The 57,671-nt window shown below is 38.6% G+C and carries 54 protein-coding genes (1 of these 54 running past the window's edge); 15 read left to right on the top strand and 39 right to left on the bottom strand.

The window, feature by feature from the left end; genetic code table 11:
• The 3 genes from AACX33_RS08770 to AACX33_RS08760 all read left to right on the top strand — a co-directional run.
• A protein-coding gene (locus AACX33_RS08770; RefSeq protein WP_193998720.1) for a DUF1822 family protein crosses the window boundary here: on the top strand, positions 1-47 show its 3' end. 1,111 nt of this gene lie to the left of the window's left edge; the window shows 47 of its 1,158 coding nt (coding positions 1,112-1,158); its start codon lies off the left edge, out of view; its stop codon occupies positions 45-47.
• A gap of 221 nt (positions 48-268) precedes the next feature.
• On the top strand, positions 269-2,770 hold the full coding sequence (locus tag AACX33_RS08765; RefSeq protein ID WP_227788983.1) for a CHAT domain-containing protein: 2,502 nt from the start codon (positions 269-271) through the stop codon (positions 2,768-2,770).
• Positions 2,771-2,854: 84 nt separating this feature from the next.
• Complete coding sequence (locus tag AACX33_RS08760; RefSeq protein WP_193998750.1) at positions 2,855-4,633, top strand: ShlB/FhaC/HecB family hemolysin secretion/activation protein; 1,779 nt, start codon at positions 2,855-2,857, stop codon at positions 4,631-4,633.
• 168 nt (positions 4,634-4,801) lie between these two features.
• On the opposite strand, the gene AACX33_RS08755 is transcribed toward AACX33_RS08760, so the two are convergent.
• Positions 4,802-5,287 carry a MarR family winged helix-turn-helix transcriptional regulator gene (locus AACX33_RS08755; RefSeq protein ID WP_193998719.1) on the bottom strand — a complete coding sequence of 162 codons (486 nt, stop codon included), beginning with the start codon at positions 5,285-5,287 and terminating at the stop codon, positions 4,802-4,804.
• 20 nt (positions 5,288-5,307) lie between these two features.
• Entirely contained in the window at positions 5,308-5,445 is a 138-nt protein-coding gene (locus tag AACX33_RS08750; protein WP_322744530.1) for a hypothetical protein, read from the bottom strand.
• 1,421 nt (positions 5,446-6,866) lie between these two features.
• Here AACX33_RS08750 and AACX33_RS08745 point away from each other — a divergent pair.
• From AACX33_RS08745 to AACX33_RS08730, 4 genes are all read left to right on the top strand, one after another.
• Positions 6,867-8,096 carry a sedoheptulose 7-phosphate cyclase gene (locus tag AACX33_RS08745; protein WP_193998718.1) on the top strand — a complete coding sequence of 410 codons (1,230 nt, stop codon included), beginning with the start codon at positions 6,867-6,869 and terminating at the stop codon, positions 8,094-8,096.
• 4 nt (positions 8,097-8,100) lie between these two features.
• Entirely contained in the window at positions 8,101-8,934 is an 834-nt protein-coding gene (locus AACX33_RS08740; protein ID WP_193998717.1) for an O-methyltransferase, read from the top strand.
• A gap of 148 nt (positions 8,935-9,082) precedes the next feature.
• On the top strand, positions 9,083-10,480 hold the full coding sequence (locus tag AACX33_RS08735) for an ATP-grasp domain-containing protein (protein WP_193998716.1): 1,398 nt from the start codon (positions 9,083-9,085) through the stop codon (positions 10,478-10,480).
• A gap of 147 nt (positions 10,481-10,627) precedes the next feature.
• Entirely contained in the window at positions 10,628-11,665 is a 1,038-nt protein-coding gene (locus AACX33_RS08730; RefSeq protein WP_193998715.1) for a D-alanine--D-alanine ligase family protein, read from the top strand.
• A 51-nt stretch (positions 11,666-11,716) separates the two neighbouring features.
• On the opposite strand, the gene AACX33_RS08725 is transcribed toward AACX33_RS08730, so the two are convergent.
• On the bottom strand, positions 11,717-12,109 hold the full coding sequence (locus AACX33_RS08725; protein ID WP_193998714.1) for an MAPEG family protein: 393 nt from the start codon (positions 12,107-12,109) through the stop codon (positions 11,717-11,719).
• 176 nt (positions 12,110-12,285) lie between these two features.
• Positions 12,286-12,777, bottom strand: a complete 492-nt coding sequence (locus AACX33_RS08720) for a DUF1499 domain-containing protein (protein ID WP_193998713.1) — start codon at positions 12,775-12,777, stop codon at positions 12,286-12,288.
• A 190-nt stretch (positions 12,778-12,967) separates the two neighbouring features.
• On the opposite strand from AACX33_RS08720, the gene AACX33_RS08715 reads away from it, so the two are divergent.
• Positions 12,968-13,429 (top strand): hypothetical protein, encoded by a 462-nt coding sequence (locus AACX33_RS08715; protein WP_193998712.1) that lies wholly within the window; start codon positions 12,968-12,970, stop codon positions 13,427-13,429.
• 104 nt (positions 13,430-13,533) lie between these two features.
• Here AACX33_RS08715 and AACX33_RS08710 read toward each other — a convergent pair whose 3' ends face one another.
• From AACX33_RS08710 to AACX33_RS08560, 31 genes are all read right to left on the bottom strand, one after another.
• Positions 13,534-13,788, bottom strand: a complete 255-nt coding sequence (locus tag AACX33_RS08710) for a TIGR03643 family protein (RefSeq protein WP_193998711.1) — start codon at positions 13,786-13,788, stop codon at positions 13,534-13,536.
• Between the two features lie 112 nt (positions 13,789-13,900).
• Positions 13,901-14,443, bottom strand: a complete 543-nt coding sequence (locus AACX33_RS08705) for a WcaF family extracellular polysaccharide biosynthesis acetyltransferase (protein ID WP_193998710.1) — start codon at positions 14,441-14,443, stop codon at positions 13,901-13,903.
• Complete coding sequence (locus AACX33_RS08700; RefSeq protein WP_193998709.1) at positions 14,430-15,017, bottom strand: YdcF family protein; 588 nt, start codon at positions 15,015-15,017, stop codon at positions 14,430-14,432. Before AACX33_RS08700 ends, AACX33_RS08705 begins: the two co-directional genes overlap by 14 nt.
• A 117-nt stretch (positions 15,018-15,134) precedes the next feature.
• Complete coding sequence (locus AACX33_RS08695) at positions 15,135-15,806, bottom strand: class I SAM-dependent methyltransferase (protein ID WP_193998708.1); 672 nt, start codon at positions 15,804-15,806, stop codon at positions 15,135-15,137.
• 67 nt (positions 15,807-15,873) lie between these two features.
• Entirely contained in the window at positions 15,874-16,638 is a 765-nt protein-coding gene (locus AACX33_RS08690; RefSeq protein WP_193998707.1) for a glycosyltransferase family 2 protein, read from the bottom strand.
• Between the two features lie 29 nt (positions 16,639-16,667).
• A complete protein-coding gene (locus AACX33_RS08685) occupies positions 16,668-17,318 on the bottom strand; it encodes a class I SAM-dependent methyltransferase (RefSeq protein WP_193998706.1) in 651 nt (216 codons plus the stop codon).
• A 64-nt stretch (positions 17,319-17,382) separates the two neighbouring features.
• Entirely contained in the window at positions 17,383-18,552 is a 1,170-nt protein-coding gene (locus AACX33_RS08680; RefSeq protein ID WP_193998705.1) for a glycosyltransferase, read from the bottom strand.
• 3 nt (positions 18,553-18,555) lie between these two features.
• Positions 18,556-19,704, bottom strand: a complete 1,149-nt coding sequence (locus AACX33_RS08675) for a glycosyltransferase (protein ID WP_193998704.1) — start codon at positions 19,702-19,704, stop codon at positions 18,556-18,558.
• Entirely contained in the window at positions 19,688-21,034 is a 1,347-nt protein-coding gene (locus AACX33_RS08670) for a hypothetical protein (RefSeq protein ID WP_193998703.1), read from the bottom strand. The genes AACX33_RS08675 and AACX33_RS08670 overlap by 17 nt, the downstream gene beginning before the upstream one ends.
• A gap of 2 nt (positions 21,035-21,036) precedes the next feature.
• Entirely contained in the window at positions 21,037-22,248 is a 1,212-nt protein-coding gene (locus AACX33_RS08665) for a glycosyltransferase family 4 protein (RefSeq protein ID WP_193998702.1), read from the bottom strand.
• Positions 22,245-23,099, bottom strand: coding sequence for a glycosyltransferase family 2 protein (locus AACX33_RS08660; protein WP_193998701.1), 855 nt, complete (start codon positions 23,097-23,099; stop codon positions 22,245-22,247). Before AACX33_RS08660 ends, AACX33_RS08665 begins: the two co-directional genes overlap by 4 nt.
• Before the next feature lie 49 nt (positions 23,100-23,148).
• Complete coding sequence (locus tag AACX33_RS08655; protein ID WP_193998700.1) at positions 23,149-23,892, bottom strand: FkbM family methyltransferase; 744 nt, start codon at positions 23,890-23,892, stop codon at positions 23,149-23,151.
• 10 nt (positions 23,893-23,902) lie between these two features.
• The gene (locus AACX33_RS08650; RefSeq protein WP_193998699.1) at positions 23,903-24,850 is read right to left on the bottom strand and encodes a hypothetical protein; all 948 of its coding nucleotides are present in this window, start codon (positions 24,848-24,850) and stop codon (positions 23,903-23,905) included.
• 135 nt (positions 24,851-24,985) lie between these two features.
• Entirely contained in the window at positions 24,986-25,675 is a 690-nt protein-coding gene (locus AACX33_RS08645) for an acyltransferase (RefSeq protein WP_275973769.1), read from the bottom strand.
• 1 nt (position 25,676) lies between these two features.
• Complete coding sequence (locus AACX33_RS08640) at positions 25,677-26,777, bottom strand: glycosyltransferase family 10 domain-containing protein (protein WP_193998698.1); 1,101 nt, start codon at positions 26,775-26,777, stop codon at positions 25,677-25,679.
• Positions 26,774-28,024, bottom strand: a complete 1,251-nt coding sequence (locus AACX33_RS08635; protein WP_193998697.1) for a glycosyltransferase — start codon at positions 28,022-28,024, stop codon at positions 26,774-26,776. The genes AACX33_RS08640 and AACX33_RS08635 overlap by 4 nt, the downstream gene beginning before the upstream one ends.
• A 24-nt stretch (positions 28,025-28,048) precedes the next feature.
• Positions 28,049-29,215 (bottom strand): glycosyltransferase, encoded by a 1,167-nt coding sequence (locus tag AACX33_RS08630; RefSeq protein ID WP_322744529.1) that lies wholly within the window; start codon positions 29,213-29,215, stop codon positions 28,049-28,051.
• A gap of 19 nt (positions 29,216-29,234) precedes the next feature.
• Positions 29,235-30,431: a glycosyltransferase gene (locus AACX33_RS08625; protein WP_193998695.1), complete on the bottom strand. Its 1,197-nt coding sequence runs from the start codon at positions 30,429-30,431 to the stop codon at positions 29,235-29,237.
• Positions 30,428-31,498, bottom strand: coding sequence for an NAD-dependent epimerase/dehydratase family protein (locus AACX33_RS08620; RefSeq protein ID WP_193998694.1), 1,071 nt, complete (start codon positions 31,496-31,498; stop codon positions 30,428-30,430). Before AACX33_RS08620 ends, AACX33_RS08625 begins: the two co-directional genes overlap by 4 nt.
• Before the next feature lie 249 nt (positions 31,499-31,747).
• Positions 31,748-32,851, bottom strand: a complete 1,104-nt coding sequence (locus AACX33_RS08615) for a glycosyltransferase family 61 protein (RefSeq protein WP_193998693.1) — start codon at positions 32,849-32,851, stop codon at positions 31,748-31,750.
• 28 nt (positions 32,852-32,879) lie between these two features.
• Positions 32,880-33,941 (bottom strand): NAD-dependent epimerase/dehydratase family protein, encoded by a 1,062-nt coding sequence (locus AACX33_RS08610; protein ID WP_193998692.1) that lies wholly within the window; start codon positions 33,939-33,941, stop codon positions 32,880-32,882.
• 249 nt (positions 33,942-34,190) lie between these two features.
• Positions 34,191-34,448, bottom strand: coding sequence for a glycosyltransferase family 61 protein (locus AACX33_RS08605; protein WP_227788982.1), 258 nt, complete (start codon positions 34,446-34,448; stop codon positions 34,191-34,193).
• Between the two features lie 169 nt (positions 34,449-34,617).
• Entirely contained in the window at positions 34,618-35,625 is a 1,008-nt protein-coding gene (locus AACX33_RS08600) for a glycosyltransferase (RefSeq protein ID WP_193998691.1), read from the bottom strand.
• Between the two features lie 48 nt (positions 35,626-35,673).
• A complete protein-coding gene (locus tag AACX33_RS08595) occupies positions 35,674-36,606 on the bottom strand; it encodes an NAD-dependent epimerase/dehydratase family protein (protein WP_193998690.1) in 933 nt (310 codons plus the stop codon).
• 8 nt (positions 36,607-36,614) lie between these two features.
• Entirely contained in the window at positions 36,615-37,529 is a 915-nt protein-coding gene (locus AACX33_RS08590) for a hypothetical protein (RefSeq protein ID WP_193998689.1), read from the bottom strand.
• A complete protein-coding gene (locus AACX33_RS08585; protein ID WP_193998688.1) occupies positions 37,519-38,616 on the bottom strand; it encodes a DegT/DnrJ/EryC1/StrS family aminotransferase in 1,098 nt (365 codons plus the stop codon). The genes AACX33_RS08590 and AACX33_RS08585 overlap by 11 nt, the downstream gene beginning before the upstream one ends.
• A gap of 414 nt (positions 38,617-39,030) precedes the next feature.
• The gene (locus AACX33_RS08580) at positions 39,031-39,705 is read right to left on the bottom strand and encodes an acyltransferase family protein (protein WP_193998687.1); all 675 of its coding nucleotides are present in this window, start codon (positions 39,703-39,705) and stop codon (positions 39,031-39,033) included.
• A gap of 6 nt (positions 39,706-39,711) precedes the next feature.
• Complete coding sequence (locus AACX33_RS08575; RefSeq protein ID WP_193998686.1) at positions 39,712-41,013, bottom strand: ABC transporter ATP-binding protein; 1,302 nt, start codon at positions 41,011-41,013, stop codon at positions 39,712-39,714.
• A gap of 184 nt (positions 41,014-41,197) precedes the next feature.
• Positions 41,198-42,040 carry an ABC transporter permease gene (locus tag AACX33_RS08570; protein ID WP_193998685.1) on the bottom strand — a complete coding sequence of 281 codons (843 nt, stop codon included), beginning with the start codon at positions 42,038-42,040 and terminating at the stop codon, positions 41,198-41,200.
• Complete coding sequence (locus tag AACX33_RS08565) at positions 42,037-42,462, bottom strand: hypothetical protein (RefSeq protein WP_193998684.1); 426 nt, start codon at positions 42,460-42,462, stop codon at positions 42,037-42,039. The genes AACX33_RS08570 and AACX33_RS08565 overlap by 4 nt, the downstream gene beginning before the upstream one ends.
• 295 nt (positions 42,463-42,757) lie before the next feature.
• Positions 42,758-44,083, bottom strand: a complete 1,326-nt coding sequence (locus AACX33_RS08560) for a glycosyltransferase family 4 protein (RefSeq protein WP_193998683.1) — start codon at positions 44,081-44,083, stop codon at positions 42,758-42,760.
• A 1,265-nt stretch (positions 44,084-45,348) separates the two neighbouring features.
• Here AACX33_RS08560 and AACX33_RS08555 point away from each other — a divergent pair.
• From AACX33_RS08555 to AACX33_RS08535, 5 genes are all read left to right on the top strand, one after another.
• The gene (locus tag AACX33_RS08555; protein ID WP_193998682.1) at positions 45,349-47,544 is read left to right on the top strand and encodes a GumC family protein; all 2,196 of its coding nucleotides are present in this window, start codon (positions 45,349-45,351) and stop codon (positions 47,542-47,544) included.
• A gap of 633 nt (positions 47,545-48,177) precedes the next feature.
• The gene (locus AACX33_RS08550) at positions 48,178-49,491 is read left to right on the top strand and encodes a hypothetical protein (RefSeq protein ID WP_193998681.1); all 1,314 of its coding nucleotides are present in this window, start codon (positions 48,178-48,180) and stop codon (positions 49,489-49,491) included.
• A gap of 44 nt (positions 49,492-49,535) precedes the next feature.
• A complete protein-coding gene (locus AACX33_RS08545) occupies positions 49,536-50,006 on the top strand; it encodes a hypothetical protein (protein ID WP_193998680.1) in 471 nt (156 codons plus the stop codon).
• Between the two features lie 160 nt (positions 50,007-50,166).
• The gene (locus AACX33_RS08540) at positions 50,167-50,331 is read left to right on the top strand and encodes a hypothetical protein (protein WP_193998679.1); all 165 of its coding nucleotides are present in this window, start codon (positions 50,167-50,169) and stop codon (positions 50,329-50,331) included.
• 87 nt (positions 50,332-50,418) lie between these two features.
• A complete protein-coding gene (locus tag AACX33_RS08535) occupies positions 50,419-50,808 on the top strand; it encodes a pentapeptide repeat-containing protein (RefSeq protein ID WP_193998678.1) in 390 nt (129 codons plus the stop codon).
• A 469-nt stretch (positions 50,809-51,277) separates the two neighbouring features.
• Here the strand turns inward: AACX33_RS08535 and AACX33_RS08530 are convergent, their stop codons facing one another.
• Complete coding sequence (locus tag AACX33_RS08530; protein ID WP_193998677.1) at positions 51,278-51,481, bottom strand: hypothetical protein; 204 nt, start codon at positions 51,479-51,481, stop codon at positions 51,278-51,280.
• A gap of 257 nt (positions 51,482-51,738) precedes the next feature.
• Between AACX33_RS08530 and AACX33_RS08525 the strand changes: the two genes are divergently transcribed.
• Complete coding sequence (locus AACX33_RS08525) at positions 51,739-52,614, top strand: S-methyl-5'-thioadenosine phosphorylase (protein ID WP_193998676.1); 876 nt, start codon at positions 51,739-51,741, stop codon at positions 52,612-52,614.
• A gap of 183 nt (positions 52,615-52,797) precedes the next feature.
• On the opposite strand, the gene AACX33_RS08520 is transcribed toward AACX33_RS08525, so the two are convergent.
• Positions 52,798-54,936, bottom strand: coding sequence for a caspase family protein (locus AACX33_RS08520; protein ID WP_193998675.1), 2,139 nt, complete (start codon positions 54,934-54,936; stop codon positions 52,798-52,800).
• 99 nt (positions 54,937-55,035) lie between these two features.
• Positions 55,036-56,214: a sulfate adenylyltransferase gene (gene sat, locus AACX33_RS08515; RefSeq protein WP_193998674.1), complete on the bottom strand. Its 1,179-nt coding sequence runs from the start codon at positions 56,212-56,214 to the stop codon at positions 55,036-55,038.
• 174 nt (positions 56,215-56,388) lie between these two features.
• Between sat and AACX33_RS08510 the strand changes: the two genes are divergently transcribed.
• A complete protein-coding gene (locus tag AACX33_RS08510) occupies positions 56,389-57,042 on the top strand; it encodes a Uma2 family endonuclease (RefSeq protein WP_193998673.1) in 654 nt (217 codons plus the stop codon).
• Between the two features lie 2 nt (positions 57,043-57,044).
• On the opposite strand, the gene AACX33_RS08505 is transcribed toward AACX33_RS08510, so the two are convergent.
• Positions 57,045-57,488 carry a hypothetical protein gene (locus tag AACX33_RS08505; RefSeq protein WP_322744527.1) on the bottom strand — a complete coding sequence of 148 codons (444 nt, stop codon included), beginning with the start codon at positions 57,486-57,488 and terminating at the stop codon, positions 57,045-57,047.
• Between the last annotated feature and the right edge of the window lie 183 nt (positions 57,489-57,671).

Genomic DNA, 57,671 nt, shown 5'->3' with positions numbered 1-57,671 from the left:
TTACGCCTTTACCGGAAGAATATGAGCGGGAAATTTTACGTTTTTAATTTAGGAGTATCGAACCGCCAAGTCGCCAAAAACGCCAAGAATTTATGAGTCTTTATTTAATTCTGTCTCTCTGCATCTGGAGTGTCTCTGTTTGCTATAAATTCATTTTTTGATTTCTTTTTAGGAGGTGTGGGGACTGGTGAAAAATCAAAGATATCAAAAAAGTAAGTTAATAAATTTTTGTTTATTGGTTTTACTAAGTGTATGTATATGTATTTTGGTGACTCCGGCTTGGGGTAATATTTCTGAAAGTGAAATTCTATCATTTGATTCACAGAATAACATTGCTGAAAGCCAAATATTATATGAAACTGGCAGATTTGCCGAAGCCGTGGAGAGTTTACAACAAGCTGTGCAAGAATATCAACAGCAGGGAAATACTTTAAAGCAAGCTGTAGCTTTGAGCAATTTATCACTGGCTTATCAACAAATTGGTGATTGGCAACAAGCGCAATTAACTATTAATACCAGCTTAAATTTACAAGGATTTCAACAAGCAGGCACAACCAATACAAATTTAGCAGTTTTAGCTCAAAGTCTAGATATCCAAGGGCGCTTACAACTTTTGACAGGAAAACTAGAAGCCGCTCTGGATACTTGGAAACAAACTGAAGATATTTACACTAAACTCGGCGATAAAAATGGTGCGGCTTTGGCTATAATTTATCAAGTTCAAGCATTACGCAATCAAGGTTTTAATAAGCAAGCTATTGAGAAGGTAAAACAGGTAAATCAAACTTTAGCATCTCAGGATGATTCTTTGGCGAAGGCAGCAGTTTTGCTTTCGCTGGGTGATACATTAGAGAATGTGGGCGAGTTAGAAAAATCTCGTCTGGCTTTAGAACAAAGTTTAGCAATTTACCAAAGACTTAATTCACCAGAAAATATGGCTTTAAGTCTGCTCAGTTTAGGTAATAATGCTCAGATAGAACAAAAAATACCCCAGGCGATCGCATTTTATCAGCAAACGTTTGAAATCTCACCTTCACCTCTGACAAAAGTTCAAGCCCGACTCAATCATCTGAATTTACTCATAGAGGAAAAACAATTTGCAGCAGCCCAAATTTTAATTCCCGAACTTCAATCTCAGCTGAAAGAACTTCCACCTTCACGCCCATCGATTTACGCCCGCATTAACTTTGCTCACAGCTTGGGTAGTTTAAATACTCCCACATCCCAAATTGCTCAACTCCTAGCTACTGCTGTACAGCAAGCCCGGAGTTTGGATGATATCCGCGCCGAAGCCTATGCTTTAGGGAATTTGGGGACTTTGTATGAAAAAACACAACAATTTACTGAGGCTATTAACCTGACAGAACAGGCTTTGATGTTAGCGCAAACTAGCAACGCGCTGGAAATTGCTTATTTGTGGCAATGGCAGATGGGTAGATTATTCAAAGACCAAGGTAATTTTACCGGAGCGATCGCCGCTTATGATGCAGCTATAGAAACATTAGAGTCTCTACGTACTGACTTAGTAGCAGTCAATCAAAATATCCAGTTTAATTTCCGCGACAATGTAGAGCCAGTTTATCGGGAATCGGTGGCTTTGCTGCTGCAAAATTCAGACGAAAAACCAAACGTTAAAACATTAGATAAAGCTAGAACAAGGATAGAGGCTTTACAGTTAGCAGAACTAGATAACTTTTTCCGAGAAGCTTGTTTAGAAGGACAGAAAGTGCTTTTAGATCAAGTAGTAGACAAGGAAAATCCCCACACTGCCATCCTCTACCCAATTATTCTGCCAGAGGAACTTCAAGTAATTGTCAAAATTCCTCAACAACCACTGCGTCATTATACAGTTAAAAAATCCCAGGTTGAAGTTGAGCGCACTTTGGCAGAACTGCGGGAATATATTTTAGAACCAGATAGAACAGAGGAAGTACAAGTCCTTTCCCAAGAAGTCTATAACTGGTTAATTAAACCTATTGAATCTGATTTCACCACAAATCAAGTTAATACTTTGGTCTTCGTTTTAGACGGAGCATTAAGAAATATTCCCCTAGCTGCTCTTTATGACGGCGAGAAATATTTGGTAGAAAAATACGCTGTTGCTCTCAGTTTAGGGCTTGGGCTATTAACTCCCAAACCTCTGGCTGAAACACCACTGAATGTACTCGCGGCTGGTTTAGTGGAACCACCTCCGGGTTTTTCCACATTCTCAGCTTTACCAGGAATCAAGTTAGAATTTGACCTGATTGCTCAAACAGGAGCATCTACCAAAAAACTACTAGATCAAGACTTTACCAGCAGCACTCTCGAAAGCAATGTCACTACTTTGCCTTTTAATGTCTTACATTTGGCAACTCATGGGCAGTTTAGTTCTCGCCCGGAAGAGACTTTTATTTTAGCGAATGATGGTACTATCAATGTTCTACAGTTCGATAATTTGCTCCGCAGTCAGAGCGACACTAGTCAACAAATTTTAGAATTATTAGTTTTGAGTGCTTGCCAAACTGCCACAGGTGACAATCGGGCTACATTAGGGTTAGCCGGTGCAGCTATAAAAGCAGGCGCACGCAGCACAATCGCTTCACTGTGGCACATCAATGATCAATCTACTGCGATCTTAATTGGGGAATTTTACAATGAATTAGTTAATCATAAAGTGACTAAAGCAGAAGCTTTGCGCCGCGCTCAAGTAAAATTATTAACCAACTATCCTAATTATCGTCGCCCTGGTTACTGGGCTGCCTATGTGTTAGTTGGTAATTGGTTTTGAAGTAAAAATATGAATAAACAAACCGCCAAGACGCAAAGAACGCCAAGGAAAGAGGTTTTAATAGGTTTTTTGTATGAGTATTTTATGTTTTTACCAAGTTGGGATGCTCGCAAAAAATCTCTGTTGTTTTGGCTGCTTGTAAGTATATTTTTACTTAGGAGTATCACTTTTGGACTTCTGCCTGTTCAAGCCGAAGAAGTACTAAAGGAAAATTTGATCTTCTCCCAGAGATTCCCGCCGCCGCAGGATATCCAACCACCTTCACCTGCGCCACTCCCAACACCACAACCGCTATTACCGCCACCAGTAGACTTACTTCCACCTTTGCTGCCAAGTTCCATTCCAGAAGATGTATTCCCCAGTGAGGCGGCTGAAACTATTACTGTGGAAAGGTTTGAAATTCTGGGCAGTACAGTATTTAGTGCGTCGGAGTTAGCTGAAGCTGTGGCTGAGTTTACTAAACGGCCAATCACGATGAGGGAACTTTTTCAGGCTCGTTCTCAAATTACACAACTATACGTCAATAAGGGCTACATTACTTCTGGCGCTTATGTTCCACCTCAAGAGATTGAGTCTGGTGTGATTAAAATTCAGGTGGTGGAAGGTGAATTGGAGGATATCAAAATTAGTGGGACTGAGCGACTGAACCCCGATTATATCCGTAGCCGTCTGGCGATCGCCACTACCCCGCCTTTGAATCAGGAGCGTTTATTGGAGGGATTGCAACTTTTGCAACTTAATCCTTTGATCGAAAGTGTGTCGGCTGAACTGTCAACAGGGTTGCGCCCCAATACCAGTCTGCTACAAGTGGAAATTAAAGAGGCGAAATCCTTTAGCGCCCAAGTAGTTTTAGATAATGGGCGATCGCCAGCCGTAGGTAGTTTCCGGCGGAGGTTACAATTTAACGAAGCTAACTTACTGGGAATAGGAGATGGTCTGAATGTAACTTATACCAACACCGATGGTAGCAATGCCTTAGATGCTAGTTACCGACTACCCCTCAATCCTCACAACGGAACACTCAGTTTTAACTTTGGTACTGCCTCTGGCAATGTGATTGAACGTCCTTTCAACGTTCTAGATATCCAATCTTCTTCTCGCTACTACGAATTGACATTTCGCCAGCCATTAGTCCAAACTCCCACCCAGGAATTTGCCCTTGGTGTGACAGCTTCTCGCATCGAAAGTGAAGCCTCTTATCTGGAAGCAGAACGCATACCTTTCCTTTCCCTGGGAGCTGATGAAGCCGGACGTACACGCATATCCGCGTTCCGGTTTTTCCAAGAATGGACGACTCGCAACAGCCAGGAAGTCATTGCGCTCAGGTCACAATTTAATTTGGGTATCGGGGCGTTAAATGCCACAATTAATCCTGAACCCCCCGATGGTCGCTTTTTCGGGTGGCAGGGACAAGCTCAGTGGGTACGTCTATTAGCCCCTGAAACTTTACTTTTACTACGTGCAAATACGCAACTTGCATCCAGGCCGCTTTTGCCTTTAGAGCAGTGGGGCTTGGGAGGCTTGGGTAGTGTGCGGGGTTACCGTCAAAATTTCTTGTTAACTGACAATGGTGCTTTAGCTTCAGCTGAGGTACAAGTCCCAATCCTACGGGCAGCTAACATCGGTGGTATATTGCAGGTGATTCCCTTTGCAGATTTTGGCGTGGGTTGGAATAATTCTGGTAGAGAAAATCCTGACCCTAACACCTTAGCCGCCATTGGTTTAGGTTTACGATGGTCACAGGGCGATCGCTTCACGGCTCGTCTTGACTGGGGTATTCCGTTAGTATCTGTTGACTCCAACAATAAAGGGACATGGCAAGAAAATGGATTGTACTTTTATTTGCAATACAATGCTTTTTGAAATTACCAAAAACTTAACGGCAGTCTGAAAGCCCCGGAGGAACAGGCACGTAGTGCCGTATTCCAGACATAAACGGATAATCAAACTTATTATATGTAAATACTCCTGAAACCCTCACCAATGACCAATGACAAAGGACAAATGACGACCCTAGCCAGTTAACTTTATTTACTCCGACCTATTTATATGTTTAATTTCTGTTGGCTCGAAGACATTTTTCAGTAGACCCAACCCTTCTTCAATATGGGCAATTTGCTCTGGTGTGAGATGATCCAAAAGTGCGGCAATATGAGCGCGAGTTTGGTCTTGGGATTGCTTTAAATGATGTCTTCCCTCATCAGTCAGATTCAAGAGAACTCGCCGCCGTTCTTGGGGATCATCTATGCGTTGGACTAAGTTGCGTTGTACTAACCGTTCCGTGGTTGCTGATGCTGTAGCACAGGTGACACCCAGATGTTCTGCCAACTCAGAGAGTGAAGCACCTGGATTGCGGTTGAGGAAGGCTAGCGATCGCAACTGTGGTATCGATAAGGAAGCAGCACTGTGAACTCGCATATCCGCTCGGATAAACCGCATCATTAACGGAACTGTCTCCATTACTTTAGCAGCACATTCAGAGGAAGTTACGCCCTGAGTAGGTTTATCGAGTTCCATAATGCTTGTTGTTCTCCTGATTACATTGCCGCCCGTAGATAAAGTCGTCCATAGATAAGGATCAAGCCTATTAATGTTAACAAGAGAATCATCCAGTCCCAAGCAATACCATAGACACTAGTATCATTAGCTAGCATCGTCCCACGTAATGCGTCCACTTCATAATGTTTAAATTAAATTTTCTGAGAATTTTTTGGAAAACCCATCATACTTTGCATCAAAATATATCTGAAGAATCTTGACAAATTACACTCGCGCACTCATACCAAGGATACTTCGCAGTGATACAAATCACGGCTAAGAAGATTAGTAGCACCTACAATGAGCGTTGTTATCTTTTAGACCTAAACGTAATCAAACTTAATCAATATTAGCGGATTTGTGAGCGATCGCTGAACAACAAATTTATCATGCAAAACATAGCTCATCGCCATGCTGTCAGGCTGATCACAAGAGCTAGAACCTTGATTTTTGCGTTCATTTGCAAAAAATGCTGGTTTAATGATTTACATATGTTATGATTCATATTATTCTAATGTTATGTTTTGTATCGTGCTTCTAAGTTACTGAGCAGCAAATAATTTGCTGTTTTAAGCTAAACCAGCTTAATTGAGAACTAGAAAGCTAATTCAAACAGATTTAGCATTTTTTTAACACACGCCCATTCCTGAAAAAAACTTTAAGGTTTGTTACATTTAACTCAGATATATTCAAATCCTGAATTTTCAGGAGCTACTAAGGCAGTGATTTTGAATACTGGGTAGTAACTGGACTGAAAGAGAGACAAATGATACTGACATTCTCCACAAAGAGTAGTCAACCATGTTCGTTTTGAGCCATTTAATGTTTTCAGAGTCATGCTAAAAAACAGCTAACTGGGAATTAATCATGGCGATAATCACAAATATCAGCTTGTAAATAGACAATATCAGTAGTTTAGAAACATAGGAGTTTTGCCAAATTCAATGCTCGGAAAGTTGCTAGAGTCAAAAGTAGTGGAATTCCTCAAAATTCCGGAAAAAATCCTCAAAATCCACTGTCATTCTGAACCAAATAGAATGTAGCGAGTTTAGCAATATAAGGTTTGATAGTCATGCTAAGAAACAGCGAATTAAGAGTGAATCATGGTTCTAAGCTCAAATTAAAGCTTGGAGATAAACGATACGAACATTTCTCCAGGACAGGAGTTTCACGAAATCTCACAATCGGAAAGCCACTAAAATTAAACATAGTGGAATACATCTAAATTCAGATAAATTTTCCAAATTAGTGTCAACAATCCCGAAAGAGGGAGTGCAATTACTTAGCAAAATATTGCTAGTGGGACTAGTTGACTAATTTAGAGGTAATCTCGAATTAGAGGTGAAGCCACCTACAGAATTTACTCAATCAAATAAACGGCGTTGTTTAATAACATCGCCAGCCAGTAATCAAGCTTCGCTTTTTTATTGCAAGCCTATTTTGTTGTGTCTTTAATCTCAAAGGATTAAAAGCATAATTTCTGACTGGCTGACATTAGGCTAAATAGGAATTAAGCCCGAAATTTCACAATTTTTTACTTGGAATAAGGTCAAGAGAGATGAATAAAGTTCAAGCATCGTTTGAAGCTACAGAAACTGCATTTCACGTAGAAGGTTACGAAAAAATTGATTTTAGCCTTGTTTATGTGAACGGTGCATTTGATCTTAAAAACCGAGAAATTGCCGATAGTTACGCGAAATTTGGTCGCTGTTTGACTGTGATTGATGCCAATGTCTATGAACTTTATGGCAAGCAAATCAGGTCATATTTTAAGCACTATGACATTGATCTGACAGTATTTCCGATCATTATTTCCGAGCCAGATAAAAGCCTTGCTAGCTTTGAAAAAATTGTTGATGCTTTTTCCGACTTTGGTTTAGTTCGGAAAGAACCAGTTTTAGTCGTTGGTGGTGGTCTAATTACTGATGTGGCTGGGTTTGCTTGCGCTGCTTACCGTCGCAAGAGCAATTTTATTCGCGTTCCCACCACCTTAATTGGTTTAATTGATGCAGGTGTAGCAATTAAGGTCGCCGTTAATCATCGCAAGTTGAAAAATCGCTTGGGAGCATATCATGCACCTTTGAAAGTGATTCTGGATTTCTCATTTTTGCAGACCTTGCCAACATCTCAAGTTCGCAATGGGATGGCAGAGTTAGTAAAAATCGCTGTAGTGTCTAATTCACAAGTGTTTGAACTGCTATACGAATATGGCGAACAACTGCTTTCGACTCACTTTGGACAGGTGAATGCGACACCGGAAATCAAAGAAATTGCTCATACAGTCAACTACGAAGCTATCAAAACTATGCTGGAGTTAGAGACTCCTAACTTGCATGAATTAGACTTGGATCGAGTGATTGCCTATGGACACACTTGGAGTCCTACTCTAGAATTAGCACCTCGTGTACCTCTCTATCATGGTCATGCGGTGAATATAGATATGGCTTTGTCTGCAACTATTGCTGCACAACGGGGCTATATTCCTACAGGGGAACGCGATCGCATTCTAGACTTAATGAGTAAAATTGGTTTATCTCTCGATCATCCTCTACTAAATGGCGATTTGCTTTGGGATGCTACAAAGTCTATTAGCCTAACACGAGACGGCAAACAACGCGCCGCTATGCCTCGTCCTATTGGTGAGTGCTTCTTTGTCAATGATCTCAACCGTGATGAACTTGATGCTGCGTTAGCTGAACACAAACGTCTTTGTGCTAAATACCCTCGTGGTGGAGCCGGCGTTGACGCATACATTGAAAGTCAAGAAGCCACGCTATTGGGGGTGTGAAGATATGACCAGTATTGTAGGAAAAGAAACAGCTAGACCGATAACGCCACACAGCATTTTAGTAGCCCTGCTACAGAAAACTCTCAAATTAGCCCAAGAAAGTCAGATTTCCCCAGAAATATTAGATTCTCTGCGCCAGGGAGTGGAATTAGCCGCAGGTTTAGATCCCTATTTGGATGATTACACTACGCCGGAATCGAGCGCATTAAAAGCATTGGCGCAAAAAACCAGCAAAGAAGACTGGGGAAAACGTTTTAGCGATCGCGAAACAGTGCGTCAACTAGAGCAGGAAATGCTCTCAGGACATCTGGAAGGACAGACATTAAAAATGTTTGTTCACATGACCAAAGCCAAGCGCATTCTGGAAGTAGGAATGTTTACAGGATATTCAGCCTTGGCAATGGCAGAAGCACTACCCAGTGATGGGGTACTCATAGGTTGTGAAGTAGACCCCTATGTCGCCCAATTTGCTCAGGAATGCTTTAGTGCATCTCCTCACGGCAAAAAAATCATTGTGGAGGTTGCACCAGCCTTAGAGACAATCCACAAGCTAGCAGCTAGAAAAGAATCATTTGATTTGATTTTCATCGATGCCGATAAAAAGGAGTATGTAGATTACTTCCAGACTATTTTGGAGCATCAGTTACTGACTCCCGATGGTTTAATCTGCGTGGATAATACTTTGTTGCAAGGACAAGTTTACCTCCCCGCAGACCAACGCACCGCCAATGGTGAAGCGATCGCACAGTTCAACCGTGTTGTCGCCGCCGATCCTCGTGTAGAACAAGTTTTGTTACCCATCAGAGATGGTGTCACCCTAATTAGACGCGTCGCGTAAACTTCCTTTTTTCCTCAGCGTTCTCTGTGCCTCCGTGGTTTGAAAAGAATTTTATTTAACCACAGAGACGCAGAGGACACAGAGTAAAGAGGTTAAAGAGGAATCTTTTGAGAGGGCTACCCCTTACTTTTCGTACTTTCAAAGACTTATGGCACAATCAATTTCTTTATCTCTGGCGGAATCTCCCACGTCATCAATGGGTTTTAGGGTAAAGATAGTAGCTTTATTCCAGACTCTCGGTACTTTGACGTTATTACTTATAGCTTTGCCGTTTAATGCTTTGATAGTGTTGATATCTTTGTTGTGGGGCGTTGTGCGATCGCCATTCAGAAAAAAAGCTGTCGTCGCGGCTCATCCTCAGACTATCTTAGTGAGTGGAGCCAAGATGACCAAAGCATTGCAACTGGCTCGTTGCTTCCATGCAGCCGGACATCGAGTGATACTGATTGAAGGTCACAAATACTGGTTATCTGGGCATAGATTCTCCAAAGCTGTCAGTGGTTTTTATACAGTTCCCGCACCGCAATCAGACCCACAAGGCTATATCCAGGCGATCGTAGAAATCGTTAAAAAGGAGAAAGTTGACGTTTATGTCCCTGTATGCAGTCCTGTAGCTAGTTACTACGACTCTTTAGCAAAACCGGCATTATCAGAATACTGCGAAGTTTTCCACTTCGATGCAGATGTTACCAAGATGCTCGATGATAAATTTGCCTTTACTGATCAAGCGCGATCGCTTGGTTTATCTGTCCCCAAATCCTTTAAAATTACAGATCCTCAACAAGTGATCAATTTTGATTTTAGTCAAGAAACCCACAAATATATCCTAAAAAATATTGCTTACGATTCCGTTCGTCGCTTAAATTTAACCAAACTGCCCTGCGACACCCCAGAAGAGACAGTCGCCTTTGTCAACACTTTACCCATCAGTTCAGAAAACCCTTGGATTATGCAAGAGTTTATTCCTGGTAAGGAGTTATGCACACATAGTACAGTGCGGGACGGAGAATTAAGATTGCATTGTTGTTCAAACTCTTCTGCGTTTCAAATCAACTATGAAAACGTCGAAAATCCGCAAATTCGGGAATGGGTGCAACACTTCGTCCAGAGTTTGGCACTGACTGGACAAGTTTCTTTCGATTTTATTCAAGCTGAATCCGGTACAGTTTACGCCATTGAATGCAATCCCCGGACTCATTCAGCAATCACAATGTTTTACAATCATCCTGGTGTGGCAGATGCCTATCTTGGTAAAACTCCCCTACCTAACCTCACCGAACCCCTAGCAAGTAGCAAGCCCACTTACTGGATATATCACGAAATTTGGCGACTAACTGGTATCCGTTCCTGGAAACAGTTGCAAACATCGGTTAATACCCTATTGCAAGGAACTGATGCCATTTACCAACTTGATGACCCTGTACCATTTTTAACTTTGTATCACTGGCAGATTCCCTTACTTTTGCTAAAGAACCTGCAACAACTCAAAGGCTGGGTAAAAATAGATTTCAATATTGGCAAACTGGTGGAATTAGGTGGCGACTAAAAGACTATTTTTATCTTTGCGTCTTTGCGCCTTTGCGTGAAATTAATCATATTGTCACTCCACAAGGCTAAATAATCAACCACGGTTGAACACAGATAAATTTGTTGTTTATCTCAATGAAGACTGCTGTATATAGGAAGATGAATTATGCCATTACTTCGTATCCTTCATTTGGTTGGGTCTGCACACAATGATTTTTACTGTGATTTGTCACGCCTTTACGCCCAAGACTGCCTCACAGCAACGGCAGACCGATCACGCTATGACTTTTATATTGCATATATTACACCTGATGGCCAGTGGCGATTTCCTCGCTCCCTGAATCGAGAAGATATCGCTCTCACCAAACCGATTCCTCTGGTTCAAGCCATCAAGTTTCTCACCACGCAAAACATTGACCTCGTGTTACCACAAATGTTTTGTCTTCCGGGAATGACTTACTACCGCGCCCTATTCGACCTGCTGAATATCCCCTACGTAGGCAATACTGCGGATATCATGGCAATAGCGAGCCACAAAGGCAGAACTAAAGCAATTGTTGCCGCCGCAGGGGTGAACGTGCCAAGTGGAGAACTGCTCCGCCCAGGAGATGTGCCAACAATTACACCTCCAGTAGTGATCAAACCCGTAAGTTCTGACAACTCTTTAGGGGTGGCTTTAGTCAAAGAGGCTAGTGACTATGAGGCTGCTTTGCAGAAAGCATTTGAATATGCAGATGAGGTGATTGTAGAAACATTCATCGAACTCGGTCGCGAAGTCCGATGTGGCATTATTGTCCAAGATGGGGAGTTAGTAGGTTTACCCCTGGAAGAGTATCAGTTAGACCCTGAAGAGAAACCCATCCGCAGTTATGCTGATAAACTCCAACAAACCGATGATGGTAATTTGCGTTTTAGCGCTAAAGACAATATGAAGTCTTGGATTGTAGACCCGAATGATCCCATTACCCAAAAGGTTCAGGAAGTGGCTAAGAAGTGTCATCAGGCTTTGGGTTGTCGCCACTACAGTTTATTTGATTTCCGCATCGACCCACAGGGAGAACCTTGGTTTTTAGAAGCCGGTTTGTATTGTTCTTTTGCTCCCAAAAGTGTAATTTCCTGTATGGCGAAAGCAGTGGAAATCCCTCTAAATAAGTTATTTATGACGGTTATCAATGAAACGTTGAGCAGTCATAATTCCAAATAAATAAATTTATTCATTTTGACTGGGTGCTAAAGACCGTCTTTTGGAGAAGTTCTATGATTGCACCAAAGATAGGATGACACCCACCAGAGAACCTAAAAGTAGCACTATACTGCTTAGAGAACTGATGGCAAAGCCAATGGCTCGTTTTTCGGCTGCTTTATAGTATCCCCAAGCGTAGGCAATACGACCCACAACCCAAACTGCACCAATAGCCGACCCCCATAATGGGCTAACGTAGAAAGAGAATAGCCATAAAGCCGGTAAGAAAAAAACCATTTGCTCTAGGGTATTTTGTTGAACACGCACCACTCTTTCAAAGTCGGGGTTTCCAGTCATTTGGGGAGGTGACACCTTGTATTTGGCTCTGGCTCGACCAACATTAATGGTGATCACGAAATACAGCAACAGTGTGAGAGCGGTGATTAGACCAGTCCAAGGCAACATATCAAAATCCTCGCGGAATAAAAAAATCTAATTCTTTAATAAATAAAGCGATCGCTCAAACAGTATCATTAATCCCGCCGCATATCTACCAAGACTGCGCCCGATGCGATCGCCCCAGAGAGGACTACACCCAAACCCCGAAAAATTTGAATGTATTTGATTTTATAAGACTAAAATTAGATATTTAAATCGCGCAAAGCCAGACGAATTTGCTCTACACGCCTGCGGTTGACACCAAGATCCGACTCTCCTATGCGAGATGCAGAGCGGGTATGAATCACTGGCTCATTGGCTGGGAAATAAAACTCTACATCATCAACAAATTTAAAGATCCGGCTTTTAGAAAGAGCATGAATGTAATTATCTGTCTGTTCTACAACCTCTGTGCGGGGAACAACACTGAGAACTTTAAGTAAAGTTTCTCTTGCTGCATCGCGGTCTACATGATATGTAATCGGGTCAATGGCGTGTTTTGCATCAGCGTCTTGGCTGACAACACAGTTATTGGAAGCGGGACAAGAACTCAGATGACCATGATCAACTCCTAAACCAGAAGACTCAGCCCAAGTAGGAGCAGGAAGGATGAAACCACTAATCAGGGTGAGGAAGATGACAAAGGTAATCAGCCGCAGGAGTCGCTGTGTGAAGGCTGTTGGCAGATGGGACATGATAAAATTATCCTTAAGCTTTAAATAGCACTCAATTATCTGAGGTTTTTGAGGGCGGAATTACCAAACTTGGCACCAGCGTTCTCAATGCCTCAGAGATCAGTATATCTAGTCTTTGTGCCAACTGTTTTAACAGTCCCAATACCCTGTGACCTGAAAGCGATCGCGCACCAAATTTTTTAATAAACTAATGATAAAGTCTCAAACCACACTCACAGTTGCATTAGCGATGAGTTTCATGTTGGGGTTATTTTCCAGCACTCCCGCCAATGCTCAAGAAACATATATTGACAGTACCTGCAAACAAAATCAGCAATTAGACGAGTTTGACAGATTTACGGTGATGTACAAATCCGAATTTCAAACCAAAGGACAAACTTATTGGTTTTATTCAGGTCAGTATATAGATGCTACGCCAATTGTTTGTATTTCCCAACCAGGATTTCAACAAGCAAAACCCTTAAATATCAAACAAATACAGCTTGGTTACATCGATAAAATTAGTAAAGACCCAAACAATCAAACAGGCTTTCTCGTAACCATACGTGATGGTAATGGTTCTTATGTACCAATAACCCAATATCGACTCAATTTGTCCACACCTGAAAAACCTGTCATCACCAAACTCAGGTCTTGGAGGTCAGGACGGTAATTGCGATCGCCTCTATTCTGAAAAAAACCCCAGCAACGCCCCTAGCCAGGAGCAACAATGGCAAAAAGATAAATTTTCAGGAGAATGCCGTATCTGTCACATATTCAGGATTTTTGATTTTGTGACTTAAATCTACCTGCAATAAACTCTCGCTTCTTTAAATGTTTTGTTTTGCGTTTGGTAACTCGCGATCGCCACATTTGGAAACTAGATTGTTTCATTTGCTGGCGCATTAAAGCAATTACCTGTTTCTCTTGTAGCCCAAACTGAGCCTCAATAGCTTCCATAGGTGTTCTATCTTCCCATGCCATTTCGATGATGCGATCAATAGTTTGGGGATCAAGGTTGGGTAACTTCATGCCTTTGCTTGTAATTTATGAATTAGAGTTACATCTATTTTACTTTTTGTTTTAAATGTCAGAGAAATCCCTAAATTCCTCCTAGCTAAGTAACTCAGCACACGAAGAAATGTTATACTATCTTCCTTTCCTTAATTGGTTGTGCCGGATTCCCTGCATAAATAGTCATCGATGCCAATGATTTAGCCGCAACTCCACCTAGAGTTAACACAGCACCTCTACCAACAGTAACTCCAGGCCCAATGACTGACTTAGCCGCAATCCAACTACTTTCTTGAAGATAAATCGGGGCAATTTTTAACTCAAAGTTAGGGTCACTCCAGTTATGATTCCCCGTACAGAGATACACACCTTGAGATAAGCAAACATGACTTTCTATAGTCACATCAGCGAGGTTATCTATCCAAGTATCTTCACCAATCCAAACATAATCACCTAAACTTAGCCGCCAAGGAAACTTCACCCGCACTCCTGGCTTAATGCGAACACCTTGACCAATACTAGCTCCAAAAATTCGTAATGTTCCCACCTTCACAGATGAAATGGGAAGCCAAGAACTCTCAACTAAGGGAGAACCAAGGAAGTACCACAAAAGCTGTTTCCAGTAGGGTGCGCCAGGGGTATAACTGCCCAGAGTGTATTTATCTAGCCGCATAAGATGGCTCACGAAAGCGAGGGTGAAAGCTAGCTCCAGTATGACCCGATACAATCCACAATAGGGAACGTCCACTATCTCTGACAATGCGGAGTATTGATTCTCTAGGGTTTTGGGACGGAATAGGGATAGGGGTAAAAATTATGCCTTGACTACCCAGAACTAAGGTGGCTATAGTTTTGGCTCTGGGCATATGATCAGCGGAGGTAACTAAATAGATATGCTGAATGTGCTGGCGCTTAAAATCGTCAACGAGGCTGGTAAAGTTGGTAACAGTGTCAACAGCACGGTAATCTAGGTGAATGCGGTGGTTGGCAATATCTGCATTTTGGAAGATGGCAAGAGCTTGTTTTGGGGAAGTACCGCTAGAAACCCATATATCTAATTGGGGATTTTTTTGGGCAAATTGAGCCGTAAATTGTTCTCGTACCGGATCTCCTCCAAGGGTGAGGATAGCTTGGGGATGGGGGGAATGGTAATAGGCGATCGCTAGTCGGATGGGAATCATGCTGAATAATCCCAAAATCAAACCTGCTAAAATTAGAGACCCGTATTTTTTGTTCAGTTTCAACATGGCATCAACTGAAATTAGTTTTGATTCTACCGTATTCTATAATTTCCCGAATCGATCCGGCCAACTCTAGCTATTTAGGCGATCGCCCTCGTTGAGGTGATTATTTATAATAAATACCTATTCTGGTTTTCTAGCTTCTAAAATAACTGTGTGTGGAAAAGCAAAATCAGATTCATATTCTTTTGACAAGACAACTTCGCTGATTCCCAGGTCTTTCAAGTTGGTTTCCTTCACAGGTAAGGGAAATGAGATATCCACAAAGCCACATTTTTCAGCTATTTCACCTAAATATGATTCATCTAAAGCTGTTAAGTGTTCTCCTCGACAAAAAATCATGTTTGTGAATCTTCCCCCTAAACTCTTGCGATTTTCCGGGAAATTACTAAACCAATCATAGTCACCCTGAAGATATTTGCGACACGCATTACCCATGTTCGGCGCACCAATACGTATACCGCCTCCTGGACGTAGTGCCTGAAACATTTCTTGAAAGTGGACAATTAAATGTGAATCTGGTAAATGTTCTACAACATGATGTGAATAAAAGATATCTACTGATTCCTTACGAAATGGCAAGGGATCTAATAGATTAGACCATACATCCACTTTGGCAGTGATTAAATTAGCATCAACATTCAGCCAGCCATTGAGATAGTTAGATTTTCCTGGTCCTAAGTGAACTTTTAATTCACTTTTGGGACATATAAATTTCTTATAAAACCAACCACTAAATCTCATAGGATATTTTAAAAGCAAGTAATAAAATCCCTTGATAATTCCAGAAATCATAATTCACTCCAACTAAAAGTGATTTAATACAATATTAACACCTGAAAAAGTAGGCTAATTAAGCCAATTATTTATCAATCCTAGCTTCTATTAAATGTATGCTGAGCAGGATTTCCGCCAAGACTCGCTGTAATGCATAATATAAACCATGCCAACCATCCAGAATACCACCTTTGAGGATCAGGCAATAAACCAGTATAATTAAGGGTGCGATAACTTTTTGTTTACGAATGCGATCGCCTAAACTCAGTTCACTGTTGGGAGTTTCTCGGAGCTTTTTGGTTTCAATCACCATGTAACGTTCTTGCGCCCATAGCCAACGACTTAAGGATTTGCGATCGTCATGATGAATGTATGCTGAAAGCAATCTGGATTTACCCTCTACTGAAACCCGATGAGCGTGTCCATCATCTTTGTAAATTGCCTTTTCCTTTTTATACAGTACCTTGCGGGGTGGAAGTAGAGTCCCACGTAAAGGTTTACCAAAGACACAATACTTGAATCTGAAGCTGTAGCTGTCCATATCTGCTTCTACTGGCAGTGTCTTAATTTCATTAATAAGTTCATCAGTTAAGATATAATCTGCATCTAGAGATAGTACCCATTCCGATGTAATTTTTGATAAACCATAGTTACATTGATTAGCAAAAGAATCAAATTTGCGTTGACAAACTTCCAGTTGAGGGTAGGAAGACAAAATCTCTAAAGTTTCATCTGTACTATAACTATCAATGACAACAATTCTCTTAGCCCATGTAAGTTTTTGAAGAGTGCGTTCAATGTTGGGTGCTTCGTTGTATGTCAGAATTAAAATGGTAACTTGTTCTAGCATAGCGGGTAAGTAGGCAAAAATAATTTTGACTATGAAAGGGTACTAGAACATAAAATTGATTTCCAAGTATAAGGAAAGCGCCCGGCAAATTTAAACTTTATATCTCCATAGCCTTCTAATTCTAGCAATTGTGTAATTGTTGATACAGAGAAAAACTTGATATGTCCGCCATCCCAGAGAGCAGTAAAGTGCTGATCCATTTTGCCAGAAACAGCAAGTATGAGATTTTTGAGATAGCCATGATAAGGGGTAGTCACTATTAAACGACCATTTGGCTTCAGGCATTTTTTAGCATTTCTAACTAATTCTCTGGGGAGAAACAAATGCTCAATTACTTCAGCAGCGATGACAAGATCAAAATTGTCTCCTATTTCTGCATAGGGTAGATTATAAATACTACCTTGAATAAATTGGCAGTTAGGGAAAACTTGTTTGGCTAATTCTACTCCTGATTTTGATTCTTCGACTCCCACAACTTCATAACCAGACTGTGCAATTAAGTTAGTCAAACTGCCATTACCACAACCAATATCTAAAATGCGAGGTTTTGGCTTACTTTCAAGCAAAGGAGCAGATTCAGATATCATCTCCATCAGAGCCGGAATAATATAAGCATGATGGTGTTCTGTTTCGCTATCTTGGTATGAGTATTCGTATTTTTCATCAGTAGTTGTGGACATTGTTTTTTCTACCAGATTATTTACTAAATGTTGACTTTGACGGCTGAATACTTACTAGCTTAAATTATTTCCCCTGAGTAATGAGGTCTTGATAAACTGAAAGCATTTTGGAGGCGATATGATCCCATGTATAATTTTCTAGGATAAATTGCCGAGCGCGATCGCCCATTTTTTTCGCTTGAATAGGTTCTTGCAAAAGTTTCATTAAGGCATTGCCTATTTTATCAGCATTAATATCAACAACACTAGCCACCTCAGCCTCACCAGCTTCTGGAAAATTACAGCCAGTGGTAATGACACAGGGTAAACCCGCCGCCATACCCTCTAGGACTGACATACTAAAACCTTCGGAATAGGAAGGGGCAACATAGATGTTAGCTGCTGCTAAAGCTGCATATTTAATAGAACCTGTCAACATCCCCGTAAATGTGACAGCATTTCTACAACCTGCTTTCATAAAGTAGCTTTCAGCAGTGGGTAAAAATCCTGTATTATCTGGTCCGGCAACAATCAGATGACTATCAGGAAATTTTTGATATGCTTGAGCAAAAGCATTAGCTAATAAATCTAATCCTTTTTTGGGATCAATGCGTCCTAAAAATATAATTAACTTTTTATTTTTAGTCTCTGGAAATTGATGATAAAAAATCTCTTTGTCAGGGAGAGAGTCAAAATTTTCTCTATGAATTCCATTAGGTACAAAAACTGGATTAGCTTTTAATTTAAGGTTTTTGATTTGGCTAACTTCACTAGCCGCTGTCATTTGGATAGCACTTGTTTTTTGTAATGATGGCTTTTCCAAAAAATTAAAATAGATTGTTTTTTTCCAGCTTTTATAAGCTAATGCCCAAGGTTCTAACATTCCATGAGGTGTCGCAATATAAGGAATTTTGTGTATTTGACACATCCAATACGCAGCGAGAACTGGATAGGAAAAAATAGCATGAGTATGGACTAAATTATACTTAGATACATTGCCAAATAACCATTTACTCATTGACCAAGTAAATTTATAATCTATAAAATCGAAATAAGAAAAATATTGGACTCTATAATATTTTTCTTTAATCCACTGATTGAGAGGTGAACTTAAGGTTGTTGACCCATTGGCATTAGTAGCTACAACATCAACATTAGCACCTAATTTACCAAGAGATTCTGCTAATTCAAGAACAATTTTTGTCGTTCCACCATACACATCTCCCAAAGCAGGAATAACCATTAAAATTCTCATACATTAACGTTGAGATGAAGCGTGACTAACAGATTGTATCAAACCTTGGGCAAAATAGTCAGGGGAGAATTGCTGAATATGTTCTAAAACCTCATTAGACATTATCTCTAAATCAATCTCGCCCGAACTCATTTTCAGCATCAATTCACTTAGCTGTTGAGAGTTTTCTGGATCAAAACCAAATCCATTAACGCCTTCTATGATTAAATCTTCGTAACAGCCACAACGATTAGAAACCAATACTGGTAAACCTGCGGCCATTGCTTCATTTACAACTAAACCCCATTGTTCTTGAACACTAGCATGGATAAAGCATTTAGCATGAGCAAAATAAGGTAAAAGTTGATCTTGTTGCAGAAAACCCGGAAGATGGACGTAATTTTGCATTTTATGATTAGTAATTTCCTCTTCTATTAGCAAACGTAGTTCACCATCTCCACAGAGAACTAAATCCCAAGGATCAGTTCCTGCTGTTTGACGATATTTAGCATAAGCTGAAAGGAGAAATGGTAAGTTTTTTTTGCTAACAAATCTATTAATAGCTAAAAAGAATGGTTGAGCTAATGGACAAGATAAGGATTTAATCTGATTAGGGTGGAAAACATCATTACCAACTACGTCATAGCCTAAAAAAATAGCTTCAGAGGGCATTCCCAACTTGATTAAATAACGCTTGTGTGGTAGTCCTCCTACTAAGGCAGCTTTATATCTTGTAATTAGCAACTTTTTAATTTTTTCTTTCCACCAAGAACGAGGTTCATCATTCTCTGTTGTTTCAGATAAAAGAATAGCAGATTTACCATGCCAGAGACACCATAATAAAGTAACAAGCATAGAAGGACGAGCATAACCAGAAATTGCTATAACATCAGGACAAGTTCGATTCAAGAGAGAGATTAATTTCCCAAATAAATGACTAAATTTTACTTTTTCTAGGGGAACATCATCGATAACTGAGTGAATTTGACCAGGAAATTTATCAAGTTGTATTTCCCAGGGATATTCTACTTCTGAACGAGCTAATTCAATGCCAAAAACATTACATCCGCTAGATTTGCAAGCGTGATAGGCAGATGCAACTCTGGCGATATGATAGGGACCATAATTAGCAAATAAAATTGCTATTTGTAAGTTGTTAGGAGCGCAATTCATGTTTATAATAGTGATACTGAGTTGCATATCTAAGCATTCGGCGACGTTCAAGGCGTTCTAAATAGCGGACAATAACATAGCCAAAAAGTATAGGCCAAAGAACAAGAAGCGTAATGTCACGCCCTAAGTTTGGTGTAATCCCCAAACCTACTAAAAAAAGTGACAGCCGTAAAATTGATGATCTTTGATTCCAAAGGCGCGCTAGGAAAGCACTCCAAAGTCCCATTAAAATAGCAGGTACAATAGGTCCAAACCAAGGGCCAAAATTCAGGACTCCACGCCCAATAAATCCGGCTGAGATTGTTGCCTGAATCCCACTGCTGGGGTTTCGCAGTAAATTATATTCGTGTCCGATTAGAGGTTTATCCGGGAATATAAATCTAGGGATGAGATTTAGGGATTCAGCCAAATAGTCCATCCCATACTGTAAAGTTAATTCGCCTTGTTCGTAAAATTTATTGATATAAAATAATTCCTCAGCCATATTTAAACCCTCATGTTTACTCTCAGTATTTAGAGTAGCAGCGCCTTCAAAATAAGCATCAATACCCGTATTACGAAAGCTAATTGCGATTAACATCAAGTAGTTAATCAAAACAAATAGTCCAGCCGAAAGTGCTACTTTCACCCACCACTTGTGACGAGAAGTCAACAAATATGTCATATATGCTGGCATAGCTACAGCGAGAAAGGAGTTTCGTGTGCCAGAAAGATAGAAAGCAGGCCAAGAGATGATTATCATCACCAAATTAATTACTTTAGCTTGGGGTTGACGTTGAAAGAAAATCAAGACCCCAAACATCGCACATATTAAAGTGTAAGTGTACCCAGCAGCAGAAACAATAAACTCAGTTCCCCCCCCAACTGCACCTCGATTCCATAGTTTAGGAGACCAGCGTCCACCTTGAGGAAGTAAAGCTTGGAAAAAATTCCAGTCTAAGCGACTAATACCATAAATGAATAAAAGTATCCACATCACCAGCAAGATTTGCAGTAACCGATGAGGATTTAAGGTAAACCAGTTGAAAGCATTGACTTTAGATGAATATTTTCCTATGGTGCGAGTAAAACTGGGCAGTAACCAACGGAATAAAATCAGGAAAATACAAATTTGATAGTAAGCCTGCTCCAGAATAGAGCTATTAAAAATAGTCAACCGCTCAGGAGTATAGAAGACTTCGGTGAAGTACCACATTCCTGTAGTTAGGTAGGTCATCAAAGCGGGAATAGCCCAACTCCGATGTATTTTACTTGCTGCTTCGATAAAGAAGAAGAGCAATAGGGCTGCCGCAATATAATAACTAAAAGGGATTTCAAGATTTGGGGGCATGGTTAGAATTTTAGTAAATGTTGTGTAAGTGTTTCGAGGGTGAATTTATTGGTAATTTGACAGTTTTTTGATAATGCTGTGAGATTTTCTGGATCATGAAGACAGAGTTTCAATATATTAGCAATAGCTACATTACTTACTTCAGGTAATAGCCAACCATTCACACCATCCACCACTACCTCACCGCAATTACGAGAAGCAATAATTGGTAGTTGCCAAGCTTGTGCTTCGAGTTGAGTTAGTCCAAACCCATCGGAGAGAGTAGGAAAGAGAAAAACATCAGCCAGTTGATAATATTTAGCGGTTTCACTACGGTTGACACGACCTACCCAATGAACTTGAGGATGGTTTTCAAAGTATGACGGAATTTGAAGTTCTTTAGATCCCACAATCCAGAACTCAATTGGATATCCTTCCAGGGATTTTATAGATTCTAAAACAGATGCAATTCCTTTTCTTAAAATTACCTGCCCCAGAAATAACACACGCAATGGTCGTTTCTGAGAAAATGATTCTGGATAAGTGCGGATAAATTTATTAGCAATTTTTGGTGGAGTATATACCAAGGGAATGATATGAATCTTCTTGACTTCAATACCTGTTTTTTCTAAAAGTTGAGATGACCAATGTGAATTGACTACAATGGCATCGGCAAGGTTACATTCTTCTTGCCAGATTTGCCAATATTCACGAAGTGCAGGTTGCCAATTTTTATGATATTGGGGATGTTTTTCAGACTCTTGAATAACTATTTGTTCTTCCCACAAACCAGGATCAATTTGACCTAGAACTGTGTACCAGCCCTGTTTTTTAGCAAATTTAAATAATTCTAATGCAGCATAGCTATAAGAAAATAGAATGGGAGGAGTAGTGAATTTTTCAGTTAATTGTGTAAGCTTTTTAATAGCCTGTTGTTGAAACCAGTTATTACGGGCAATGATTGTTTCCCACCCAAAACGCTTTTGTAGTTTTTGACTGATTTCAAAACGAATAAGGAAACTATTAAAGGCGTGGACTTGTACCTTAGCTAAGGCAGGATGAAAGCGTTCTCTAAGTCCTGATTGAGTTAAAATTTTGAGAGGAGACACAGGAGTAACCCAAGCATCAGTAATCAGATGAGCTAATTTTTCATGCTGATGTAATGCTCTGGGAATTGCATAGTGTTCTCTTGCCCCTATTTGGCAGCAAATCCAATTCCTAGAATTTTTATTCATGACTTTGATGCTAATTTTCGGCTTAATTCCAGTGTATGAACCTGCACTGGATCACGCTGATTAGCGTAGCATGAAAGTAGATGAGGAATTTGCGATAATCCTTGGCTGATACCCTTCCATCTCCCTACACTAGCTGCATATCGCATTCTGTTAAACACCTGAACTATTCCCAAAGGCCAATAAGTAATTGGATAACGCAGATAAGCTAAAAGGGCTGTATTAGCAATATGTGCCGCGTTAACTGATGGATGATTGTGATGTTCTAATTGAGTATCGTGAAATACGCACAAGTTAAATGATTCTAGTATTTGCCAACCACAATCAAGAAGTTGTAACGCTACATCAGCTTCTTCCATGCCATAGGCATAGCGTAGAGGTAAATAGCCACGGGTTTGTAAAAAAGCTTCTCGACGCATGAGACAAGCACAGTTTTGGAAGCAGTTCACTTCTTTTATAAAATTATTTAGTTGTTTTGGAAATGTGCTAGGTCGTACCTCTTGAGCAGTAATTACTGAGGCTTGAGGATAAAGAGAAAAAAGCTCTGTCGCTATGGCAAAGTAATTTTTATCTAAAGGCCAAGAGTCATCATCAAAACCAGCAATAATAGGAAATTTGGCTTGCTTGATCAGTTTATTTCTACCTCCGCCAGGTCCTTGGGTTGTGTTGCTGCTGATCCAAGTTACGAGGGGATAATTTTGAGCGATAAGAAAAGGTTCTGTTTCGGAATCACCTGCGTCAATATGAATGATAATTTCTGACGGGAGGGGATCACAGGAAAGAATTTTTTGGAGACAGTTTTCTAGCTTATCAACTCTTTTATACGTTGGAATTAAAGCAGAAATGCTGACCATTTTTAGTATTTGCTAGTTATTTTGATTTGAGATTTGCAAATTTCAAGCTTCATTTATGAGTACCAATCAATTTATGCATTTTTCCTCTGATTATATAAACTATCTTCATAATAAAAATATCTAAGCATTTGAAGTGATATTTTTTGAATAGTTTTTTATTAAAAAATAGAACATCGTCATAATAGGGATGATTACAATTAATGACCCAGAAACCTGATTTGCTTATTCTATCAATTATGGCGATAACCTCTAACTCCAAAGAAGGATCTAGAAAGCTGTGAAATTCAACAGTCATCTGATCAATCAATTCAAGCTCCTTGAGAGGTATTTTTGAAAGTAGGTCTATTTCTCCACCTTCAATGTCAACTTTCAATAAGGATAAACTGCCTTCTATCTCTTTGAGTTTAAGATATTCATTCAACGACATACCTCTTACTTTAATTGTCTTTGTTGATCCAAATAGATTGGCAAGATTTGAGTAAAGGCTGCTTGCTTCTGAATTTTCGGATATCGTGAAATCAACTTCACCATTACAGTTAGTTATAGCTAACCTATCTACAGAATCAAGAAAGTATGAATCATTGGGATTAAGAGTTGCATTTGGTTCTACGGGAAATACAGTGCATTCAAACCTTTTCTTAACTTCAGAAGAGAAATCACATAGATTAGCGCCTAGATCAACTACCACGGAATTGCTATCTATTGGTATATTCCAAAAGGAATGCCCCCTAAATGAAGAAAAATGGTATATCTTTTCAAGATAATTTAGTGTTGATTTAAACAGGGTTTTCATTTTTTGAAAGTTATTGAGAATTAATGATTCTTTTAAATTTAGATTTTGCTTTGTTGGTTAAAAGCTCAAACTCTTCACAAAATAGCTGAAATATGGATTTTATTTTTCCACTAATATTATCGCCCATTAGCTTTTGGTAATGTAATAACCTAAATGTAGTAAAAGGCTTGCTGAAAGATTTTCTTTTATGAATAAATGGCTTGTTTCCACAAAAATGAATAATAGTTGTTTTGTCGACGTTTTGGGGTGTTTTGTAAATAGAACAAGGGTATTGTTCTTCTAATGTACTCTTAGAATGATCTGCTGTCACTACCTGGATATCAACAACTTTATATTTGAGGAGACCTGCTTGGTTGGCGGAAAAAACCATATAGTTAACAATACCCTGATCCCAAAACTTAAATAACTCTGGATATTTATCTGCCAAAGCCTCTAATCTCAAATATTCTTGTAAATCAAAGCAGTTTCGTTTAGCAGCAAAAGCACCTGCACAAAAATAAGGTTGATTCTGCCACTCGAAGGTAGGATCAATTTCTAAGAGGGTATCAACATTGAAAAACCATCGAGAAACCTCATGTTTAGGTAGACAGCCATACAAAGGAGGACGCATCACTACAAAATCTGTAGTAGTTAAGTCAAATTTTTCCAGTAAGTTTCCCCAAACAATTGCGTCACTATCCAAATAGAGAAAATGCTCAAATGGTCCTTCCCAAATAGCAGCCAGTTTAGCACGACTAGATCCAGGACATCGCCTACGGAGTTCTGGATTAGATAGTTGAGATAAATAAAGAGGCTGAACACCATAGAGATTTTCAAGTTCTTGGATAGAAAAATCTCCATCAACGATAACACAAATAGGGACATCTCCGAGGAAATGGCGAATACTAGCACAGGTTGCTTTAACGAGAAAATAATCTCCTTTCCAACAGGCTGTAACAATACCAAAGTTAGTGGTCATAAACTAATACCAATTTACAGCACATTTGATTATAGAGGGGTATACAAGGGAGGGCAAGATGCCCATATCACAAGAGTTTCAGTATTAAGATTTATACCTCATTTACCTGGAATCTGCTGTATGTATGCAAGGTATTTATTCAGGAAAAGAATCACTTCGCGATCGCGTCCAAACAATATCACTTCTAACAACTTTAGCAGGATTGCCAGCTGCAACTGAATTTGGTTCAACAGACTTAGTAACTACGGAACCTGCACCAATGATCGAACCGTCTCCAATGGTTACTCCTTTAAGAATTAAACATTTTGCTCCTAGCCATACATGATTACCAATTTCTATATTGGCTGCGGGATTGATTCTACATTTTTTTTCTTGATCAAAGATAGCATGAGAGTCACTGCATCTAATATCTACCTCATAGGAAACTAAACAATCTTTACCTATAATAATTTTTTTACCTTCAGCTACAGCTATGGCTACTTTTTCTATAGATGTAAATTCTCCTATTTCGATAAGCCCATCACTATTTTCCATCCATAAAACAGAGCCTTGACCTATAAATACACTTCTCCCTATCTTTAATTTTAAATTATCACCTTGCAAAAATATTTTAACTCCTTCCAGATAACATCCAACATCAATTGAAATTAAGTTATTATTACCAACAACTTGCAGTGAACATTTTTTTAAAATAGCCCCTGCTGTATCTAATATATTATTATTGCCTTTTAAGTTGAAAGAATTACCACGACTTAATAATTTAGCATAGAGTATCCTCAAAAATTTAGAGTTACGAAGTCTATCTTTGACATTTTGAAGTTTCATGTCAAACAGTTACTTTTTTCAGAATTTGTGTAGCAATTTCTGCAAATTGAAGAGAATTAAAACATTGAAATTCATCTGATTTAATGAAAGCCTGACCCGCTTGACGCATATCTAGCCATGCTGCTTCAGGACAAGTGATTAAATATTTTAATAAATCAGGATAATTATCAAAATTTCTAGCGTCAACGAATGCATCACTAGGCACATAATCGGTAATGCGGTCATCTCCTAAATAGACAGGAACAGAGCCAGCAAACATGGCATCAAAAATCTTTTCACTGATGTAGCCACGTCTGCCCTTAAAATTCTCAAAGCTTAACACAAATCGGTACTGCTCGCATAAATCCCATTTAGAAATAGTGGGTATTCCTCGCCAAGAGTTATAGGAACGATTTTCATAAAGTGGACACCAAGAAATTTGTTCTCCATTCCACCCTCGTCCGTAAATATCCAGAAAATTAAGAGATATTAACTCAGCAATCCGGGCTAATTTTCTTCGCTCAGAGTAGAGTTCACCTGATAAGGCTTCGCTAAACATAGATAAAGAACAGTGCCAACCTGCCAAAAACTTTCCTAATCCGGGGATACCAGAAAAACCGACCTGACGCATTCCAAAAAATCCTGCTACTCGGTTGCTGTTAATAAGCAACAAGCCTTTCCTTTCTGAGTAAGATAGATTAGTCTGTGGTTGTCGCAGTTGATTGGGTAAATGGTAATGAAAATGGCGCTCTTTCTGTTTAATAGTTTCTATATATTCATAACTTAAAACTGCGTCGAAATCTTGAGTATTGGCATTATTAAAGGCGTGAATTGCTAAAAATGGACTTTCTAGAATTTGCAGAACTATAGGGGTTTTGGGTTGTAATTGAGCGCGAATACGTGTAAATTCTTGACGAGATGGGGGAAGGTCTAAAAACCAAAATATATCTGCTGTCTCTAAAGGTGCTTGATCCCAGGTATCGAGTTGAAATCCAATTTTTGCAGCCTGTTGTTTCCATAGAGAAAAGGCTTCTTGATAAACTGATGCGAAAGATGTGCCATCTGAAAATAATTTATTTTCACACCAATCTTGAAATGTGGGGCGGATAAGTACCCGTTTCATGGGCTAATAAGCTCCTGATAAAGATTGATATAGCGATTAGCCATGATATCATCCGTAAATTCTCGCTCAACTCGCTGACGGGCTGCTTTTCCTAGATGCGATCGCTCTTGGGGATGTTGTAGCATCCAGTGGAGTCCTTCATAAAGAGATTCAATCGAACCAATGTCATCTGCTAACCAACCTGTTTCCCCATGAATAACCAGATCAGGAATTCCCCCTGTGCGAAATGCTAATACTGGTGTACCACAGGCCATTGATTCGAGAGCAGTTAAACCAAAAGATTCAATTTGACTAGGCATAACAAAGATATCAGCAGCTGAGTAGGCAAGACTTTGAAGTTGGGGAGAAGACAAATGCCCTAAAATTACGGTGGTAATTTGACTGTTTAATTCGGGAATTTGACCCGAACCAAATAGAATCAGCGTGATAGAGTGGTGTTTAGATAACTGGGCAATTGCTTCTAGTAGGATAGGCAAATTCTTGTTTTTGTCAGACAGATCGGCACAAGCAAAGGCGATCGCCAAATCATCAGGATTGACTCGTAAAGCAGCTTTGGCAATGGATCGATCAATAGGTTGATAATCTTTGATATCAATTCCTAGGGGAATTGTGCGGATAGAACGAGCGTATTTACCCAGTTGTGATTTTTGAGCTTGTAGGGTTGTCCAAGTGCTGTTACCGACAAAATGAAGATTTAGATGTTGATAAAGTTTGGCTTTGAGTGCAAAGTTTTTCGATGCTTGATCGTGTTTACCTGAGTTTTTCAAATTAGGACAATCACAGCAATGAGTGGCGAATTTTTCGCAATCTAGCGCATGATGACACCCACCAGTTATGGGGTTCATGTCATGGAGTGACCAGACAATAGGAATATCGGGAGGAATAGAATCAAAAAAGCTAGGTTGATCTATCCAGCGAGAAATCCAATGTAAGTTAATAATTTCTGGGAGTTTACCAAAGTCTTTAAGTTGGGTTTTATAAATCCATTGGGGATTTGTGAACAAACTTCTATCGTTAACTGAGCGATTCCATTCTTTGCTAATGGTAATGGAATCTAGATCACGCCAAGGTAGTGATGAGTTACGGCGATCGCTTATGCTGTGAGGGAGAGAAGTTGAGCCTTTACGGAAGAGTAGTTCGCTAGATATACTTTTTTCCAGTAGGGCTTTGTGTAGTCTTTGAGCAGCAATACCAGATCCGCCTGATAGTTCTGTAGAAAAGTGTTTGATGGTACAAGAACTGCTCATAACAATCTATATAGATTAAATACTTTATTTAATTAGACTTTGAAGACTCTCCACAAACTGGTTCTGTATAATAGAAGGATTAAACTCAGTTTGAGCAGCAATTCTACTCTGTTTAGCATAGTATTCTTGCTGTTCTGGGAAGCCCTTGATTTTTTCTAGAGCAGAAACTAGAACTTGAGGATTTTCATCGGTTATACAAAGAGCGCGATCGCCTTCGCTCCCCCAGCGAATAGCCGAACAATAATTGGGTCCCCAAATCACTAAAGGTTTACCAAATTGAGCATATTCAGGCAACTTAGATGGAAAACTGGTTTCCATACGTCGCCGCAAAGCAGGATCAAAACTCATGGTTACTAAAAACACATCAGCCGAAGCTAACCAATGATTTAATTCCTCTCTAGGGGCAAAGTCTAACCATAAATTGCGATCGCGCATTTCTGAACGAAAATCTGCTGACCAATTTGGGTTAGATCCGCGAACTTGTACTTGAATCTTAGCATTATCTTTTGTCACCTCAAGTAATTGAGCTAAAATTGGTCCATACTCGTGGAGATTTCCAAAATAAACCACCTGTAATGGAGATGATATTTGATCATTTTCAGGCTGATATTGTGTAATTATTTCCTCCTTGAGTAAAGCAGGTATGGGATAAAGAACTGTACTATTGGAATGTGAACCCAAAGCATTCTTCATACCCTCTGAAACACACAGAGCTAAATTAGATTGCTGGTAAAGTTGCTCAAAACGTCGCTCTAATAGCTGACGGAAAGGTTTATGTAAAGTAGGAATATCTGGCCACCAATCATGAAAAATTGTTACTAAAGGTAATTGATAATGGTGAGCAAATCTCTGTGCAGCCCAGCAACCATCACCATGAGAAATAGTCAGAACTATGGTTTTGTCGCCAGTTTGAGAATTAAACACCCGTTGATGGGAATTGAGTAGTGTATTGTCCCACACCATCCCCTGATCTATAACTTGGAAATCATGACCCCAAGGATGGAAGCGAGTATATTCTAGCCTTTTAATTAACTTTGTTTGCCATCTATCAGTTTTAATTTCATAGGGATTCGGTACGATATCAACATCCCAGCCAGTAGCTTGATTTAAATGCCGATATAGTAAAATTTGCCCAGCACTGGTGGGTTGAGGAGAAATAGAAGAAATTACAATAATTTTGCGCTTGTTCACATCGTTATGCTGAGTAAATTCAATCTTGAAGATTTTTAGTATTGCATTCTTGGCAAACATTAGTAACACGCTCAACAAACAGATGATGTATTTGCTCTGCGTTCAGCACAGTCTCAGCCACTCGACGAGATCCTTCACAGGCTGAAGACCAAGCCATCGAATTTGATGCTGTTTCGCTGATAACTTTGAGCAATACCTCTGGATCGTCGTGAATAACCGGAATCCCTGACTGATACTTTTTGGCAAAGCCACAGGCTGTTGAATATTCTGGAGTCCAAACAAACACTGGTTTAGCATAGGGGACATAATCTAACCATTTGGTGGTAAAACTCGTCCGCATAAAAATTTCTTCTGACTTTTCAAAACTCATCACAGTTAAAAACGCATCAGCCTGTTTGAGTTCATCTTTTAATTCATCGAATGGTTTAAAGCCTTGATAAATTCCTGCTTCGGTCATCTCCTGTAGTTTTTCGGGTGTCCAATCATTTCCCGCAGCAAAAATCTGGAGATGAATATGTTGATGTTTCTGCACCGATTCAGCTAGGCGCAACAACATACGACCGTAAGCACCATAACAATTACCAGCATAAATAATTTTAACTTTATCTTGCGAATTTGCTCTTTGCTCTATGGAAACCTGAACATCAAAATCACCAACGGGATAAAGAACATTTCCTTGATCATCAACTCCAAACCATTCTTTCATACCTTCACTGGTATAAAATACCTGATTGGCTAACTCATTAACTTGATGGTAACGTTGGATGAGCCAAGATGTGATCACAGGATAAGGACGCGCTGACAAAGGAACAAATTGAGATAGACAAAACAAATCTTGGAAATTAACAATCAGTGGAACCTTAAGTTGGTGCGCCAACTGAAATGCTAATCCCAGATGCCAATCATCTACTACAGATACAATTACATCTGGCTTAAAGTCATCAGCAAATTTTAACAATGAACCAGGAATATTAATCCAGTTCAGTAGGTATTCTAAGTTATATATCAATCGACATAATCGAGTGCGTCTGAGCCTTTCAATTAATCGATTTCTACGAATCGAAAGCTGCTGTTTAATAGGTAATTTAACAAAATTTGTACTAGCAACAGCCACCTCAAAGTCTTTTTTTATAATCAGGTGACGATACATAGCAAAGCGTCCCCCAGAAGTTGTATCAGGAATCACTGCTGAAATATACAATATTTTATAAGTCATGTCGCTGATAGCCTACACCAATCTGGTTGTTCACTGGCAAAAATAGCAATTTCTTCTAGCACTTTTTCTATCCCAATTTGAGGTGTCCATCCCCAAACTTTCTCAGATAAACTCGCATCTAACACCATCCAAGGAATATCAAATGTCCGCTCAATATTAGTTTCCAGAACTTCATTACTACCAAACTTGTCTGCACACCATTGGGTTAACTGTCGCAAGGACATACTGTTCTTAACTCCACCACTGACATTAACCACCCTGGGTTTATTTGTATTTAATGGTTCAGCAAACTGTTTTTGTAGCAAATTAATTAAATCTTGTGGATGTAAACAATCCCGAACTTGATAACCTTTTCCGCCAAAGCCAATATATTTTAAGGATCGCTGTTCTCGAAAGCTATGAATCCAAAAAGCAAAAATACCTTGTCCTGGATGGCCGAACTGTCCCGCTCCCGCCATCACCCCACAGCGATTAATCCAAACGGGAAATTCAAAGGTTGCACCGTATTCTAAAGCTAAATGCTCTGAAGCTACCTTTGTACTGCCATACAATGATACTGGCGGATTGGTAGAGTAGTTTTCAGCTACCCCCATTGTGGAAATACCTACGGGAAAAATTTGTTCAGGAACGGGATAAAATGCTCCATTAGCTTCAGCAACTTGTAATTTACTTAATCCGGGTATGGAATAAACTCGGCTGGTAGACAGCAGAATAAACCCAGCTTGATACCGTTTACAATATTCTAAAAGGTTAATTGTTCCGAGTAGATTATGTTGTACTAACTGTAAACTGCTGGTTTTACCATCTACTCCTGCTAAGACACTAGGGTTAGCCGCAGCATCAATTACCCAATCAGCAGAAGGTAAAGCATCTACGTCACTGCTATGGCGAATATCGCTATGAATTACCTCAATTCCTCGTTGCTGTAAGGTTGCTTTATTCAACCAACTCCCTGATCGGGAGAAATTATCAATGCCAACAATTTGATATTCTGGAAAATATTCTTGTAATGCTTTGGCTAAGGTAGAACCGACAAAACCACAAATTCCTGTAATTAAAATTCGCATAACAATTTGGTGAAAAGTAATACCTTATTAGGCTATATTTAAACTATTTTTAGATAAAAATTTAGTATGATGGATATACAAGTAGGATATTCTAAAATAGTTTTGCAGTGGTTAGTGAAATACCCATCGGCAAAACTAGTTCAAAAATAGGTTCAAATTATCCATTAATTTCAGCCGTTTGTAATCCAATTTGGAATAGATAAATACTGGAATGATGGGGTTTGCAATGATGCTATATTCCAATAATTTTTACGTAGAAAAATGAGATTTAAGCCAGGTTTCAAGTTCATGAGGTTCAAGATTCATGTCAGCAACTTCGCTGCTACCTGAAGGAATCGCCTTTAATCTCGAAAAACAATTTCCTAACTGTCGCGCCATTATGAAGTAACAAGGAACAGTTGCGGAAAAAGCAATTTCTGCTATGGGTATCCTGCACCGAGCATACATCATATTTATCAATCCAGCACCATGAGGACCTGCGATCGCTTCTGCATTAGAAAATAATTGTACTTGTTCTGCAAGAGAGAGTTGCTCGCAAATCAAGATTTGAAAACCAAATTCATTTAATAGAGGCTCTAAAAGTTTTTCGTTTACGACTCTTCGAGCTTTAGCTTTTTGTCGTGATATGTAAATTCTCTTCTGTCCGACTTCAGAAACTTTTATATTAAAAAATGTTGCCAGTCTTTGCGCTACTGACTTTAAGGCAGAGCCAGACCCCAATCCAGTGTGTCCCATAGGACTCGCAAACCAAAGTTGCTCTATCTTCGTATTTACACTGTTAGGCTGTAATTCTAGCCTATCCTGGCCAATTCCATAGGCACGGAGTGAATCTAACTGATAGGCGTAAGGCGTTTCCTGAATTAGAAACTTTGTATTTAGTGGTAAGTGCGGCAAAGCAAATTCAAGTCGAGGCAAAACATCATGAAACCAGTGATAAAATGTTTCTCCCCACAAACAGAGTAAAGAATAAACATTACCTGTTATCATCTGCCGCAACCGTGGAAATCTCCGGCGATAAGCAGGATGCTCTAGTAGGTAAGGTAAATACCAATTGCCTTCATAACAAATTTGACCATCTGGTAGTTGAACTAACCCAACACCATCTTTGACTGTAGCATTTTCAATTGCAACTAGAGACTGAGGACGAGATAAAACATCACGATGAAATTTAAAGTGTGATTCTGCAATTTCGTCCCCAAAGATATGAGGCTCGACTTCACTTAGGACTGCTGCATAAGTTTCAATCACTGGTAAATTACGCTCTTTTGCCCAAGTAGCAATATCCATACATATCGGAGGTTTTGCACTGTAATAAAGCTGCCGCAAGAATGTATTGATAACATTTTTGTTCATAAGTTTGTATAAATATCTTTTAAAATAGCTAAATATGAGCATTCAATCGCTGTTGCCAAGACATCATAATCTGCCCAATAGTTTCTTCTAGAGAGATGGTAATATCCCAGTTTGGGTAATGTTGCCGCATTTTGCTCAAATCTGAGTAATAGCAAATATGGTCTCCTATACGGTTTTCTGGCACATAGACATACCTCATTTCTTTATCACTATATTTTTGCGCCAGTTTAAACGCCTCTAAAATTGAGCAACTATTGGATTTACCGCCTCCTAGGTTATACACTTCTGCTATTCGCGGATTTGCAATAAACGCCTCAATAAATCGAGCTACATCTAGTGAATGGATATTATCTCTAACTTGCTTACCTTTATAACCAAAAATCTTATACTCCCTACCTTCTAAGTTTGCCTTTACTAAATAACTTAAAAAACCATGCAATTCAACCCCTGAGTGATTAGGACCAGTTAAACATCCTCCTCGCAAACAGCAGGTTGGCATATTAAAATAGCGTCCGTATTCTTGCACCATCACATCAGCAGCTACTTTAGACGCACCAAACAGAGAATGTTTGGATTGGTCAATACTAAAGGTTTCTGGAATCCCCTCCTGATATGTGGGATCATCATAATCCCATCGAGTATCCAGTTCTTTGAGCTTAATGGTGTTGGGGCGATCACCATACACTTTATTAGTGGACATATGGACAAAGGGCGATTCGGGGCAAAATTGCCGTGCTGCTTCTAGTAGGTTCAGTGTTCCCATAGCATTGGTATCAAAATCATCAAAAGGAATGGCTGCTGCGCGGTCATGACTGGGCTGTGCTGCGGTATGAACAATCGCATCTGGTTGAATACTTTCAATTAAATTAAGAACACCTGGGCGATCGCGGATATCCAACTCATGATGCACAAAACCTTTAATCTTGGATTGTAGTCGCTGTTGATTCCAGCGAGTATCCCCTTGATCACCAAAAAATACTGCCCTTTGATTGTTATCAACGCCGTGAATCAGCCAACCTTGATTCGCAAAATAAATACAAACTTCAGAACCAATTAGCCCTGATGACCCTGTTACTAAAAGTTTTTGCATAATATTGATATTAAACTAGAGAATTATAAATAGATACAGTTTGCTGTACTGTTTTATCCCAGCTAAACTTTTTGATCTCCTGTACTCCCCTTGTAATGACATTCTGTCTAAACATTATAAATCTATTGGGTATTTGTGAACAAACTTCTATCGTTAACTGAGCGATTCCATTCTTTGCTAATGGTAATGGAATCTAGATCACGCCAAGGTAGTGAAGAGTAACGGTGATCGCCTATACTATGACTAAGATTAGCTGTCTTTGCGGAATAATATTTCACTAGAAATACTTTTTTGCAGTAAGGCTTTGTGTAGTCTTTGAGCATTCTGAACACGCCTAGAACTTGCTTTAAATCTAGATATATATATTTTGGAATGAATGGTACTGAATTCTTGAATATCAAAAAATCTTCTTAATCTTTGTCCTACTGCTTTTAATGCAGTAGTTGAAGCAAAACCTGGAGTCCCTAACGGATTTACAAACCAAAGTCGCTCTATTATAGTATTCATATGAGTCGGTTGAAATTCTAATCTATCTTCACTGATACCATAAGCAAGAAGAGAATCTAATTGATAGTTTTTTGGTTTTTCATGAATTAGAAATTTAGTGCTATCAGGTAAATATGGTATAACAAAGTTCTTTAACTAGGCGATGGAAAGAGTATATTAATTTCAATTATTATTCAATTAGCATAGTTTTTGAAATTACATTTTTACTTAAAATAAAATCTGGGGAGTTTGCTTGATTATATTCATATAAGGTAGTTTCACAAGCCTTAAAAATATCACTTAGATTACTGCCACCTAAATTTTTATTCTCAATCAATATTGTGTTATTTTTGACCAAACTATCCTGTTTGCGATTACTTATATATTTTAAAAAATCCCTAACAATACGCAATGGTCTTTTCATGATTTCTTGTAAAATCTCCAATAGTGGCCTTTCTCTCAGCGTAGTTTCATAGGAATATTCGGGATTGTAAAATAAGTAATATCTTCTATGATCTTCTTCTTGCTTTCTTCGACGATTGGAAAGTTTGTCTATTTTCCTAAGATTACTTTGTGGATTATCAATTCTAATTACCATTAATGCTGTATACCAAGCAATACAAACATTTAGATGAGTAATTCTAAGTGTAAATTCGATGTCTATACCTATAACTCCTGTAAAGAAAAGACCTGTTAAAGGTAATGAGCTTTTTCTAATCATTAATGATAACCCACCGTATGCAAAGCTTACCTTAGTTTGTAGCCACTTTCTATATTCATCTTCATACCACTTTAAAATCGTAATTGAATGAGGATTTTCAATTCCCATACTGGACATATTTCCACTTATTACATCTACTTCGGGATGCTCAAGCATAAATTTTTTACATTCTTGAATAGCAGGATAGTAAAAAACATCATCATCGGTAATAATTTTAATTAATTCTCCCTTTGCCATTAATAAACATTTATTATAGCCATGGGCTTCACCTTTATCTAGTTCAGAAATAAATTGATGAATTTTTCCTTGTTGATACAATTCTGTTAAATACTCTACTGTACCATCTGTACTTGCTCCATCAGTTACTATTATTTCCTCGTCTTCTTTGACATTTTCTAATAATCGTTTCATAGCTTCCTTTAAATAAGGAAGTTTATTGTAGGTTGTGATTACGTAAGAAAGGGTAATTTTATTCATCTTTTGAGCGCTTATAACTTGGATAAAATAATAAACTAATCTTGAACATTAGTAAGGATATACAGAATTATAGTAACTGATTGTTTCTTTAATTCCTACTTTTAAATCAGTAAACTGGAAATCAGGAAAAACCTTACGAAATCTAGTATCATTCATGACTTTACGAGGCGCACCATCTGGCATATTTCTATTCCAAATAATTTGTCCTTCAAATCCAGACTCATTAACTATAATATCTACTAATTCTCGAATACTTAAACCAAAATTTTGAGCAATATTCAGAGGTTCAGCAAATCCATAATTGTTAATTCTTTCTATTACTTTAGCAAAAATAGCGGCACAATCTTTAACATATAACCACTCTCTAATTGCTATACCACTTCCCCACACTTCTAAATTTGCCTGGTTCTCTTTTTGAGCTTTAACGATTTTACTTATTAATGCATTAAGCGCATGAGCTTTATTTGGATCAGTTGAATCATAAGATCCATACATATTAGGAACTAGCAAATTAATAGAACGTAGCTCATACTGCATTGCATAACATTCACTCAAAATAACCCCCATCCTCCGAACGTTACCATAAGCAGTAACAGATTGATGAACTTTGCCTTGCCAAAAATCAGCTTCATTGTAGCTTTCTAAATTCCCTGGATAAGCACAGTTAGCTATGGGATTCAAAATTACTGCTTGGGGAACAATCTCTTGGGTAGATTTATAAAGATTTAATAGCATTCTCAAGTTAATATCGGCTACATCGGCAGCTTCTTTAGTTACATAGTTTAAACTCCCAACTTTAGCAGCACAATTGATAATAACATCAGGTTGAATTTTAGATAAAAATTCACAAGTTAGGGAGTAGTTAGTTAAATCAAAACCATCTTTTTTAGAAAAGCTAAAAACTCTGTGGTGATTCTGTTGAAGAGTGTCAACTATGTTTTTACCAAAAAAACCATTTCCACCTAATACTAGTATTATCATACATTTCCTTAATAAATTTCTGAATCAGATTGTACTAAGTCCCAGTTTAAAAAATCATACAAATAATTATAATCTGGATTAATGACTTTAATACAGAAGTATCTTTCTTGCTCTAATTTTTGAAATTTTAAATCATTTAATAATTTATATAGTAAAGTATGCGGCATTGCCCATAGTGTTATTGTTTTTGCTTCTTTACTTTGAAATTCAATAATAGACTTTTCTAATAAAGCTATGAGATTGTTTACTCGATCATCTTGATAATTAATTGCCACAATATCACCATATTTATGTCCTGTTACTGGATCTTGAAAGATTTTGATAATTGTCCAATTACTTTCATCTATAAATATCTTTTCATATTGATAATCTGGATGTGATTCAAATCTCCAATAGATTATTTCTGGAGAATATAAAAAACTATACAGATAATTATTGTTATCTATTTGCAAATTTTTGGCTAAAGAACTTAATTTTAATTGTGATTGATAGTCATTTATGTCTAAGCACAGAGAATCTATTTTGGCTAGAGTCTTACAACCAATAACTTTTTCACTAACTTGTTTACCATTAAAATTGGCTAATACACATAAAATATCAATATCATTACAATACCTAAAAGTTTCCTGATATAGTTGTTTGAATACTCCTTGTCCTCTCCATTGAGATTTTATTAGCAAATCTATTGGTTGTCCAACTTTAATTCCATTCTTTAAAAACCTTCTTTGTAACCCAAACATTCCTATTAGTTCATCGTTTATAAAAGCACATATTAGAATCGTAAGGTGATAAGAATTAAAATATTGCCATAGAAAATAATCTTTACCTTTTTTGCGAAGATATTGAGAATTCATTAGAGTTACTAATTGTTCTATATCATTTTCTTCAGCTTTCCTAAAAGTTAAATCATCATTACCAGCCATTTTTAATATTCCTAATTATAGTTCTAACTTCTTGCTCTAAGATATTTTCATGTATAGGTAGAGAAACTTGAAAATCATTAAATTTTTCTTGGTTCATTAAACCAGGAATTATACCACCAAATACTGAATTGTGATCTATCCTTAAATGAACAACAGATGCGGGAATATCAAACTCCTTCAATTTTCTAATAAAATTTTCCCTACCTTCCACTAAAATAGTAAATAACCAATAAGCACTTTCTCTATCCTCCTGATGATCTAAAAGTTCTAGTCCTGGAACATTTTTAAGTTCATTTCTGTAAATAGCAGCTATTTCCCTACGCCTTTGTAACCCAAGTAAAAAATCCTCAAGATTACCTAAACCAATAGCAGCCGCTAGATCATTCATGTGGTATTTATACCCTAATTCACTAATATCATACTCTCGCTCTCCCAAAATAGAAGGTTTACTATTTGCTCTATCAATACCAAACCATCTTCTAGTTTTAGTTTGATGATAATTTTCATGATTTATACAACATAATGCACCTCCATCTCCTGTTGTTAGATGTTTAATAGCTTGAAATGAGAAAGCAGTAAAATCAGATATTGAACCTATTGGCTTACCTTTGTATGTCGCTCCTAAAGCATGAGCAGCATCCTCAATAACCATTAAATTATGTTCTTTGGCTATAGCATTAATTTCGTCCATATCACAGGGATAGCCACCCCAATGTACTGGAATAATAGCTTTAGTTTTATCTGTAATTTTCTCTCTAATGGAATTAGGATCAATATTACCTGTTTTGTACTGAATGTCAGCAAATATAGGTTTAGCATACTGCATTAAAATTGCTAATCCAGTTGCTACAAAGGTTTGTGCTGGTAAAATAACTTCATCATTAGGTTGCACTCCCGCAATTGCCAAAGCTAAATGTAGTGCAGAAGTTCCACTATTTAACGCTACAGGGTTTTTTAATCCCAGATGGTCAGTAAGAGATTTTTCAAATTCTTTGACTAGGGACCCTTCACTTAACCAACCTGATTGTAATACTTGATTGACTAATGCGATCGCTTTTTGTGAAATGTGAGTATTAAAAAATTCCATAAGTTATTTGATAGATAATAATTTATTTTCTTTAAGATAGTTGATAGGTTTTTCTATTATTAGCCAAGACAACAAAGCAATAACATAAGTTGTAATTATATTTACTAAGATGTAAATATATATATTACTCATGATTTTTATCTGAAGGGATTGAAAAAAACTAAATACTGGAAAATGATATAGATATAAACCATAACTTATTTTTCCTAAATGATTAAGTATAGGCAATCTCAGAACAGTGTTTATTATAGTCTTAGTTGATATAATGTAACTTATTAAAAATGCAAAAAAAGTTGAAATTACAGAGATAGTCAACAAATTCACTGGCAATCTTCCCCATGAGTAAGGACTCCAGTAATTATTTATACCTGTTTTGGCAATAATTACTATTAATATAGTTAATGTAAATAACATTCACTTTAATTGGGTATTATTTTGAGTTTCTTGAGATTGAAGAATATTTTTTTTCTTGGTTACTATCGCTAAAATCGCCCCAATAGTTAATGAATCTATTGCTGTAGGAGACATAGCAAATAATAAATTAGGATTATCAGGGAATACAATGAAGAAGAATATCCTGAACAAAAATGAGGATATTATAACAACTACAGAGCAAATTAATAAATATTTTTCCTTTAAATAGAAAATCAATAAAGGATAAACCAAGTAAAATTGAGTGTCTACCGCTAATGTCCAAGTATGATTCATAAAGGCAGGAAAATTAACTGACCATTGATTCCAACCTAAAATGTTATTTTGTAAATGAATTAAATATAAAGGGAAATCACGAATACTTTGTCTTTGTATTAAAGCTACTATTAATGCTAATAAAAGTGTAATGTAGTAGATAGGTAAAATTCTTATTGATCTCCTGATATAGAACCGAGAAAAATAATTAGGTTTATCTTTACTATCTATTAAAATAGTTGTAATCAAAAAACCAGAAAGAACAAAAAACAAATATACTCCTGACCATCCTAAACTAAATCCTGGAATATGTAAATGAAAGAACATGACTCCAAATGCTGCTATTGCTCTAAGTCCATCTAATTCAGGAATATATTTTAACGATATATTTTTAGCAGTCATAATTTTTTATATAGCCTCTTGTAAAAATTCAGTTTTCCACTCTAATTGTGGCCTTACTACACCTGGAATATTTCTACCCCATTCTGCCCTCACACTACCAGCTTCTCCTGTATCTACAACTTGAAAACATACACTGTCATATTCTAAAACATGAATTTCATAAACAGGATGACGGGTACTAACTTCAGCTACAACTTTTACCTGTCCTTCTGCTAACAAGTTGCCCGGAACAACACAATGAGATTTATAAATTCCTATGGGTTTAGACTTATTACCCCATTCTGGATCTTGAAAATCTGCTGATACAAATAACATTACACCTTGATCATTAAAAAAACTAAACCCGCATAATAACTGAGCATCAGATTTTAAATTCCAATATTCCATTTCCAGTATTACTGGATAACGAATATCAACTGTTTCGGTGACAACTCCCTCAGAAATTACTCTTACTGCTTTTAATCTAGCCACAGAATCTCCAGGAGCATTTTTAGGATTTGTCCAATGTCTTTCTGCGGAAGTTCCTAAATCAGATTGTAAATATTTACCACTAACTTCATATATATCTCCATCTATTTTTAATTTACCTGTATCTAACCATAAAGCTCTATTACATAATCTAGTAACTGCTGTCATATTATGACTAACAAACAAAACTGTTCTACCTTCTTTCTCTGCTACATCCTCCATCTTCCCCAAACACTTCTTCTGAAACTGTGCATCCCCCACCGCCAACACCTCATCCACAATCAAAATCTCCGGCTCCAAATGCGCCGCCACCGCAAACGCTAATCGCACATACATCCCGGAAGAATACCGCTTCACTGGTGTATCTAAAAACTTCTCCACCTCCGCAAACGCAACTATCTCATCAAACTTCTGCTTAATCTCATCCTTACCCATCCCCAAAATCGCCCCATTCAGAAATATATTCTCTCGTCCTGTTAATTCTGGATGAAACCCCGTACCCACCTCCAATAAACTCGCAACTCTTCCCTTAATTTTGATGCTTCCTGTAGTGGGTTCAGTAATGCGACTTAAAATCTTCAATAGAGTTGATTTACCCGCACCATTACGGCCAATAATCCCAACCCTATCACCTTGCTTAATCTCAAAAGATACATCTTTCAAAGCCCAAAATTCCTCAAAAGCAGGATTTGCAACTCTTGCTTTAGGATTAATCAGACTACTAAGAGACTTAACTTTATTAGCGATCACATCGCGCAGTGCAGTATACCTCTCCTGCTGTTGATGGCCAATAATGTATTTTTTACCCAGATTCTCAACGCGAATAACTGTATCAGACATTTTCAATCTTAATAACAAATTAGTTTTTAATATTACTTTTTCTATGTGGTAGGAAATTATATTATCCCAGACTAGATCAGGCTAACTGCTGCTGATTTATCCAATCTAAAAAATTTGTTTCGTAGAGAGATGAATCAGACATAAAATCTTCCCAAGCCAATACTATTTAAGTATATCAGCCCTTCTAAATCACATCAGCAAACTTTCTTTCCATCTTGCGGAAATACCAAATACCACTAATTAAGAGTAAAGCTACTAATCCCAAAGATAGCAAAAACCCTGGTAAATATAAATGCGAATCTCCCCCCAATATTGCCCACCGGAAACCATCAATTACCCCGACAATTGGATTTAATGAGTAAAGAAATCTCCATTCTTCAGGAACAACACTACTACTAAATCCTACCGGGGAAATATATAACCCAAACTGCACAATAAACGGGACAATAAACCTAAAATCTCGGTATTGCACATTCAAAGAAGCTAACCATAATCCCGCCCCTATGGAAGCAGCAAAGGCGATCGCAATGAATAAGGGCAAAGTGACAATTCTCCAGCTAGGAACAAAGTTATACCATGCCATTAAAGCCAACAAAATCATGCCGGAAATCATAAAGTCTACAAAGCTGACTACCACAGCACTTGTCGGGACGATCAGCCGGGGAAAATAGACCTTGGAAATTAAATTAGCATTGCCGATTAAACTATTGCTGCACTCTGAAAGGGAATTAGCGAAAAACTGCCAAGGCAACATCGCTGAAAATACGAGAATGGGATAAGGCGCACCCTCCGATGGTAAATTTGCTATCCGACCAAATATGACTGTAAACACTACCATCGTCAGAAATGGCCGAATTAATGCCCAAACAATACCAATTGCTGTTTGCTTATATCTGACTAAAATGTCACGCCAAGCCAGAAAATAAAATAGTTCTCTATAGCGCCATAAATCTTGCCAATACTGTTGCTCTGTGCATCCAGCTTCAATTACTAACTCTTTCTGGGGAGAATTTTTCTGACTATTCATAGGCAATAAAAAGAATTGAGGGTATGACTACTTAGCTGTTTGGCATTCATCCGGGTAAACTCGCCCACAGAAGGATTACCATGAGGATCAATTACTCCTGTTACCTGCTGCCATAGTTCCCTGGGCGCTAAGGAAATGTTATATGTGCCATCATCAGACTGACGCATATAATACCAGTTTTTTTGCTGACAGTGTTCACACCAAAAAGCCTCTAACCACTCTCCTTGTATGGTAACTGCTGTATGATTTGCTATTAACAAAGATGCAGCCCGCCGACTGAAGCCCCGTTGCTGTAACTGACCTGGTTGATCAGCAAAAAGTCTATATTTTTTACTAACGCTATCCAGATAACAGCCATGAATAGGACAGTAAATAGCTCTCCGTTTTGAACGTTTCCGATTTCGATCACACCTTCTCTGCAATTCGACCTCCTAATATAAATAAGATAAGAAGGTTACGTTTGGAGGGACTGAGATCAATAGACCATCGAAGCCCAACTCCTAATAAATAGCACCCTATATTTAGAGTAAGTATTGTTTTCTTTCAATACTTTACTTTTTTCATTAAAATATGCTCGTTAATCTCCTGATAATGCATTAGTCATGAATTTAGGGTTGTAATTTTCACCTCAATTTTTCATGAATAACTTATAACACAGATAGACAACTTCTATACATTAACTTGTTTGAAGTCTTCCTCTGCGACGCAAAGAAGAGCTTAAATGTCTTTCATACTCAACGCCTGACGCAAAACATCCAGGTATTGTTGAGCGATGATTTTAGGTGTAAAATTTGATTGTAGATACTGACGAGCTGCTTGACCCATCTGCTCCCCTAGTTTTTGGTTCCGCTGAAGCAAGCGGATAAATTCAGCTAGTCCATGACCATCACCATAGTCAAATGCAGCACCACAGTCAGCTTCGGCGATTATTTGTCTTAAGCTTGAGTAGGGTGAACAAACTACTGCCAACGGCCTCCCAGTTGCTAATGCTGAGTACAGCTTGCTAGGTAAAACTAAACTTTCACTGGCTGGGTTAATACTCACCAAAGACAAATCGCCAGAGGTGAGAGAATAGGGTAAATCTTTTTTATCTTGATAAGGTAAAAATGTAAAATTATTTAGCCCTAATTCATTGACTTGTACAATTAATTCTTCACGTTTGGCTCCCCCACCAATACAGACAAACTGCACTGGCTCATCTTGCAGTTCCATAGCGGCTTTTAATAAGGTCTCGATGTCATGACATCGACCCATATTGCCAGAGTAAAGCACAGTGAATTTATTTACTAAGTCGTACTTCCAAGCAAACCAGTTTTCTCGTTTGGCAATTGGGACAATGAATTCCGGATTAGCCCAGCTATGAATCACCGAAACTTTATGAGCCACTTGCGGACAGTGCGCTAAAACGCTCTGCTTCATCTCAGGACTAAGAACTACAATGCCTTTAGCATTGAGCCAAACTCGCTGATTAATCGCCTGCCACAGTTTTGCTACCCAGTGATTTTTAGACACTACACCCAGTGTGATGGCAATATCTGGGTATAGATCATATATTATGCAGACATATGGCAACTTGAAGAGAAGGTTGGCTAAATAACCCACAATTGGCAAAAACGGTGGAGCTGTAGTCACTAATAATATATCGTTACGCCGTGAGGCTCTCAGCAGATATACTAAAGTCCGCAAGGTATATAAGATACCATTAACTAGCTTACCACGAATTCTCCCTGGAAAAAGTTGGGCGCTTCGCGATCGCTGGATCTTAATCGTATCAACCCGTTCTAAATAAGGAGCTTTACTTAAGCTAAACGCATATCCAGGCTGACTAGTAAAAACCTCGATATTTACCCCTTGCTGCTCTAACTGCTTGACAAGTTCCTCAATCAATTGTCCCGTAGCAGCATAGTCTGGGGGAAAATACTGTGTAACAACAGATAACTTAATTGATTGCTCAACAGGGAGACAATCCTCATATTCATCTGCTGATCCAATTGAAATGGATGGCGATATTACCTTTTGATTAATCCCTTTGTTGAGTTTCATCGATCATTGGATTCTAAATTGCACAAATTTTCTTGACGATACCACCGAAGCACTCAAGTCATTAATGAATCACAGGGATAAATAAAGTTCCACTTTTATTCCCTGAATATTTTTATCCTTAATTCTGTTGACTAGATTTTTGAGCATTGGATGTTTGCCTGATGAATTGATCATTCTAAGCAAGACTAAAGCCAGATTCTTAGCGCTTTTGCGCCGAAGTCGCGAAACAAGAATCATTAGCATTAATCAGCCATACTGATTTTCGTAGTAAATTTAATGCACCCTTAATAATTTTTGTTATACAGTAACTAATGGTAGCTTAGCAACCCAGGTAATTATACTTGAGAAATTTCATACTAACCTAAAATTACTATGTTGTCATCTTGCACAGTAATCTTCATGTAAAAACTAACGTAAGAAATAAAACTTTAACCAATATTTACATTACCGTATATTCAACAAAAAACATCGGTTTAAAATTAGTTAACATTAAATAATATTACGCAAAATGTAGTTTATTCCTCTTTTGAGCAAAAATAACGTTTTTTTTACCAAAAAAGAGCGTAATCATAATTTATGCAGTTATAGTAAGACTCATGCTTCCTCGTCAGAATACTTGGTTCTTCGGTAGGTGTTATGCTGAAATTTTAATTTAACCCTAGAATTTCCCTTTAAAATCAAGGCTTACAGGCGATTAGATCCTCAATTTAAGCTCCAAGATTCAAACGTTAATGCTAAAGCCTGTTATTATTGCCCAACAAGGGTTTCAAGCTTATTTGATACGCATTTAGCATAACAGGTACGGAAAAGCCGAATATTTAATATTTACTTAATCAATTTGTCAATCACGTCTTCAACGTATATTTTCAATATAATCTTTCAGTAAATGCTCACAGCGTCTAAGGTATCACTATGTAAGATAAAATGCTATACTAAATCCTGAAACACACCATACTTAAAGTTTATGTATAAATTAGTATTAAGTAATTCATACATAATTGAGGTGTATTTTTTATCTATATTAGTGAAGATAGTCGTTACAATCTTCAAAATTGATTGCCAGATAAAACAAATATATAATTCAGTGCAGTTGATAACTTGTTGAAATAAACTAAATAGTAATAACTACAGTTAAACTAAATATATAATAAGATACTTCATTATATAATACACTGCTATTATTTATACGAGCAGAGGTTATGTATCTTCAATAGTGCATTTATTAATAGATTACTTACTGCAAAATTTCATCATCACATCAATATATGAAGAATCAAGGATACAAACCTTCAAATCCCGAAGATAGTAGAAACTTTATAACTCCATTTTTTCCATATCAAAATGTTATGGAAAATGAGGATCAAGGTGACGAATGGAACTATAAAGAATTTTTAGGTTTGTTAAAGCGCCGAGTTGTAGTCATTTTAGGCGTGGCGACAACTGTGATGACAGGTGTAGCTATCAACTTTATATTAAATCCAAAACAACCACAATATGAAAGCAGTTTTCAGATGCTTGCCGAACCTGTAGCTTATGATACTAAAATAGTTGATATTGTCAGTGAAGTTAATCCATTAGACCCATTTAATAAACCTAGTTTAGACTATGAAACTCAAATTATAGTCCTCAAGAGTCCTGAAATAATTGAAAAAAGTATTAAGCAGTTACAAGCTGCTTATCCATATATTAACTATAACTATCTGATCTATTCTTTGAAAATTGCTCGTTTAGGTGAAACCAAGATTCTAGAAGTCCGCTATCGTAGTCAAGATCCACTGGAATCGAAAGCAGTATTAGAGCAAATTTCTCAAGATTATTTAGAATATAGCCGGGAAAAACGGCAAAATAGGGTAAATCAAGGATTCCAATATATTAACAGAGAACTACCATCTCTACAAAATCGAGTCAATCAAATTCAAAGAGAATTGCAAATTTTTCAACAAAAGTATAATTTTCATAGCCCAGAATCCCTTGCATCTCAAATAGCTGGACAGACTAGTAGTATAACTCAACAGAAGCAAGAACTTGAAATCCAGCTAGCGCAAGCTCGTGCGAATTCTGCTTTCTTGCAAACTGAAGACGGGAGGAAAGCAGTGCTGGATAGCTATCCTGTGTATCAGGAGTTAAATAATGAATTGCGTAAATTAGATATTGAAATTGCCACTGCATCAACTCTTTTCCAAGATGAAAACCCTAATATCATCACATTAAAGGAGAAACGGGAAAACTTGATCCCATTAATGCAGAAAGAATCGGCTCGATATATACTAACCCAACGAGCAGAAGCAAACTCTCTACTTCAGTCTTTAGAGGTTAATCAGCAAGAACTGGAAAAAGTCCAACAAATTTTTGAACAACAACGTCAGCAATTACCAAACCTCATACGACAATATACCGAAATACAGCGGAGATTACAAATTGCCACTGAAAGTCTGAATCGTTTTTTATCTACCCGCGAAAATTTGCAAATTCAAATTTCTCAGACAGAAGTCGGTTGGCAATTGATTCAGCTACCCAATGAGCCAACAATTCCTGTCGCTTCTTCAAGTATTATACGCGAACTCATTCTAGGATTAGCTGCGAGTATTTTATTGGCTATTGGTGCAGCGTTATTAATGGAAAAGCTTGATTATACATATCACAATGCCTGGAGCCTCAAAGAGAGAGTAAAAATGCCTTTACTGGGCAATATTCCCTTCAATGAAGAATTGCGACCGGTGAAATTCCAAAGTATTAAACGACAAAATGCCATCACTGAATTATCAGATTCAGTTACTGAAAGTATTACCGAAGCAACTACTCTAGCAGGACAAGAGTATAACAACTATTCCAAAAGTTTTGTAGAAGCTGTACGGATGCTTTATACAAATATTCAATTGTTAAATTCTGATTCTCAAATACGGTCTATTACTATTACTTCAGCTATGCAAGGTGACGGCAAATCTACAATTGCTTTTCATCTAGCTCAAACAGCTGCATCTATGGGGAGACGAGTTTTACTTGTTGATGCAGATATGCGCCGACCGAATATTCATACTTTATCCAATTTAAATAATCTATGGGGATTGAGTAGTTTAATTACTTCAAATTTGCCATTACAAAAAGTAGTAAAACAACTACCTTCTATGAATACATTATCTATAATTACTGCTGGACCTATCCCACCTGATTGTGCAAAATTGCTCTCATCCGAAAAAATGAAGCGACTGATGGCTGAGTTATATAACACCTTTGACTTAGTTATTTATGACGTTCCTCCTATGGTTGGACTAGCTGATGTTAATTTGATCGGTTCCCAAACAGATGGTCTATTGATGGTAGCAAGGATAGATAAAACAGATCGTTCTGTGTTTGAGCGAGCGGTAGCCGAGCTAAAAATAGCGCCTATTAATGTTTTAGGTGTAGTTGCTAATGGGCAGAAAGGCAATTTCAATACTTATGAGTATGATCAACCAAAGTAATCAGTAAAGCCTCCACGCTTTAAGCCTTGGCGGGTAGCAACAGTTTGAATTTCTGATTTTCCAGGCGGGGTGAGTCTAATAGGGTTCTGCTCAAGTTAATAATTGACATGATCAGCAAAACTGTCATACCAATTTTGTGGGATAGCTTGCGTGGCTTAGGCATGGCTACATATTATTTTGAACTCTCCCAATCTCCCTCTGGTCAGGGCTACCGTGTACACACCGGAAAACCTGATCCACATTTACTTTCATTTGGTAGCGTGTGTTATTGACGTTACTCCTAACGCACCGAAAATCTAGGATAGTGCGTTGCACTTAGCGACAACACCCCGACAAAAAAGGATTTGGGGGTAATTTAATCATTTGTGTGTATACCGTAGCTGGTAAGGCGAGGAGCCGCAGGCGGTGGCGTTCTTTATCAGGAAATGGTATCAGGTAATAATCCACTTTTTAAGATTCTAAAAATTTAGCTTTTTGCTTAACCAAACCGGATTGAGATTTTACTTAACTTAATAACCTGCATTTTACTGATTTACTATGTTAATTCGTTATATTAAGTGATATTACTGTTCCAATTAAGAGATTTTGCGTGTAAGTGTTATACGTGAGTACTTTTACATAAGGGATCTTTTAATGGCACAATTAGAAATTATTATTAATAAGATTGATACTTCTCAAGTTACTAGTGTTAAATATGCTTACTGGAAATTAGGGACAACCTTGACAACTGTTCTTCTCCTGTTGACAGCTATTACTATCGATTCAGCAGTTGCTGTGGATAATGTTGTTTCTGAGAATCTTGATTTTCAATTGAGTTCATCTCAAAATCTCAAAGCATCTTCTATACTATCTGGACTTAATTCACAGCAGAATTTTAGCTTACGACAAAGATTGTTAGAATCTAAAAAAAGTAATCCTGTTGTTGAATTGGATATTGCAAGTATTAGCGATAGTTTTACGGCTAATGTCAAGGATGAAACATTCAGCAATATTTTTTCAGTTGAGAATTTTTCGTGGGAATCTCAAGACAAGTTAAAAAGGAATGATAATTTAGAGAAGCACTTATTTGCTGATTCAATTAGTAATCCTGATTTGTCTTTAAAAGAGGAAGTAGAAGAGCAAACTAATTTATTGGAGCAGAAAAAAAGTCAAATTCTTGTACAAATAGACTCTTCATCATCTGTGGGCGACTCTTTTGGCGAGGTTAATAAACTACGTCAAGAACTTCTGATTGAACCTATAGTTACCCAGGGTGAAGCTCGAAAATCTGCTCCTGGTTCAACTGCTGGTACTCCTTCTGCTTATGGTGCTAGTTTAGGTCAAGCCTATATTGGCGGGGGCTTATTTTTCCCTCTAGAACAGGATAAAAATAGGAACGATGGTTCTGTGTCTCTTGGTTTTGGGTTGGGAAATCCGGTTGATTCTGTGGGATTGGAAGTTAATATCAATATTACCAGTGTGGGTGGTGGTCCAAGTTTTGATTTTGGCGATAGCGGCGGTGTAGGTTTTAAGCTACACAGATATTTGGGGGATGGTGCAGCTGTAGCTGTTGGTTGGTCAAATCCTATTAAATGGGGAGATGTTAACCTGGTTAAAGATACTATGTATGGAGTATTTACTAAGTCATTTGCTCTGCAACCAGATAACCCTCAGAACTACTTACCTTTGACTGTTTCTCTAGGTCTTGGTAGTGGTGCTTTTAGTTCTAAAGGTGCAATAGAAGCTAATGAAAATAGTGTGAATCTTTTTGGTAGTTTAGGTTTGAGAGTGATTCCTCAAGCATCTCTGATAAGTAGCTGGACGGGAAACGCTCTGAATATCGGTGGATCTTTTGCTCCTTTCAAGGATACACAGATAGTTATTAATGCTATTATTACAGATGTTACTAATAACTTGGATACTGGCTTAGGTTTATCGGTAACGGCAGGGTACGGTTTTCGATTTTAGATAGTCAATTGTCTGGCAAGTGTATCACATCACAAATAAAACTCATGAAGAAACAAAAATTATCTTTGACTCTTGCTCTTGGATTAACTTTATTTGGTTGTCTAGTGGGTGCGCCCATGAGAGCAAATGCTGGTGGTAATCCTGTCCCAGGCGATGGTTCTTTCTTTAACTTTATCAGAAATACCATATCAGGTATTCGCAATGTAACATTTCTTGGCAGTAGTTTGAGTATTGCACCAACAACTCAATTTAACTTGAATCTAGCTGCAAACAATATATTGCAGGAATATCAAGATGTAAATATGCTATTTGCTGTGATTCAAAATAAATCACTTGTTGAGAATGGGGAGAGTCCCATTGTAGATATCAATATGCTGAATGCTGCTATTATTGATTACAACAACATTGTGATGGAAAGTAGTCCTGAAGAACTTCAAGAATTAGCAAAAGATCCAGAGTTTATCCGAACTGGTAAGATGCTGAAAGAATTAAGGGCTGTTCTGAATCAAGGTTAACTGAACGCGGAAGTCCCCACCTTCTCAATGAGACGCTACCCGAACAGCGTCCCCAAGGTGGGGATGAGCATGGTGTGAATTTATATAATTTTATTCTTAATAAATTAGTTTTATTTATACTATTTTTCCTGAAGCAGTGCGAAGGGGATGGCCGGCGTTTATGTCTAGTGATTGGATGTGTGCAAATGCAATCAATGCTGGCTATCAGTTTCAGGATATGAATGACATTGAAGCTGATATTGTGTATTCAGATAAAGACGGTTTTAGTGGAAAATACTGTGAAAGAAACAGACAGGCGATCGCACAATTTTTGATTCTCTGCTGATTTGGGCATCAGGAGTCTTATGATGAATGAATGTGGTGGAGATCATCGTTAATACGATAATTCTGTGACAAGCTGTGAGGCGGTTCTATGTCTGAAACAAACTCTCAACAGATCATTAATACTGCTGTGACTCTGCTGGAAAGGTACGCAGAGGGTAAACGCAATTTTAGTGGGGCGAACTTGGGTGATGCTGAATTGCAAGGTGTTGATCTCAAAGGATCTGACTTCAGTTACGCTGACTTGAGTGAAGCGAATCTCCATGGTGCTAATCTCAGAGGCTGTGACCTCAGTTTTGCAAATCTCAGTCAAGCTAATTTGCAAGATGCTGATCTTCGGGGAGCTTTGTTGTTTTCGGCTGATCTGCGTCAAGCTGATCTTAAGGGCGCGAAACTGGAAAAAGCAGATTGCGATCGCAGTACTCATTTTCCCCAGAATTTTGAACCAGCGTCTATGGGATTACAGATGAAAGAAGGTTAATTAACCTCAAATGCTTTTATCCTCAATTTGATCTTTGGTATTTCTGGTGCTGGAACTTTAGCATCAACAGTCTCAACTGTATGCAAGACTGATTCGGTAATCACTTAGGATAATGGTGGGTTACGGACTATCGTCCTAACTACAATTTGAGGATTTTATTCCTTGGAAGTCCCTAACTCTGTTTCTAAATTATCTCGCGCTGATTAAATTGCATCTTTGATGATTTCTCTTCTCTTCGGTGCTATGGGGCGGCGGTTGGTGCAGTTGCTTTTACTATTTATGCTGGTTGTGGAGAGTTTTTCTGGGAAGATGTACAGATCAACGCCTACTTAAAGAAGCTAAAATAAATGCCTATTTAGCTGCAATTCCTCGCCTAATGCTTTAGGACAGTATATTTACGGGTATCCTCAAGAAAGCACACAAAATATGGTCTAAACAATTTCTAGACATGATGCTGAAAGGTGAAATTCTAATCTACTACTTTCAGTAATCCTCTTTGCAAAGCATCAAACACTCGGCTAATTTGCCGCCGTTCTTCGTCATTAAAGCCTTCTTTAGAAAGCAGCGTTGACATTAATAACTGCTGATCGTAGCGGGTAATTCTGCCAATGGAGAAGATGTGCTTTAATAGCTTCTCTAACGATATTTGGTTTGAGGAACCGGTACTTTGCATATTCTCTATGAAAAAAATATTGTAAATCTCATAACTTATAAATCTTAATATAAAGGTTTTTACTAAATATGCCCTTAGTAGCACTACTGAAGAATAAATAAAAACTAATTATTACGTGCAGAATAAATGAGTATTGACCGCATAAGTAGCAATACCCTAAAATACACAATAGCTGATTGTTACTTTCCTGCCTCCCCTGCGACTACCCCTTTTCGGTAAAATAACTTGGGAACTCAGCAAAGAAGAACTTAAAAATAATGGGATTAGCTCGTATTGGAATTATTGGTGGTAGTGGTCTATACCAAATGCCAGACCTGAAGGATGTGGAAGAGGTACAAATTGAAACTCCTTTTGGTTCGCCTTCTGATGCTTTGATTTTGGGAACACTGTCTGGAACAAAAGTAGCATTTTTAGCCCGTCATGGTCGTAATCATACTTTATTGCCTTCTGAGTTGCCGTTTCGCGCCAATATCTACGCGATGAAGCAAGTGGGTGTGGAGTATTTAATTTCGGCTAGTGCGGTGGGTTCTTTAAAGGCTGAAGCTAAACCACTGGATATGGTGATCCCAGATCAGTTTATTGATAGAACAAAAAATCGGGTTTCGACGTTTTTCGGTGAGGGAATTGTGGCTCACATTGCCTTTGGTGACCCCATTTGTCAGAATCTAGCTGGGGTGTTAGCAGATGCGATCGCTTCTCTAAATTTACCAGATGTCGGTCTGCATCGTGGTGGCACTTATGTGTGCATGGAAGGCCCGGCATTTTCCACACAGGCGGAATCCCATCTTTACCGCAGTTGGGATGCAACAGTGATTGGGATGACGAATTTACCAGAGGCGAAGTTAGCCAGGGAAGCGGAAATTGCCTATGCAACTTTAGCGCTGGTCACAGATTATGATTGCTGGCATCCAGATCATGATAGTGTGACGGTAGAAATGGTAATTGGTAATTTACAGCGCAATGCAGTTAATGCTCAAAAGGTAATTCAAGAAACTGTGCGGCGTTTGAGTGAAAATCCGCCGATTAGTGATGCTCATTCGGCGTTGAAGTATGCGATTTTCACTCAGTTGGATAAAGCACCTGCGGCGACTAAGGAAAAGTTGGAGTTATTGTTGCGGAAGTATTTGTCATAGACATCGAGGGAATACAAATATGCGTCTTCGGTGAACCGTTGTCAGAAGGTTCCATGTAGCGTCTCTACATTCTTGCTCAGAAATGTCTAATTAAGCGGAATCTATCGTTAACTGAACTGTATTGGCACAAGGAAAAAGAATATTTAGATCCCCGATTGGCATGAGGAGTCGGGGATCTATGATTTAAGCTACTTGAAAATCAAAGTTGAAACTAGCCCAATTTTTGACATCTAATACATAAGAATCAGTGGATATACCGCTAACTTCGGATTTGACTGCACTGGCGTTATGCAAATCTTGCAACAATGCTTGGACAATTTCCAAAGGTTTCAATAATGCCCCGAAGGGTCTTTGATCTGTGATGGGATACTTAGACTTTTCTAGATACCCTAATGTTTCTTTAAAGGGAGCGCTACTGAGAATTAGTTGGTGTTCGCATTCATAAGCTGGCCCTGGGATCATCCATTCGGAAGCCGTCACACTTTTTGGTAATAAGAGTGTTTCACCTGGGGTTATAACCACTTGTTGAAACAGGGGTTTGGAATTAAGAAAGGTAGTTTCTTCGGGGGATTGCCAAGGATAAAAGGCGATCGCGTCTCTATTGTTTTTTAATCCCAGCAGCATTAAATACACCTGGCGATCGCTCTGATTCTGCAATCGGTACTGCATTCGACTACCAATAGGCACAGTAGCATTACTGAGGGGTGTGAGTAGTGATTTGTTTTGCAGTTGTTCTATGCTCAGAGTTCGTGTGGTTTCGCGTTGCATGACAATGCGAGGTGATAAGTTATTAATGATTTCCAGGGTGGCTTTAACTGGTAAGCGGGAAGAACCTTCATTTTCTGTGAGTCGCCATAACTTGGCTGCTAACAAAGTGGGTAATTTCGGTACTAACCTTTGCACGACCAATTTCACGGCTTCCCCAGGTTCCCCAGATGTGTTGGGGATGAGTTGGCCTCCGGGAGTAAATAAACCATAGCGGCTGGAAGTTTCTGATAGTTTACCAAACACACAATCGGCTGGTTGTTCTCCGGCGATGACAGTAGAAATATGGTCAATAGCAGCGAAAGCACTTGTCGCATCTACCCGCTCAATTCTTTCTAATCCAGTATCTAAACCAACTATTAAATTTATATTCCTGGGTAATACCCGCACAGCTTCTTGGAATAGTTGCCCCCGCAAGGGGCTTTCTGCTTTATTTTTAGAAATTTGGGCTTTTGCGGTTAACCCACTGCGCGATCGCAATGTTAACTGCTCTCCCGTGAATAAGGTAAATCTGGAATTAACTCCATAGTTTTCTAAGACTTGTGGGGGTAATCCTGCTAAAAATAGTTGGGCTGTTCTACCATCATCTTCAATGAGTCTAATCACTCCCTCCGCCCCATCTGTGCGGTTTGGCAGGAGTAAATTCTCAACAGTTAACGCTTTGGGTTGATCTTTCTGCTCACTAAACAATCCAGGCTGCTGATTGCTCCCCAGTTGATGCATATAGCTTCCCACATGGGAAAGGCTGAATTGAATTGTCGTTGCTGGTGTAGTTTCCCACAAGTATTGCGTCAAGGCGTAGGTAAATAACCCTGCACTAAATCCAGAAAATAGTATTTCCCTAGCCAACTGTTGAGTGTCAGAAGTGGCAGATAACACAACTGCATGATTAGGGTTGGAGTTTTGAGTTCTGAGTTGTTGTAAAAACTCAAGTTCCTCAATTGTTAGTTGCGCTTCTGCTGATTCTGGGCGGACACGAATTCGCCATCCTGTGGGCTGGATTTTACTGGGAGCATAATAGCTCGTATCCAATACAGCTGTTACTTTGTCTGTGGGGAGCGATCGCAATAATAGCCGTAAGGTTTCTTCTAATATATAGTTGACTATTTCATCTTTTTGTGAATCTTGAAGATGAGATGGAACTAAAGCATTCTGCACCGTATCGATAAATCTGCCCGATTTGATGCGCGTACCATAGCCACTAAAGTGAAATACAGCCACATCACCAGCTTTAACTTGCTGTCCCAGATGTGCCAAAAAAGCCTCTTCAATAGATTTCCTAGTAGCTTTTTCTTCCGTTAAAGTCAGGATATCCGAGGCGAGGAAGCCAAAACGATGAATTAACAGTTCTTTTTGCAGTTCTACATCAGTGAGACAACCACCCAATGCAGGACTATTTTGGTATTGATTAATGCCAATCAATAATGCTAATTTACGTTGACTAGGCTGTGCCAAAGCTTGAGAGTAGCGATCGCTTAAAGCCAACCACTGAGCTTCAGTCACACCCAATACCGCGAGTATGGAACCAATCCGTTGTAAAAAAGTCCGACGCTTCATAATTAGCCATCAGTCCTCAGCCCGTCAGCTAACAGCTTATAGGGCTGAAGTCTGTAGTGTAAAGTTAAAGTTTATACGGTTCGCTGATTAACAAATGCCTTAAGCAGATGCTTGGGCTTGCATTGCCCGCGCCAACTCAGCCGCCACTTCCGGACGGGAAAATTCTGGTGGTGGTAATTCACCCCGGCGCAGCATTTCTCTGACTTTAGTTCCTGAGAGGTGAACACGTTCTTCTGGCTTGCTGGGGCTAGTTTTAGTTGTCGCCATTTGTTTGCTGCGTGTGCAGTAAAAAGCGTGTTCAAACTTCATTGGCACAATACCCAATTCACCAGGCTCAAACTCCTCAAAGATGTATTGAGCATCATAAGTGCCGTAATAATCGCCCACACCAGCATGATCCCGTCCCACAATAAAGTGAGTACAACCGTAGTTTTTCCGCACTAAAGCATGGAAGATCGCCTCCCGTGGCCCAGCATAACGCATGGCAGCCGGATTAATTGCCAAAATCACTCGGTCTTGGGGATAGTGATGTTCTAGCAAAATTTCATAGCAGCGCATCCGCACATCGGCGGGAATATCATCTTCTTTTGTTGCTCCTACCAACGGGTGCAAAAATAAACCATCCACAGTTTCCATAGCACACTTTTGGATATATTCGTGGGCGCGATGGATGGGGTTGCGAGTTTGAAAACCAACGATAGTTTTCCAACCCTTGTCCTTAAACATCTGCCGTGAAGCTGCGGGATCGATTTGGTAGGCGGGAAATTGGGAATGGGGATCGCGTTGTAATAGCCAAATGTCACCTGCAAGATTTATAAAACCCTGATTGTAGACTACCTGCACACCTGGATGTTTAGCGTCATCAGTGCGGTAAACATTAATCGCCTCTTGAGTTTTATCGTAGAGATACTTTTGCTCAAGTTGCAAAACTCCGATAAATTCACCGCTGGCGTTATCCAAACGAATCAGGCTGCCTTCCTGGAGTGGGGAGGCTATTTCTTCTGTTACTGACAGTGTAATGGGTATTGACCACGCCAGTCCATTCGCTAGCCGCATTTCTTTGACGACGCGGGTGTAGTCGTCCTGGTTCATAAAACCCGTGAGTGGACTAAAACCGCCGATAGCAATCATCTCTAAATCAGAAACCGCCCGCGCATCAAGTTGCACTCGTGGCAAAAAGTCGGCTTTTGAGAGAAATTCTGCCTTTTGTTCTGGTGTAGCGATACGGTTTACCAATTGTCCACCGTGGGGTGCAATGGCATCTGGATGTTTACTCAACGTAATCCCCTCTTTAGACTTAACTGCAATTGTTTCAAACTATGTACTAACTTATCAAAATGCTGGTACGCAGTTGACAAAGAGTTTGAGAATGGGGAACGAGGGGATAAATTGCGTCTGCTGAAATCCGGGATAAGTTAGGGTGGAGCTAATGTACTTTTCAGTCTGTGAAATATGACGGCTGTATCCCCTGTTCTGAAACCAGTGAGCCAATTACGGTTAGCGCCTGGTAGTACAGTGACTATTCAAGATGTAAGTTGGGAGGAGTTTGAGTCCATTTTAAGAGAGTTGGGCGAAAAGCGATCAGCACGAATTGCTTATAGTCAGTCAACGCTAGAAATCATGGTTCCCCTACCTGAACACGAAAAGCCAAAAGATTTAATTTCCGATATTGTCAAAATTTTACTCAAGAAGACTGGGAGAAAATACGAACCTTTTGGTTCAACCACCTTCAAACGGGAAAATATCGCAGGGGTAGAACCGGATGCTTGCTTTTATATTCAGAATTACCAAAGCATGATTAGTCGCCGAAGACTGGAACCTGATGAACCTCCTCCCGATTTAGCCATTGAGATGGATGTCACTTCTAAAACAACCCTGGATGCTTATGAGGCGATCGCCGTTCCGGAATTATGGATTTACGATAGTAGTAAGCTGACTATTTATTTACTCCAAAACGGGAATTATCTTAAATCTGATCTTAGCCCTACTTTTCCTCATATCCCTTTAACGCAAATTATACCTGCTACAGTGGAACGCGCTTGGCAAGTGGGAACTGTGCAAGCTTTAGAGGAGTTTGCAGAACAGGTGGATAGCAGTATTTTGTGATATTACTGAGACTGCAAATATTCCCACAGTAACAATCGTAAGTAATCTAATATTCTGAGATAACTCTTCATCTGTTCATACTGGTCATTATTGCTAAAGTAGAAGTTAGCAATTTGAGGCACATTTAAAACTCGCATGGCTTGTAGTTGCTCAATTGCCTGAGATTTATGGTTAATTTGACCAGTGGCTTGAACTTGACTCGCATAGCCTCTGAGATTTACCGTCAACAGTTCAATTTCCTCTAACAGCGAAAACTCCTCATCCTCTGGAGGAAATTTCATCATTATTTCTTTGCGCTCATTGCGAGTATTCTGATAAACATCAGTCAATTGAGCCAATAATTGAATAATATTTTTCTTAGTCACTTCTTGCTCATTTAAAACTGCTTTATTCATTCCATAGGTAACTATTTTTTCAGTCCCATATTTATCAGGTTTGACAATCACATATAGCGTTTCCTAATCAGATAAGGTATATCATAGCCCCCTGCTCGCTTGCCTATCGTCTACACACAAGTCTTATCAAGTTGCCTCATCACGTTTTGATCCCCCCTAGCCCCCCTTGAGAAGGGGGGAAAATTTCTTAAAGTCCCCCTTTTTAAGGGGGATTTAGGGGGATCAGATCACTTG

The sequence above is a fragment of the Nodularia sp. LEGE 04288 genome, from assembly GCF_963896525.1.
Taxonomy (GTDB): Bacteria; Cyanobacteriota; Cyanobacteriia; order Cyanobacteriales; family Nostocaceae; genus Nodularia.
This window is presented reverse-complemented; position numbering and strand designations above follow the sequence as displayed.

Excerpts from the sequence above, each read along its gene's own strand:
- AACX33_RS08760 (WP_193998750.1), top strand. The coding sequence starts at position 2,855 with ATGTTTTTACCAAGTTGGGATGCTCGCAAAAAATCTCTGTTGTTTTGG.
- AACX33_RS08755 (WP_193998719.1), bottom strand. The coding sequence starts at position 5,287 with ATGGAACTCGATAAACCTACTCAGGGCGTAACTTCCTCTGAATGTGCT.
- AACX33_RS08745 (WP_193998718.1), top strand. The coding sequence starts at position 6,867 with ATGAATAAAGTTCAAGCATCGTTTGAAGCTACAGAAACTGCATTTCAC.
- AACX33_RS08740 (WP_193998717.1), top strand. The coding sequence starts at position 8,101 with ATGACCAGTATTGTAGGAAAAGAAACAGCTAGACCGATAACGCCACAC.
- AACX33_RS08735 (WP_193998716.1), top strand. The coding sequence starts at position 9,083 with ATGGCACAATCAATTTCTTTATCTCTGGCGGAATCTCCCACGTCATCA.
- AACX33_RS08730 (WP_193998715.1), top strand. The coding sequence starts at position 10,628 with ATGCCATTACTTCGTATCCTTCATTTGGTTGGGTCTGCACACAATGAT.
- AACX33_RS08725 (WP_193998714.1), bottom strand. The coding sequence starts at position 12,109 with ATGTTGCCTTGGACTGGTCTAATCACCGCTCTCACACTGTTGCTGTAT.
- AACX33_RS08720 (WP_193998713.1), bottom strand. The coding sequence starts at position 12,777 with ATGTCCCATCTGCCAACAGCCTTCACACAGCGACTCCTGCGGCTGATT.
- AACX33_RS08715 (WP_193998712.1), top strand. The coding sequence starts at position 12,968 with ATGATAAAGTCTCAAACCACACTCACAGTTGCATTAGCGATGAGTTTC.
- AACX33_RS08710 (WP_193998711.1), bottom strand. The coding sequence starts at position 13,788 with ATGAAGTTACCCAACCTTGATCCCCAAACTATTGATCGCATCATCGAA.
- AACX33_RS08705 (WP_193998710.1), bottom strand. The coding sequence starts at position 14,443 with ATGCGGCTAGATAAATACACTCTGGGCAGTTATACCCCTGGCGCACCC.
- AACX33_RS08700 (WP_193998709.1), bottom strand. The coding sequence starts at position 15,017 with ATGTTGAAACTGAACAAAAAATACGGGTCTCTAATTTTAGCAGGTTTG.
- AACX33_RS08695 (WP_193998708.1), bottom strand. The coding sequence starts at position 15,806 with ATGATTTCTGGAATTATCAAGGGATTTTATTACTTGCTTTTAAAATAT.
- AACX33_RS08690 (WP_193998707.1), bottom strand. The coding sequence starts at position 16,638 with ATGCTAGAACAAGTTACCATTTTAATTCTGACATACAACGAAGCACCC.
- AACX33_RS08685 (WP_193998706.1), bottom strand. The coding sequence starts at position 17,318 with ATGTCCACAACTACTGATGAAAAATACGAATACTCATACCAAGATAGC.
- AACX33_RS08680 (WP_193998705.1), bottom strand. The coding sequence starts at position 18,552 with ATGAGAATTTTAATGGTTATTCCTGCTTTGGGAGATGTGTATGGTGGA.
- AACX33_RS08675 (WP_193998704.1), bottom strand. The coding sequence starts at position 19,704 with ATGAATTGCGCTCCTAACAACTTACAAATAGCAATTTTATTTGCTAAT.
- AACX33_RS08670 (WP_193998703.1), bottom strand. The coding sequence starts at position 21,034 with ATGCCCCCAAATCTTGAAATCCCTTTTAGTTATTATATTGCGGCAGCC.
- AACX33_RS08665 (WP_193998702.1), bottom strand. The coding sequence starts at position 22,248 with ATGAATAAAAATTCTAGGAATTGGATTTGCTGCCAAATAGGGGCAAGA.
- AACX33_RS08660 (WP_193998701.1), bottom strand. The coding sequence starts at position 23,099 with ATGGTCAGCATTTCTGCTTTAATTCCAACGTATAAAAGAGTTGATAAG.
- AACX33_RS08655 (WP_193998700.1), bottom strand. The coding sequence starts at position 23,892 with ATGAAAACCCTGTTTAAATCAACACTAAATTATCTTGAAAAGATATAC.
- AACX33_RS08650 (WP_193998699.1), bottom strand. The coding sequence starts at position 24,850 with ATGACCACTAACTTTGGTATTGTTACAGCCTGTTGGAAAGGAGATTAT.
- AACX33_RS08645 (WP_275973769.1), bottom strand. The coding sequence starts at position 25,675 with ATGAAACTTCAAAATGTCAAAGATAGACTTCGTAACTCTAAATTTTTG.
- AACX33_RS08640 (WP_193998698.1), bottom strand. The coding sequence starts at position 26,777 with ATGAAACGGGTACTTATCCGCCCCACATTTCAAGATTGGTGTGAAAAT.
- AACX33_RS08635 (WP_193998697.1), bottom strand. The coding sequence starts at position 28,024 with ATGAGCAGTTCTTGTACCATCAAACACTTTTCTACAGAACTATCAGGC.
- AACX33_RS08625 (WP_193998695.1), bottom strand. The coding sequence starts at position 30,431 with ATGACTTATAAAATATTGTATATTTCAGCAGTGATTCCTGATACAACT.
- AACX33_RS08620 (WP_193998694.1), bottom strand. The coding sequence starts at position 31,498 with ATGCGAATTTTAATTACAGGAATTTGTGGTTTTGTCGGTTCTACCTTA.
- AACX33_RS08615 (WP_193998693.1), bottom strand. The coding sequence starts at position 32,851 with ATGAACAAAAATGTTATCAATACATTCTTGCGGCAGCTTTATTACAGT.
- AACX33_RS08610 (WP_193998692.1), bottom strand. The coding sequence starts at position 33,941 with ATGCAAAAACTTTTAGTAACAGGGTCATCAGGGCTAATTGGTTCTGAA.
- AACX33_RS08605 (WP_227788982.1), bottom strand. The coding sequence starts at position 34,448 with ATGAATACTATAATAGAGCGACTTTGGTTTGTAAATCCGTTAGGGACT.
- AACX33_RS08600 (WP_193998691.1), bottom strand. The coding sequence starts at position 35,625 with ATGAATAAAATTACCCTTTCTTACGTAATCACAACCTACAATAAACTT.
- AACX33_RS08595 (WP_193998690.1), bottom strand. The coding sequence starts at position 36,606 with ATGATAATACTAGTATTAGGTGGAAATGGTTTTTTTGGTAAAAACATA.
- AACX33_RS08590 (WP_193998689.1), bottom strand. The coding sequence starts at position 37,529 with ATGGCTGGTAATGATGATTTAACTTTTAGGAAAGCTGAAGAAAATGAT.
- AACX33_RS08585 (WP_193998688.1), bottom strand. The coding sequence starts at position 38,616 with ATGGAATTTTTTAATACTCACATTTCACAAAAAGCGATCGCATTAGTC.
- AACX33_RS08580 (WP_193998687.1), bottom strand. The coding sequence starts at position 39,705 with ATGACTGCTAAAAATATATCGTTAAAATATATTCCTGAATTAGATGGA.
- AACX33_RS08575 (WP_193998686.1), bottom strand. The coding sequence starts at position 41,013 with ATGTCTGATACAGTTATTCGCGTTGAGAATCTGGGTAAAAAATACATT.
- AACX33_RS08570 (WP_193998685.1), bottom strand. The coding sequence starts at position 42,040 with ATGAATAGTCAGAAAAATTCTCCCCAGAAAGAGTTAGTAATTGAAGCT.
- AACX33_RS08560 (WP_193998683.1), bottom strand. The coding sequence starts at position 44,083 with ATGAAACTCAACAAAGGGATTAATCAAAAGGTAATATCGCCATCCATT.
- AACX33_RS08555 (WP_193998682.1), top strand. The coding sequence starts at position 45,349 with ATGAAGAATCAAGGATACAAACCTTCAAATCCCGAAGATAGTAGAAAC.
- AACX33_RS08550 (WP_193998681.1), top strand. The coding sequence starts at position 48,178 with ATGGCACAATTAGAAATTATTATTAATAAGATTGATACTTCTCAAGTT.
- AACX33_RS08545 (WP_193998680.1), top strand. The coding sequence starts at position 49,536 with ATGAAGAAACAAAAATTATCTTTGACTCTTGCTCTTGGATTAACTTTA.
- AACX33_RS08540 (WP_193998679.1), top strand. The coding sequence starts at position 50,167 with ATGTCTAGTGATTGGATGTGTGCAAATGCAATCAATGCTGGCTATCAG.
- AACX33_RS08535 (WP_193998678.1), top strand. The coding sequence starts at position 50,419 with ATGTCTGAAACAAACTCTCAACAGATCATTAATACTGCTGTGACTCTG.
- AACX33_RS08530 (WP_193998677.1), bottom strand. The coding sequence starts at position 51,481 with ATGCAAAGTACCGGTTCCTCAAACCAAATATCGTTAGAGAAGCTATTA.
- AACX33_RS08525 (WP_193998676.1), top strand. The coding sequence starts at position 51,739 with ATGGGATTAGCTCGTATTGGAATTATTGGTGGTAGTGGTCTATACCAA.
- AACX33_RS08520 (WP_193998675.1), bottom strand. The coding sequence starts at position 54,936 with ATGAAGCGTCGGACTTTTTTACAACGGATTGGTTCCATACTCGCGGTA.
- AACX33_RS08510 (WP_193998673.1), top strand. The coding sequence starts at position 56,389 with ATGACGGCTGTATCCCCTGTTCTGAAACCAGTGAGCCAATTACGGTTA.